We start from the raw sequence: 57,671 nt of genomic DNA, 5'->3' as shown, positions 1-57,671 counted from the left end.
ACCCAGAACTTATATCTTTTGCTAAGAGCATTAACTCTGGGGATCTAATTACCACACCCCACAGTATTGATTTACTCCCGATAGGCAATTGCTATTGGAATGTTGAATGGTTAGTACAAAATCAAGGAGGTGGTGTTGTATATGGTTGGATTTTTTCAGAATGGAAAGGACTCATGCTTGAAGCTATGCACCATGCAGTTTGGATTTCGCCTAACAATCAATTAATAGATATTACACAAAACTATCCAAGCATGAGTGAAACACATTCTATTTTCCTTCCTGATCCAAGTAGTAGTCTGCTCACATTAGATGTACAACCTAATATTCTAAATAAAGTTAAATTACTTTCTAACTCTCAGGAACTAATAGATTTCAACAACCTGCAGGATAAGAAAATTGAAATACTTCGCGAATTAAATCAAATATTTTATGACTTAGGACATCGTTGCGAAGCCCAAAGATCCAAAATAACAGGTAAGCCTTTTGACTTCTCTCCTAACATGTCCAAAGCTACGAATGACCAACTGGATAAAATCAAAAAATTAACGACTGAGATTAATCAGATAGAACTAGTTTGTGGTCAATATATTCCACGTCTAAATAAATTGAGTCACGATTCTGATCACTAACAATTCCACAGGATAAGCTGGCTCCATATTGTAAAATTCGATGTACATCTGAAATCATTTCACCAGTAATCTCTGGTATATCTTTTTTTAATTCACTCATTTTTATACTCACTTTAAAGCCCAAAATTGATATTTTGGGTTTTTCCTGAAATATATTAGGCAATAAAAAAGCCCACCATTTGGCGAGCTTTTAAAACATTTTGGTGCAACGCTTATAACTTCGTCCCACCATATCACAAATCTAAACCAAGTGTGCTGCACTGTCAAGATTGCAATACCTCTATTTTACCATCCAAATAAGCCAAACCTTTATCAATCTCAGCACGTACTTTTGCTTTACTACATCTATGTACATTGGCAATTGTTAAATACGACCAATTATTTTCATAATAAAGTATTAAAAACCAAGCTCTTTCTTGTAGAAATTCCCTATTATCGTTATGCATTTTAGCCAAGAGTTTGCTTACTTCAACTGCCTCATAATCTTCAATTTCGCATGGCATAGAGACCTTACTTGATCTAATTCTAGTTGTGTCATTTTGGTCAATTAAACATGCTAGAGGATTAGCAGAAACTTTAGATTTTGTTGATCTTACCCATAGACCATATTGTTCCAACCATTGATGAGCAGAACGTTTAGACCAGTCCATTGTCTTGTTATTAACTTTTGCATTCATGTTTAAACTTCCCTCACATCAATATTGTGAACTGTTTTCATCAGGTGTTTTTTATTTCGGTAACTCGGTAGCTTGCGTGTAGCTATAGACTTCACATCTTCAACAACGTATTCACCTGCTGTCGTGAAATAAGTGAAATCGGCAAAATATCTAAGTGCTGGTTTAGCTCGTTTCTCCCCTTCTAATTTTGTCTTCGGTGCCAATTCAAATTTTGTGTGATGCTGCAATTCTTTAATTTCACCTCGTTGTTGTAGAGCCTTTAGCTCGATATACCGTTTGTATTCTTTAGTACTGTCAAAAGTCATTCCATCCAATTTAATTTTCGAAGCATTAAACTTGTTTCGACCCTTTTTCTTTTGAACTTTCGGGCATGTAAGGCGGTAATCAGCAAGGCTCATTGATGTCATTTAGGCTCACCACCATTGAGCGCTTGCTCTAACTTCTTGCCAATCTCAAACATTGACCAGCTCTTTTGAAGGTCTGATGCAATAGACATAGCTTTTGCAATGATTAGTCCTTGTTGATCCACCCGCTTTTGCAGCTCCTCCACTTTCGCTTGCTGGTGCTGCCATGCTTTTTGCCAAATTGCCCATTTCTCGTTAAATGAATCGAGGTGAAATGCGTAAAGCTTTCTTTGACCGTTTAAAACATATCGACCAAGCTCCTCATCAAAATCAACCGCGTCTCTAAATAGCCCAATCCAGTACTTTTGCTTCTCAAACTCTTCTCTACACTTATCCATTCTTCACCCCAATCGATTAAGCTTGTAAGCTTCGTTAATGTGAACTTCAGTTACTTTGCAATTCGGCGAAATGTGGTTTTCTAGTTTGTCTAGGTTTTCTAATTCCCTCGAATCCGATGGTTTATCAATGCGACCAATGCGGTTTTCTGTGTGGGGGTTGTCGCCTAAATCTGGTTCATGAACTAACTTCAAATTGCTAAAATGCTCACAAATCTGGCATTTTGATACTGGCGTATCCTTCTCATAGGAAATTAAATATTCTTCATCTCCAACTCGGTGATTCACGAAGTAAACTTTTTTATTGAAGTGTCTAAGAACACGATCCCCGACTTTAAACTCACTCATGGCTGGCTCCTTTTCCTCTGGCAACTTAGTCATAACACCATCTGGAAATTTAAAATCTCCATGCCACTTCCCGTTTTCCCAAATAGACCAAATCCCACATTCATCACTGTTAAACATGACCGCCTCCGTATATTGATTCGTGGTCGCGGATGGCTTGCTCTAATGCAGGTCTTTCAAATAATGTCGCGTACTTGCTGCCATTTTTATTGATGCGGCTTAGAATCTCTTTAGCTTCTTTAATACCGCCATCAAACGCATTAATTTGATCAATCGATTCCAGCAGGCGCTTGAGTTCGGAAATGTCTACAAAATACTTTTCTCGATCAGCCTTGCTAATCTCTACACTTTGACCACATTGGAACTCGAAACCTTCATTCCATTCAGTTGCGTTAGAAGGTGCTGAATCTACGATTTCCTTCGCGTATTGCAGTCCTTTATCTCTAATCAATTTAGATGCTTTCATGCATTCGCCCCTTCAATTAACTGCAGAATATTTCTTGGAATAGGCATACCTTCACGGCGGCACATCTCTGCGTATTCCTGCGGATTATCGAAAGGATCTGGACCTAATTCCTTTGCAAGCTCAGGCTCTTTTTCTTTTGCCTGAAGTTTTTGTACTGGTGCAGGTTTACGACCATTGATTTTTAATCGTTCCATCAATGATTGGAGATGCTTTTGAGCCTCGTCATTGCTCACAGGAATGTGTTTAGGTTCTTTGTGTTCTAGTTGTAGCGGTGGAGTGTAAAACTCTTGCTGACGGCCTTTTAACTGAGCTTTAGCAACCATCACGTTGTAGGTCCCGAAGAAATTATCTTGAGCTGCTCGCATTTGGCCGGCTTCGATCAAATACATAACCTCGTCTAAGGCGTACTTAGTGATTTGGGTAATAACCACGGAACGGTCAGTTGTAAACTTACATGCGCGAGACCAAGCTTCTTCTGGAGACATCCAACTTTCACCGATACACCAGGTGCGAAACTCGGCAAATGACGGCATAAAGCGTCCACCTGCTGTAAGTAAACGAGCAAGTGCGTTGTTAAATTGGTTTTGTTGAACGCCAACCAGCGTTTTAAGTGCGATTTGCTCAACCACTGACAGAGGAATTGCACTTTCGCCTGTTGCTGGAAATTGCTTATTGAACTGAGCAGCGTAAACAGTGCGAAGAGAAGCGATTAATTGACGCACTTCGTTCAAGGTAATCTCATGCATGACCTACCTCCTCAATCATTGGAAACTTTTTTGCTGGGGTTACATCCACGATTTGAGATTCGCTCTGTTCTTCAAAAAGATTAGCGAAGTAACCCGACTCTTGTGGTTTTTGACCGGTTGAAGTGATTTGCTCTTGCTTCTTGCGGTTAGCAGCAACTTGTTTCTCGTTGTTTTGAACCCAAGAGAACCACTTAACCAACCAGATGCTTGGTGTATTCAACGAGCTTGATTCGTTTGCAAAGTACCAGTCACCGAAATTTTGAATCATGGTTCTCAAGTCGATTTCAGGTACAGAAACAAATCTTTGTTGAGCAAGTGAGATGAAATCGTATTGAAACTCGCTGTATTCAGAAATGAATTCACGCATTGAGTAACGCTTGTGATCATCGATCTGATACTGAGCAAATTGGATTGGTGTAAATTGCGAATTTTCTTCACGCGCATTACTACTACTATCAATAATTGGTTCTTGGTTTATGGTTAATGGTTTATGGTTATTGGTTGGTTGCACATCCGTTTGTTCTTCGTTTAACGGATTTTCAACGACCGTTGAATTTTCGTTAGACGCTTGATCATCTTTTGATGAATCACTGTTGGACGAGCCTTTCTTTTTCGCTGCACGTTTTGCAGCAGACGCTTTACCAGCCTCACTCGCTTGTTTCTTTTTCCCGTGATATTCAGCAATTTCTCGTTCACAACGATTATTGCGATAAACACCTTCTTCAAGAATGAAAAACTCATCAAGTACATATTTGAGAGCTTCTTTTTGCTCTTCGGTAGTACATTGCAAACGACGTGCTAGACGATCAATGCTTGATGCATCAATCGCCTTCTCTGTGTCGTAATACATGTCTAATAAGTCGCGGTAAATCGCACGCTCAATTAAACTGAGGTGGCGAGTCGCATTGTTAAAGTCACCAATATGGTGTTGGTAATAATTCATTTTGCACCACCTAAATATTCGAATGCGCATTTAGCCACGATTGAAACTTGTCCATTTCCAATGGCTTTAAGTCGGTCCACCCGATTGGCCACCCCATCAGCCACTCGACCCAATTCGGGTTCAACTTCCCACCATGTGAGTTCATTACATGATGATCGAGCCGATCGTTTATCCTGCTCTTGCCATCTTTCCTGGTCAGAGTCGCTGGTGATGAGCCTTTGCTCATTGAAGCAGTCGGAGTTGGAAGATTCTCCACAACACCGGCTAAGCCGTTCCTTGGATGATTGCTCACCTTCCCACGCTTGTTCCCATCCGATGCTTTGGGAGTTGGGAATTTCGCAACTTGATCGTTTAGGTTTCTCGATCGATCCGGATTGTCCCATCGTTGGGGTTGACCACTTCGAAAATCCCTTGCTTGTGGCGTGGCCCACAATCCAGATTCGGTCACGGATATGGGGCGCTCCAAAGTTAGATGCTGAAAAACGTGCCCATTGCGCGTCATACCCCATTTGGGCAAGGTCACTGATGACTCGTGTAAGTCCTCTGGAAACAAGCATTGGTGAGTTTTCCACGAACACGTATCTAGGTCGTACTTCACCAATAATTCGTGCCATTTCTGACCAAAGCCCAGAACGTTCACCTTCGATTCCAGCACCTTTCCCCGCGGATGAGATGTCTTGGCACGGAAAGCCGCCAGATATAACGTCAACAATTCCTTGCCATGGTTTTCCGTCAAAAGTTGTAATGTCAGACCAAATTGGGAAAGCTTCGAGAATTCCATCATTCTGTCGTTGCGCCAAAACTTGTGCGGCGTAGGCATCACGTTCAACTGCGCACACTGTTCGCCATCCCAAGAGATAAGATGCGAGTACTCCGCCACCAGCGCCTGCGAAAAGAGCCAACTCATTCATTTGGTCTCCTGAACATTTAACTGAATGTAAGTACTACCCAAGAAACGAATACGCCCAGCACGACCAAGGCTTTTGATAATTTCCTCAGCATGGTTATATGTAATACGATGCTGACGAACTAAAACGTCCTTGAAGTCATCGCGCTTAACAGCCGCATTTTTAGTGTCAGCTTTAACTTGCTCTAGGTTCTCTTCACACTTTTTGATTAATGCTTTAAGTGTGTGGAGAGCCGGTTCAAACCAGCTCTGGATTATTTGCTCTTGATTTGATAGATTAGTTTGCATATTCGATTCCTCTAGCCAGTAATTGAATTAACTAAGCCTGATGGACCAGATCAGGCTTTTTCTTTCTTTACCTTAGAAATATAAGTTGCAGCTTCCGACTTAAGCGCCTCTCGAAGTTGGCGAATGTGGTTTTCCATTTCTTCTAAGATTTCTTCTGTATCTGCTAATTCCGCAGGTGTAACAACTCCATCCTCTAAAACTTTGTGGACCTGTTGATTGGTTTGGCCATTGTTAATATTTATATGTAGCAAGGTTTCAACAATGCTGACTTCATGGCCTTTCTCATCCACTTGATTAGCTGGCACTAGAACATAACCAAGCATGTGTGCCCATGCCTTAACTAAAGCTGGGTTGCGTGTAAACTGAATCATTGCCTCAAGCTTCTTAATACTTGGTAAATGGCTTTCCATATTTGGGTTTGCGTAATTAAGTACGCTCTTGTAAGAGTCACCAAGTACGTTTGCAATTTCTTGCGGCGTAACTCCTTGTGACTGGTGAATCATCTTGTAAATTGCTGTTTTAGCCTCTGGGCTTAAGTTGATTTCACTCATATGTGAATCCCTCTTTAAATTTCACGTATACGCACGTTTGCTAATTTGTGAGAATTAGCTCACGGATTGGTTTTGCTTCTTAAGGTTCTTGCGAACATATTCCCAGTTAATATCTGGTCGTAATTGTTCTGCCTTAACTTGACCCTGAGTAATTTCCTCAATTTTCAAACAGCGATCTTCTGGAATTTTCTCAGGATTCCATTTGCTAGCAGCCCAAGGTGTAACCCCTATTTTTCGAGCTAAAGCTGAGATGCTCCCTGCAAAAGTCACAGCGTTATTAAATGCTTCATGTGGAGTAGTCATAAATGACACCAAAAAACCTACTTAAAGTAGAAAGAAATATACTACCAAAAATAGAATTGGTGCAACTAAAAATTGATAGTAAAATTCTACCCACAGTAGAAAAGAAGCCTATTTTGATGGAAGACGCTAAATACAAAGACTTTGCGGACCGACTCAACGCATTGATGAAGGCAAAAGACTCTCCAATTAAAACTATCAATGAGTTAAAAAATGCTATTGGTGTTTCTTATGAGATGGCTCGTAGATATACACTCGGTTCTGCTAAACCAAGAATTGAAAAGCTACAAACATTGGCTGATATTTTTGGAGTGGAAATTAGTTACTTAGACCATGGCACTAAGTTAGACAATAATATTGATTTATCAGATAAAGTTGGTTTCGAAGGACGCAGGGTTCCAGTAATCTCTTGGGTTGCGGCTGGTTCATTTACACCGATTGAGACAGTTTTGAAAGATACGGAAATTGAAGAATATTTACCGCCAAATAGAAGATGCGGGAAAAATGGATATGCTTTAAAAGTAGTAGGATATTCTATGGCTCCAACCTTTCTACCGGGTGATAGAATATATGTGAATCCAGACATTCAAACATTTGATCTTAAAACAGATGATCTTGTAATTGTAGCTTGCGCTGGCGATTCAGAGGCGACTTTTAAAAAGCTTATCATTGAGGGCGAAGGAACAAGTAAATTCTTGGAACCATTGAACCCAGACTGGCCTGATAAAATTATTAAACTTTCCGAAGATTGCCGCCTTGTTGGAAAAGTGGTTGGCTTGTACCGAGATATTTATTGAATTTCAGCTTATTTTCTTTGAAACCAATTATTAATTTTTTACTTTAAACCCACTTTTTGTGGGTTTTTTATTATTTAAAACTAATAATATACAACTTTAAGTAGGAAATAATTCCTACTATGTATTGACTTAATTTCTACTTAAAGTAGTATTTGTCTCGTAGACAACAAAAAAGCACACCGACCGCTAAATCTGATGTGCTTTTGCAAACTGCGAGATCAATTATGAACGTAAAAACCTTTTCAAACAAGCATAAGGTAACTGGAGTTACAGCAATTGCTGTACTTGTAGCCTTGAGTTCTTGTGAATATCGAACTGCTAATTCTAGCGTCCCTTCTAATTACTCATATGAAAGCGAGCAAGTCGTTGCTTCTGAATATGAACTTCTGGCTGTTAAGAAAACTGGAGAAAAATCTGGTGAAGCAGTTATCCGCATTGACGGCTTCAAATTAAACGTGAGCTTCGATTTTGACGGTGTAGCTGATAGCTATGGTGTAGCTGGATCTGATTTTACAGCGGCTGAAATTACTAACCTTGCTATTGAGTCAGTAACTGACTTAAGCGGCAAACCTTGGAATGATTTCACCAATCATGACGACCATAAAAACATAAATATTTTATTAGCTGGCTATATCGACCGTAATAAATGGTTGGAGGCAGCCTAATGAAAGATTATAACTGCCCTACTTGCAAGAAGATGATTCCTGTTGACCGTTCAAAAATCAAAGCTGGTGATGAGGTTTCATTTTGCAGAGTAACCCAATCTTCTAAATCTGCACGTTTTTCTTCAAGAGAAGGAATTGTCAATTGCCGTGAAGGTGATGTGGTTTTAGTTAAATATCGCAAAGAAATTATTCCTTTAAATATTAAGGACGTTTCACCTGTTGATGCTCCTAGCCCGCTTACGTATGCCTTTGTTGGTACATGCGAATGTATGGAGGCTGAACATGTCTAATTTCAAAAAACACCCTGACGGCTACATGTCATTTTTAGGCCGTGATGATAAAGGGCTGTATTCAGTTCGCATTGGCTGGCAAGTGTACGCATCTAATGCTAATGGCTCAGTTCTTTACAAAGTTAAAGACGGAGTTAAGACGCCTTTAAATGTGTTCAGGTTCCAAACTTCTTATCCAAAAGTTTGGAATGAACTCACCCAAGAAATCGATTTTCAGCGCAGAAAGCAGCTCGCTATAAAACTGCGTGAAACAAATATCCCTACTTATGACCGCAAAGCATATAAGCAAAAACGCGGTTTTACAGGCTCAAGATAAGGATAAGAATAATGGCTCTACCTATTATTACGGCTGATCAAACCTTATTGGTTCAAGCAATTATTGTGTACCTATACGCTGATCCGGGTTTAGGTAAATCATCGATGGGCTTTACTGCGGAAAAAGCAATTTCTTTTGACTTTGACCGTGGTGCTCACCGTACTGGTGAATTACGTCGTGGTGCGGTTGTACAGGTTCAACAATGGAGTGATGTTGCAAACCTTACTCCGCAGGACTTAGCACCATATAAAACCGTAGTCATTGATACCGTGGGTGCAATGCTTGAATGCATTAAAACCCACCTGTTACTTACGGCAAATAACCGTCAAAAAGATGGTTCTTTAAAGTTAAAGGCTCAAGGTTTAGCGAACCAAACGTTCAAGCAATACATCAATACTTTGATCAGTTTAGGTAAAGATGTTGTTTTCATTGCACACGCATCAGAAGATCAAAACGGTGATCAAATTATTTACCGCCCAGATCTAGGTGGTAAAAACCGTAACGAGCTTTACCGTATCGCAGATGTCATGGGTTATCTAACAACTGTTACTACTGGTGAAGGTAAAAATGCCCGCGTTATTAATTTCAAACCTTCGCCTACACATCATGCGAAAAACTCAGGTGCTTTAGGCGGTGAAACCGGTGAAGTATGGGTACCTGATCTTAAAGCACACCCTACTTTCTTGGCTGACCTGATTACTCAAGCTAAAGATCACATTAACACCTTAACGCCTGCACAACTTGCAGCAGCTAAAGCCCAAGAAGAGCTAGAAAACTGGAAACAAAGCTGTGAGGAAGCAGAGCATGCAGGTGACCTTAATCAATTAACGGAATCGCTTGATAAAGAACACATGTATTACCAGAACATGCGTCAAGCAATGTTAATGAGGGCTAAAGCATTGAATTGCACGTTTGATAAGCAACGTGGCACTTGGATTAGTCCACCTGAATTTAACGGTATCTCAGATCAACAAAGAGATGAACTTCAAAACTTCATAGCTGAACGCGGCCTAGACGTGAAAACAGTTTGTGAACACTTCGGCATAGATGCCCTTATCCAAATTGAAGCAGCAAAACTACCAGCAGTTAAACAAGACATTGAAACATTAGCTAAAACGGGGATGACAGCATGAAAGAACGTTGTGAATGGATAGTTAGAGTTCAAAGTACACCAGGCTTTTACGCCCAGTATGAAGGCAATGTAAAAGTTTGGGCTGACGAAGATTCAGATGAAGAAACCCTCTTTCGTGCAGCAGTAAAAGAACTTGGCCGAGGCGCTTTTTTTGATCGTAAGCACCTAAGTTTTTGGAAATTAGTTTCAGTTAAAAAAGGATAAGAACATGACAAATTTAATTACTGCTCAAGAAGCATTTGCAGCTCTTCAAAAAGGTAAAACTGTTCTTTGTCGTCCTATTGGAGACATGTTGGACTTTTCTGACTTAGATCAATTCCCCGCTTCTGTTTTTGGTAAACCGGGTTTTGAATTCTGCATCAAAATCGAAACTATTGAGCTGGCTGGCATTACATTCACAAAGCCATTAACTATTGATGAATATGAGGAAGGACAGGATGTTTTTGTAATTACTACATATTCGCCTTCTATTTACATCGTGAATTTTAGAACCACCGCATTAATTGAATCTATTAATAGCGGCTTTGTTCAACGTGATGCAGAAAACGCCAAGCTTCAATTAAAAGCACTATCTAAAGCGTTAGGTTTTGAAGTTAGTGACGATTTTAGTGTTATTCGCCTAGGTGACGAACCAAAGAAACAGCGTGCTAAGAAATCAAAAGGTGCACAGACAGTAGTTGTAGAAAAGACTTCTGAAATTGTTGATGAAGTTAAACAACCTACAATTGTTATTACTGAGCAAACAAATGTAACTACTTCTGAAGACTCATTGGTGCAATCCGAAGATATTTCAGAAAATATAGGATCAGCTTTAGATAGTGCGATTGTTATTACAGAACAACCTTATGTGTCTTCATCTGAAGATTTTTTAACTCAGCCTACACCTGAGCAAGAAAAAAACAATGAGTATCAGCAAACCCTAGATACTCTTCTACAGCGTGTAAAAGAGTCAAAAACACCTGCAGAAGTAAATGCGGTTTATCGTTATACCCGCACATGGGATGACGAACAAATGAAGCCTATCCTTCTCGCCACTCACAAACGTCTTGAAGAGCTAGAAAAAGAAAAGGCATCTGCTAATGAGCCACCCTCTTTAATGGTTCAAATCCAAACTGCACCAGACCTTACAACGCTAGATGCTTTGGAAATAGACGTGGCTGCACGAGATCCACAAATTCAACCAAAGCTTATGGGGTATGTGAAAAAACGCCGCTTTGAATTAGAGAACCCTACATCTACGCCACTTCAAGAGGCTGAGCCTGATTATTTATTAGGAGACGGTTTCTAATATGAAAGATCAGTACAAGAAAGTGAGCCAAAAACACATGCTTGGTTTTATGTACTACTTGCAATTGCTGGGCTACGTAATAGTCCGGCAAGGCATTGATCAAGCAATGTTTCTAACCAAGCATTATGCGGTACCAGTCGCTTGGCGCCGCATAACGATCGACTACAACAACCGTTTAAATAAACCAGCACAACAACTTTATAAAGAGTTTGTTGAGTGGACTAAAGAAGAATATTTGAGGGCTTAGCGATGTTTAATGAAGATGAAGAAAAATTGGCTCATGAAAATTGGTACAAGAATAATGACCCAATTGCGTACAAGTTTTATAGAGATCTTAGTCCTGAATTTGAAACAGATTTTTATACAAGTGAAACGGCATGGTTAGCAAGAGCCAAAGCTCAGGCGGTACGACCGCAAAAATACTTTAGCCATGATTTTAACGGCGATGGCTTTAAATATCACGACTCTTTAGACGAAGCTCAAAAAGAAGCTGAGGCTAGTCTTGATTGGTATAGAGATAAAGTCGCAGATGGCCATCATGTTGCTGAAGATGGTGAATTTTATGAACTTTGCTATGGGGTTGTTATCGCATCAGCTGGGTATACAGTTGATGAAGTTGTTACCGAAGAACACCACAAAAAGGATGAGTTTACAAAATATGAAGTAGGAACGGAAATCTTAAGACTTCACTTTAATAAATGTAATAGCGAATCGGGAGCTGAGGGATGAGTAAATCAACTTTATGGGCGGTTGCTATGCGACCTGAAGGTTACAGCCCTTTTAGACAAACACCAGCAGCTTCTAAAGAGATAGCTGAGAGAGCTGTTGAACGTTATAGAAAAATGCATGAAAAGGAAGGCAACAACTTTTTCTTAGAAATCTTCGATGATGTTATTAAAGTCCAGAAATGGCACGGTTCCCGCAAAGATCATATTAAAAATCTATTTTATGTAGAAAGTTGGTTTAGTGAACCTATGTACCAATGCTTTGATTTGAAGACAGCTGAACGGGTTTTTAAATTTGATGAAATAGTAATTTGCTACAAGAAAGGTTCTGCCCCTCTTGTAACCAAAAGCTTTGATGAAGCAAAACTATTTTATGGATCTAGTGAGACGGGTTTTAAATATCAGATCCAGCCAATAGAACCACCTGAAAACCTTTTCAATTGGTTTCATCCAGATATTGAATTGTTTGACACCATTGAAGAAGGAGCAGAAGCCTATACAAGAGAACAGTGGGCACAACTTCAGATGAATCTTAGAGTTGAAATTGAAACTCAACTATTAGATTACGATGAAATACCAAATATACCGGAAGATGCAGTAGTTTGGCCCAACTGGAAGCCAGAACCGCCAGAACAAGGACTCTTTTTAATTGCAGCATTTGATTCAGAAGATGGCCCAGTACTTTGGTGGGCAAATCCTAAAGCGGAAAGTAAGGAGGGCTAATGTGGATAAATATCTGACATCTAACAATGTGTGTGAGATGTTTCATATTACTAAACGCACACTTAATCGGTGGGAAATTAACACACCTTGGGGGATTCCATTCCCAGCCCCAGCATTAAGTTCTGAGGGCGGAACAATGAAAAGATACCTCGCTACTGATGTAATGAAGTGGGAGGAAGAATGCCAGCAAAAGAAGCAACTAAAAAAAGCTATATAAGTTGTACCGAAGCTAACAATCAGCAAACTTGATGAAATTAGTCCAGATCAATGATTGTTAGCATATTTACGTTACTATATACTGTCCGCCGAATCACGGCTTGCTAGATAAACTCAGCAATTTCATTTATGTACATAATGGTGTACATATAATGAAACCAAGGAAGCAAGAATATACTTTTCCCGTTTAATTATAAGGGTTTAGGCGATATGGCATTAATCGTTCAAAAATATGGCGGTACTTCTATGGGTACCCCCGAGCGCATTTTAAATGTTGCTCGTCGTGTGAAGCGTTGGCATGATCAGGGTCACAAGGTTGTTGTGGTCGTATCTGCAATGAGTGGTGAAACAAACCGCTTACTTGCCCTCGCTAAAGCCATTACCGAAACACCTGACCCACGCGAGTTAGACCAAATGGTTTCAACCGGTGAACAGGTGACGATTTCCATGTTAGCTATGGCACTTAATTCGATTGGTGTGGAAGCTAAATCCTATACCGGACGTCAAGTCGGTATTAAAACTGACAGTGCATTTACTAAGGCGCGTATTGAGTCGATTGACACAGATGTCATGACCAATGACCTAGATGCAGGCCGTGTTATTGTAGTTGCAGGCTTCCAAGGCTTCGATGCCAACGGAAATACTACAACTCTAGGACGTGGTGGTTCAGATACTTCTGGTGTTGCCATTGCAGCTGCCCTAAAAGCAGATGAATGCCAAATTTATACTGACGTTGATGGAGTTTATACTACAGACCCTCGTGTTGCCCCTAAAGCGAAGAAAATCGATCGTATTTCTTTTGAAGAAATGCTAGAAATGGCATCATTAGGTTCTAAAGTTTTACAGATTCGCTCAGTAGAATTTGCCGGAAAATATCAAGTTCCTTTACGCGTATTATCAAGTTTTGATAATGATGACGACGGCGCATTTGACGACGAATTTAAAGAAAATGTAGGTACACTCATTACTACTGAGGCAGAAGACACTATGGAACAGCCAATCATTGCAGGTATCGCTTTTAACCGTGACGAAGCAAAATTAACAATTTTAGGTGTACCTGATGAACCGGGTATTGCTTCTAAAATTTTATCACCAGTAAGTGATGCCAACATTGAAGTGGATATGATAGTCCAAAATGTTGAAGAAGATGGCACAACAGATTTCACGTTTACTGTAAACCGTGTTGATTTAGCAAAAGCTGAAAAAATCTTAAATGAAACTGCCAAAAATATTGGTGCACGTGAAGTTTCAACACGCGATGACATCGTTAAAGTATCTATCGTGGGTGTAGGTATGCGCTCGCATGCGGGTGTAGCAAGCAAAATGTTTACTGCCCTTGCTGACGAAGGTATTAACATCCTTATGATTTCAACATCTGAAATTAAGGTTTCTGTCATTATTGATGAAAAATACCTTGAGCTTGCAGTTCGTTGCTTACATACCGCTTTTGGTTTAGATCGTGAACATGGTGAAAGCAGCGCACGCGCTTAATTTTACCGAACGGTCAAGAATTCATTAAAAAATGTTTACTTGTCCGACAATAATCAAAGAAAACACAGAGCCGCTATAGTTTTTTTTATAGCGGCTCTGTTATATTAAACGGAAAGTTTTTTGGCAGTGATTATCAAAATATGACTTTGTTCTCATATTTCTGTTAGAATCTGACTGAAAACTGAGGTTGAGCTTTTTATTTGGGTACCAATATTGCAGTTTTAAGCGTTTAGCAAGGAGATAAACATGCTGATTCTGACCCGCCGTGTCGGGGAAACATTAATGATTGGGGATCAAGTCAGTGTTACTGTGCTTGGCGTCAAAGGAAACCAAGTTCGAATTGGTGTAAATGCACCAAAAGAGGTTTCTGTTCATCGCGAAGAAATTTATCAACGTATTCAACATGAACGTGCAATGCATGAACACCTTCAACATCTTGATCAAGATTATCAAGTTTCATATGAAGATGATAATTATGCACAGAAAAACTTCAATCGTTAGTATGAAGTTGTTCTCTCCCTAATTAAAGCGACTTTATAGTCGCTTTAAATTTTTTGGGAATATATAAATTTATAGACCTAATGCGCGTTTTACAGGTGCATAACTACGACGGTGTTGATCAATCACGCCATGAGCAGCAATGGCTTCAAAGTGTGCTTTGGTTGGATACCCCTTATGCTTGGCAAAACCAAATAATGGATATTGTTGATCTAATTCTGCCATTTGACGATCACGCGTGACTTTAGCCAAGATACTCGCCGCACTAATTTCGGCATGGCTTGCATCTCCCCCTATAATCGCCTCACAAGGAATAATAATTCCTTTTGGAATTTGATTGCCGTCTACAATTACCTTTTGAGGTTGTGTTTTCAGACCTTCCACTGCACGTTGCATAGCCAAAAAAGTTGCCTGCAAGATATTCAGCTCATCAATTTCTGCATGTGTAGCTTCTGCTATTGACCATGCTAAAGCTTTTTCTTGAATTTCAATAAACAACTTTTCACGTTTCTTTTCAGTTAATTTTTTAGAGTCGTTTAATCCTAAAATTGGATTATTCGGATCTAAAATAACAGCTGCAGCAACAACAGAACCCACTAATGGGCCTCGCCCTGCCTCATCTACGCCTGCAACAAACATGTATACTCCAATGAAAAAGAGGCCGATTTATAAGAATCGGCCTTCTTTAATGCTTAAAACATCAATTATTTTTGTAAAGCTTCTGCCACACAAGCATTTACAGTTTTAGAAACCACTTGGTTTACGATTGTAGCACGTGCATTCACGTCAAGCGCAGCAGCAGCTAATTCTACTGCAGTCACACTATTTGGTGCTTTTTCACTTACACAGCCGCAAACATTCGTTTGGATGCTATCACGCTGGTCAGCAGTCATATATTTTGTTGCTGTCTTCCATGCAGCAACATTATTAATTTCTGTAATACATTTCGCATTAACAGCAACTTTTAATGCAGCTACGCCTAACTGTTGAGTTGTCGTTTGTGCAGAAGCACCGCCAGTACCGGTACCTGTAGTTGTTGCACATGCAGTTAAAGCTAAAACAACTGGTGCTACAGCGAGCATCAATTTTTTCATCATTTTTTCCTTTGATCGAACGTAAGCAGCGCGTATTTTGCCTAAACTTGTACTTAGAAGAAACAAATAAATTGATGCATTTGTGCAAATTAAGTCCCTTATTCTCCAGCTCAACTTAACCGTGTTTTTTAAATTGAACCGTTCTGTTTATAGCACGCTCTGTTACGGGAACAATATTTCTCAAATTTAACAGTTTCCCATAAAATCTAGCGCTAGAATGATAAAAAAAGGGTCTTTTATGCCTGCCTCAACCTCTCAATACTACACCCGTACTGCACAGATTCTGCATTGGGTCATGGCCATCATTTTTATCACTGCTTGGGTGATTGGTTTCTATAGTGGAAATTTTCTAAGTTATGACGTTGATGGCAGCTTTAAAGGGGATGTCATTACACTACATAAGAATATCGCCACAACCATTATCTTCCTCGTGGTCATTCGTCTGTTTTGGCGTTACACCCATCCTGCTCCACAATTGCCTGACACGATGTCACCAACAATGAAAACTTTAGCTCACATCGGACATTTATTACTGTATGTGATTTTAGTCGCTTTACCGGTCACTGGCTGTTTATTTAGCTGGAGTGCTGGTCACCCTGCTCCGGTTTTATATTTATTTGAAATTCCACGCCTGGTGCAAGATAACCCTGAGTTATTAGCCATTGTTAAGCCATTACATATTTATATTTCATGGTTTGCAGGTTTACTTATTGCTGGACATGTACTTGCAGCTTTAAAACATCACTTTGTAGATAAAGACAATGTTTTAAACAGTATGACCAAACAACCTAAATAAATTCAATGTTAAAAAAACCGCCTATCACAGGCGGTTTTTTATTTAGATTTTCTGGATTTCTGAAATCCACTTTTGTTTCTCTTCATCTGAAATGAAAGAGGCTTCAAAAGAGTTAATTGCGAGTTGCTTCAACTCATCATTGGTTAAATCTAATGCCTGTTGAATGGCAAAGAAATTATCATTCATATAACCACCGAAATATGAAGGATCATCTGAGTTAACAGTCACGTGTACGCCTTTTTGTAAAAGACGGCGGATATTGTGGTCTTTCATATCCTTAACAACACATAGCTTTAAGTTACTTAAAGGACAAACCGTTAATGGCATTTTTTCATTAATTAAACGAGCCATTAATTGTTCGTCTTCTTCAGAACGCACGCCGTGGTCAATACGGTTTACTTTGAGCAGGTCTAAAGCCTCCCACACATATTCAGGTGGGCCTTCCTCACCTGCGTGAGCCACGATTAAGAAGCCTTCTTCACGCGCTTTAGCAAAAACACGTTCAAATTTAGCTGGTGGATGGCCTACTTCGCTTGAATCAAGTCCTACAGCGATAATATCTTGTTTAAACGGTAAAGCTTGCTCAAGCGTTTCAAATGCAGCTTCTTCGCTTAAATGACGTAAGAAACACATGATCAGCTGAGAACTGATACCAAATTTGGCTTTTGCGTCAGCACATGCACGTTTAAGCCCATTGATCACGGTTGCAAAAGCAATACCACGGTCAGTATGAGTTTGCGGATCGAAGAACATTTCTGTATGAACGACACGATCTTCTGCACACTTTTCAAAATATGCCCATGCTAGGTCGTAGAAATCTTGCTCATGAACAAGAACATTTGCACCAGCATAGTAAATATCTAAAAATGATTGAAGATTGTGAAAGTTATAAGCTTGCTTTACTTCTTCAACAGATTTGTAAGGAATCTGAATCTGATTACGCTGTGCAATGGCAAACATTAATTCAGGTTCAAAGGTCCCTTCAATATGCACATGCAACTCGGCTTTTGGTAAGGCCTGAATCAGCTCGACTTGATTCATATTAACTCCACATCTAAAGAAAAAAGGGTGTGGTAAGCACACCCTTCTATAATTTCCTTCTTATATCCCTATCACTAAAATAGTTCTAGAAGGAAATTATAAACAATCGTCTTAACCGCCAAAGGCGATAAATTTAAATACCCAAAGGGCAGCAATAATCCACACCATGTATGGAACAGTTTTTGCCTTACCCGTAAATAATTTAACTAATGCATAGCTGATAAAGCCCATTGCAATACCATCTGCAATTGAGTAAGCAAATGGCATAAATACAATCGTTAAAAAGGCTGGTACAGCTTCTGTAATATCATCCCAATCGATGTGAGTAATCCCTTGGATCATCAATACACCAATGAACAATAAAGCGGGTGCTGTTGCAAAACCTGGCACAGATTGAGCAAGAGGTGCCAAGAATAAACAGCAAATAAATAAGAAAGCGACAACTACCGCGGTTAAACCTGTACGTCCACCTGCTGCTACACCTGAAGCCGATTCAATATATGGCGTAGTTGATGAGGTACCTAATGCAGCACCAGCAACGATTGCAGTAGAGTCAGCAAATAGCGCTTTTTTCAAACGTGGCAATTTACCATCTTGTAAAAGGCCCGCACGGTGTGAAACGCCAACCAAAGTACCCGTACTGTCAAACAAGTCAACAATAAAGAATACAAAGATGACACCAACCATACTTGCGGTAAACAACCCTTCAAAGTCCATTTGCATGAATGTTGGCGCAATTGAAGGAATTTCACCAACCACACCCTTAAATTCATTTAGACCTAAAGCTGTGGCAATTGCTGTAACGACTAAAATACTAATAATAATCGCACCGCGGACTTTAAGCTGATGCAAAATTACGATAAGTAAAAAGCCAAATAAAGCTAATAATACAGTAGGTTGTTTAATATCGCCCAAACCGACCAACGTTGCTTGGTTTGCGACAATAATTCCGGCATTTTTTAACGCAATAAGCGCAAGGAATAAACCAATACCACCACCTATCGCAAATTTAAGCGACATCGGGATTGCATTGACAATCGCCTCACGAATTTTAAAGAAACTAATTGCAAGGAATACCACACCTGAAACAAAAACAGCTGCTAAAGCTGTCTGCCATGGCACTCCCATGCCCATACAAACCGAATAGGTAAAATAAGCATTAAGCCCCATACCGGGTGCCAAGGCGATTGGATAATTAGCAATAATACCCATCACTAAGCAACCGATTGCTGCTGCCAAACAGGTCGCAACGAATACGGCGCCATGATCCATGCCGGTTTCAGATAAAATAAGTGGATTGACAATGATGATGTAGCACATTGTTAAAAATGTAGTTACACCAGCAAGAACTTCTGTTCGAAACGTGGTTTTATTGTCGCTTAACTTAAATAAACGCTCTAACCACCCTGCCGAAGAATTGGGCGCCGCCATAAGTAGCCTCTATGCAAAATCTGAGCTGTGGAATATGTACTTCTATGTAGGTATCTGAGCAATCTTGTTTTTCTGTTCAGATCTCTAGACAAAAATCTTAAATAGACGAAGCAACAAATATGCCACTCATTTGATTTCTGCTGTCATACACAGAAAATAGCCACAGCCCCTCTTGAAACACAAAAAAGCTGCATAACCCCTATGCAGCTTTTTTACTATACGTTCAATAAGTTTAACAGATTCAACAGCAACATGATCAAAATTTATGAAAAGATATGATCAATGGCACACTTTTTAAAGCAAATCACAATCACCCCTGTGCTTAGAAAAAAACTTTTTTATCACTGATATATTTTTGCAAATTATATGAAGCTAAATTGCTATGACTAACACGGTTAGGATTACGTTCGATTGTCTGCAAATTTTTTTCAGCTTCTTGAATGATCCTCATGAGCTCTTGATGTCTTTTATTTTGGGTATCTAAATATGCCCAATACCCTAATACAAATACAATACTCACGCATAACACTATTAATACTTTATTGATCATTATTATTATCTCTATGTTTTTAATGTTAATGATCTTAACAAAAAAAAATAAGGTTGTGAATACTTTCACATTTATTTACAATAATTATCAACTACACAAGTTATTGATATAAAAATGTTTTCCAATATACAATTTAAAAAATTGATTAAAAAGAAAACTTTTCACTTAAAAATTCATTTTTAAAAATAGCTATATTATTTTAAATGAAAATTATATAGACTTCTTGGCCCATTTTTATTTTGAAGTATATTTAAATTTATCGTTTACTTTAACTTCATTATATTATTTATTGAATTTTCATATATTTCTTTCATTATTTAATAGTAAAAAGCCCACCTTCATCAATAAAGTGGGCTTTTATAAATTAATTAACCTGCAACTTCTTCAACTTTTGGTTTTACTTTTACAAGATCAGCTTCATAGATGACCTCATATTCTTCTAAATTTAAATGATGTAAACGCTGTTTAAGCTTTTTCAATGACCATGGCCATGCTGCAAAGTTACGACCATTTGCATCAAGGTAATAACTCTTACAACCACCACTATTGAATACTGTGGTTTGTAAATGCTTTTGTACAAGCTCATTATGCTTTTTAATTATTTCTGATTTTACAGAAAGTTTAGCAATACCTTTCGCTTTCATTTGCAATAAACCAACTACAATATATTGCAGTTGGGCTTCAGCAAGACCAATGAATGAGTCATAAACCAAGACATTTGGCCCTAGCATAAGAAATGCGTTCGGTACATTTTCAATATTGGTTCCTAAGTAAGCTTCCGGTGAGGAGTCTTTCCAGAGTTCTGCCAGACATTCCCCTTTTTCGTTATGTACCCGTTTACCAATGGGTGGATGAGACACTTCAAAACCTGTACCCCAAATAATCACATCTACTTCGTGACGTTCACCGTTAGCTGCAACCACGGTGTTGCCTTCCACTTTAACTAAGCCATGTGGAATAAGTGTGGTATTCGGTGCTTGTAATGCTGGATAATAGTTATTGGCAAATAAAATACGTTTACAGCCAATATCAAAGTTAGGTGTGACGTTTTTACGTAAAACCGGATCTTTAATTTGTAACTTTAATAGTTGTTTCGCAGCAAAATTGACAGGCTTTAAAGCTTTTGGGTTGCGTAAACCAAAATTGATGACATTTAAGGTGCTTGCTACAGTCTGGCGCCAAGTGGCCTGTATTTTTGGGTATTTGGCAATAATTGATTTACTCAACTCCCCCAAATCCGTATCCGGTTTTGGCAGTACCCAAGGGGCTGTACGTTGGAATACAAACAGTTCTTTTGCTTTAGGCTGAATTTGGGGCACAAACTGGATGGCAGATGCACCAGTACCAATCACGGCAATACGTTTTCCCGTAAGGTCATAGTCATGGTTCCATTTCGCCGAATGGAACATTTCACCTGTAAAGGTATCTAAACCTTTAAGGCGTGGAATCTGCGCTTCGGTAATTGGGCCTGTAGCAAATAGAACTGTTTTAGCAATATATAAACCAGAGCTTGTCTCTAGTTTCCAGACATTTTTTACATTGTCCCATTCCGCTTTTAATAGTTCGGTATTGAATTCAATTAAGGACTCAATATCAAACTCACGACTAACATCTTCTAAATAACTTAAAATTTCCGGCTGACGTGCAAATAAATGGCTCCATTTTGCACTTGGAGCAAACGAGTAAGAGTACAGAGCCGAAGGTACATCACAACCACAGCCCGGATAGGTATTTTCACGCCAAGTACCACCAACGCGGCTTGCTTTTTCAATAATTTTAAAATTAGTTAGGCCTGCTTCATTTAGCTTAATTGCAGCAGCAAGACCAGAAATACCCGCACCGACAATAAAAGTGTCATAAATATGTGCAACTTCTTGGGTTTTACGGGTGCGTGTATTTGTTCTAGGTTTAGTGACCATAATTTTTCTGCCTATACAAAATTTTATTTAAATAACTGATACGAAAGCCCAAGGAACTTTGCATATAGCGTTGGAGATGTCCTTTTCATAAGCCAGAATAATTTGGCGTCGATCTGTGGCGTGGTGTAGAGCTGCCCACGATCTAATCGATTCAATGTTAAAGTTGCAACTGCATCACTGGTTGTCATGGCATAGTTCATGAGTGCATGGTCTGCAAGCTTGGAATAACGCCCCGGAATACGACCATTTTTAATGATATTGGTTGGCACCAAAGTCGGGCAAAGCACATTAACTTTAATATTGAATTTACGAAGCTCGGCTGAAAGGGTTTCTGATAATGCCAAAACACCCGCTTTCGTTACATTGTAGACACTCATTTCTGGTGCTGCGGTATACGACGCGGCAGAAGCCACATTAATGATTGCACCGTAACCTAGTTTTTTGAACTTTGGCACAAATGCATGACAACCATGAATAACACCCCACAGGTTTACATGCATACACCATTTCCAGTCTTCTAAGCTCATTTCATCAAATTTGCCACCTAGCCCTACGCCAGCATTATTAATAATGAGAGTTACCGGATGATCAAGTAACTGCTCTGCTTGATCAGCCAAAGTCTGTACTTGTTCTGCTTGCCCAACATCGCACTGTACAGCAAATGCTTTTTGTCCCAACTGTTCAATTAACTTTACGGTTTCTTCAGCAGCTTCTAAATTAATATCTGCGCAGACTACGCTGCCACCACGTTTTGCCAGTTCAACTGCAAAGCTTCGTCCAATCCCACTGCCTGCCCCAGTTACGACCGCATATGCGTTTCGGCTCGGCTGGTCTTTCTTACCAAATAAAATCATAGTAAATCCTAAAAAACTTTAGGGAGATGGCAGTAATTGTCATATTACTGCCATGACCAATAGGCTTATGAAACTGCACGAACTGGTGGTGTAAATTCCTTCACAAAGTAAGGTGCAATCGCGCCGCCTTCTTTGAGTAATTTGTCTTTGTAGTACTCCAGATATTCGGACGTATCATGGTCATTTGGGTGGAAGTCTGGACGTAAGTAATCAAAAATCTGACCAATGGTGCTACCAAATACGCCATCTTTTGGACTAAAAATTAAGTTGACGCCACGGCGCGCGTCTTTCCAGAATTTTCTGGTTAACAGTTCTTTTGGCTTACGCAGTAGGGGTACAAATAAAGTTGCTGTCGGAATAAGCCCTAAAATGGTAATGAAAGCCATTAAAAAGCCCGTTGCCCGTAACGGATAATTACCGTTTAAAACCTGATAGACGTCATAAGCAATATCTTTATGCTCAGATTCTTCAAGCATATGCCACATCCATAAGGCACGACTTTTGGCATCGTCGGTATAATAGAAATTCTTTTCATGCTTCATCATGTATTCGGCAAGTACCGCCGTAAAATGTTCAATACCCGCCATGAGTGAAAGCTTTAATGGCTGCGGGAATTTTAAGAACACATATTTAAAGAAGTTCTCACCCAAGAAACGATAAAAATCGACCGGATATTCCAGCTCTTTAATTGCATCATTGAACTCATTATGCAATTTTGAATGGATGGCTTCTTGACCAATCAGCGATGTAACACGCTGTTTTAAAATCGGATCTTGAATAAATTCACGGTGATGACGAGCTGTTTCAATCACCAGATCTTCACCATAGGTCAAAAAAACCGAAAGCGTTGCAAAGAACAAAGTTGCAAACTGGTTGTTGACGTAAAACTCAATATCAATTTCTTTACCATCAAATCCGATATTTAAATGGCGAATTGGGATAGTTCCTTTATTTGAGAAATCTATCTTTTGATACTGAGCTATAACTGATTTAGGAGAAATAATATTTCGGATAGCTTGAGCGACCATTTTCGACACCCTATAAAATTTGTTAAATACAAGGCAGCGTCGAATCAAACAGCTAAAGTTGTCTTTAGATTATTTCTTGCAATCTTTAACTGCTCTCGAACAAAAATTTGCTCGAATACCTCTGCCTTGTCATGTTTTATGAACTTAAGCGTTGTTAAGTTCACCAAATCAGGTTAAATAGTGCGCTTGCTATAACACTCGAACAAGGACAAAAAAAGCCAATCCATTTTGAAACTTTTTGCCAACTCAAATATTTTTCGATTATTTTAAATTATTTATATAAACTACTATTATTCATTATGATTTAAATAAAATACATTTGTCCTAAAATGATAAAAACATGGCTTAAAAAGATAACACACGAAATATTCTGCCTATTTCTATACATGCTTTAGTTCTATATTTGAGCGTTCCAAAAATCACACCAAGCTTTCTGTTTTTAGAGCTTTATTGCACAAATGAAAACGATAAACTGCATTCAGAGAAAAAAATTGGATGAGGAGAATAAATCATGTTTGATATGCGTTTATCTCATGAGCGTGGTGCAGCACATCATGGCTGGTTACAGTCGAAACACACGTTTTCATTTGCAAATTATTGGGATCCGAAACAAGTTGGTTTTTCAGATTTACTTGTAATTAATGACGATACGGTTGCTCCATCAAAAGGCTTTGGTACCCACCCTCACCGTAACATGGAAATTATTTCTTATGTGCTTGAAGGTGCGTTAGAACATAAAGATTCAATGGGTACAGGTTCGGTTATTGTGCCTGGTGATATTCAGTTAATGAGCGCAGGCCGTGGGGTTGCACATAGTGAATTTAATCACTCTGCTCAAGAAAACGTGCACTTCTTGCAAATTTGGGTAGTTCCAAATGAAGTGAACACAACACCGGGCTATCAACAATTGCATATTTCCGAGGAAGACAAACGCGGCAAATTGCACTTGATGATTTCACCAAAAGGTGGCGAAAAAACTTTATCCATCAAACAAGATATTAATATTTATTCAGGTCTTTTTGATGGTGAAGAAACAGCAGAGTTTGCAATTCCTGAAGGTCGTTATGTTTACCTACATGTGGCAAAAGGCCGTATTGATGTAAACGGTAAAACCTTTAATACAGGTGATGCTGCGCGTATTCGTGATGGAGGCAAGTTATCATTTACCAATGGTGACAATGCTGAAATTCTGATTTTTGATATGCGTCCGGAAGAAATTCCAACCATGCCATAAATAGTAAAAACACCTGCGTAGAAGTATACGCAGGTGTTTTTTATCACATTTGAAAAACTAAAAATTATGATTGATCTTCTGAGCGTGCCATTTCGGTATTGATATAACTCATAATCATAGTGGTTAGCCCCTGCACCATTTCATCAAAACTAATAAATGGGTTGGGTAAAATAAGATGCCTTGCTACGTTAAAAATACCGCTATTAATACAAATATAGGTAATTACAGGTAAGTTATTAATTTTTAAATATTTAGGATTATGCATCATATACTTCATGATGACTTCCATTAAAGCCTGTTCAATTTTTGGAATATATTTATCGTATTGCAACTCACCTGCATAACGTAAAACGGTTAAGTAACGGTCATTATTTTTCTTTAATAAATCACTGAACGTATAAAAAATCATTTCAATGACAGGTTCTAACTCCAACTCTAAAATTGTGGGGGTTAGTTCTTTAATCATGTCGAGAATTTCACTCACAAAGTAGTGATTCATCGCATCATAGATTTCTTCTTTGTTTTTAAAATACTCATAGAGTGACCCCACACTCACCCCTGCAATTTCTGCAATATGACGTGTGGTGGTACCACTTGGCCCATGCAATGCTACGGCAATAAAACCTGCTTCAATAATGGTATCGACAGTGACTTTGGCTCGTGCCTGACGGGGCTTTCGCGTAGACATATTTTCTTATAAATAATCCGAACATAAGCTCAGATTAGCATGTAATTTAGCCCTACCCTAATAAAAAAAACAAAATCCGAATAGTTGTCAACTTTCATGAAATATTTCTTTTAAAACTACAATGAAATACAGTTATAAGTTCTTTTATGTTTGAGTATTTCTTTTAATTACATTAAAATATTTAAATAAAAATCAATATATTAATAAATTTTAAAACTAATTTTTTATTTTATAAAAACATGAAACTTTAGGTTTAGAAACTTGAAAAGTTACCCGAATTGAATCCGAACATAAACTCAGATTAACATGAAAAAATCTAAAAAGAGGTTGAGCCGTTTTACTGAACTTTCCTCTTTTTCCCGTTATTCAGTCAAATAATCACACAAATAACGGAGCAACATCACCGTAGTCAGTAAGCAGAGAAAACTGCTTTTTGAAAATGGAATTTACAGTGTCCTGTTGCAAATCAAAGCTTTTTGATTTTCGACATAGCCGCACTATCACTGATTGATCTGAAGGTGTCACTATGATCTCGACCACAGTTAAAAAATCACTAAACAAAATTAAATTTTACCGTGAAATCGAGTTACCGGATTTTGCCAGTAAAAAATCCATCCCAATCCGTCATTTAAATATCGGATTTGAAGGTAAAGAGATTGATGTTGAATTCTATATGAATAATCAATTTGCCACGATGTTTTTTGCTACGCTTTCAGTATTTCTAACTTATGGTGAAGATCTGGTGATTGAAACAGCTCGTCATCACCGTGAATTTATTCAAGATCCAGTTTTAAAACAGCGTGTTACTTCATTGATTGGACAAGAGGCGATTCATTCTAAGTTACACAATGAATATAACGATGCGCTTAAAGATGTTGAATACCCTGTCGATTTATACCGTTTCTTGGGCGAGAACTTCTTTAAATATGTGTTTTTGAAATTCCCGCAACCGCTTAAATTATCGATGATGGCCGGTATTGAGCATTTTACTGCGGTACTTGCCGAATACATGATGAAGCACGAAAAGAATTTCTACTATTCAGATGATGCCAAAAGCCGTGCTTTATGGATGTGGCATATGCTTGAAGAATCCGAGCATAAAGATATTGCCTATGATGTATATCAATTACTCAATGGTAGCTATCCACTACGAGCTTCTGGCTTCTTCTTAGCTTTCTTTACTATTTTAGGTTTAATCCCAGCAACTACATTGTTTATTCCGGTTTTAAGAAAACCACAGGAAATGTTGACTAGAAAATTCTGGAAAGACGCGCGCCGTGGTGTAGGACTTATTTTTGGTCCAAAAGATGGTGTATTTGGTAGCACCATTGGCCAGATTTTCGATTACTTACGTCCTGACTTCCATCCAAATGACCATGACACGACCGAATATCTGGAGTACTACAAAGACAAATTACTCAAAGAAGGCGGCGCAATTGCACCTTACTTTGTGAAGGAATTTACCCCACCTGTACGCTTGTCTTAACTGGCTTGCAACCAGTCATTACTTAATGGCTGGTGTTCCTTAAATCTATTTCGGGATGAATCATGATTTTATTTGGCAAAAAGAAAGTTAAACCAAGCCAAAAAGCTTATGCCGTCGTGACGGGTGCAGGCAGTGGAATTGGACGAAGTTTTGCAATTGAACTGGCAAAACGTGGTGGCAGCGTAGTCTGCGCAGATATTAATTTAGAAGCTGCAGAAGAAACTGTAACGCTGCTTGAACAACAGGGTGCAAAAGCATTTGCAATGCATTGTGACGTAGGTAATCCTGAACATGTCACACATTTAGCTGAAACTGCTGAAATTTTACTTAGTCATCCTGTCACCCTTGTCATTAATAATGCGGGTGTAGGTTTAGGCGGTAAGTTTGACGAACTCAGCCTAGAAGACTGGAACTGGGTCATGAATATTAACCTGTGGGGTGTTATTCATGGTTGTCATGCATTTGTGCCAAAGTTCAAAAAACTAGGTTACGGCGCAATTATTAATGTAGCTTCTGCGGCGTCTTATACCGCAGCACCAGAAATGACCGCTTATAACGTGACTAAAGCTGGTGTTCGTGCGTTGTCTGAAACACTTTCGGCTGAGCTTCGTAAATTCAACATTAAAGTGAATGTGCTCTGCCCGACCTTGGTGCCAACCAATATCATTAAAAATGGTCGTATTCCGGGCCGTTATTCAAAACTTGCAGACCATGCGCTCATGAACTACGCACTCACCACAAGTGATGATGTAGCCAAACTGACACTTAACCGTCTTGATCAGGATGAGCTTTATACCATCCCTCAAATCGATGCGAAATTGTTCTGGCTAATGAAACGTGCATCACCAAGTTTGTATACCAAGTTTCTTGGCACATCGTACAAATTATTTAAATAAGAAATTTTATGGGTAGTACCCATATGACTGCTCAAATGAAAACAAATGCATCAGCAAAAAAAGCTGTCAATTCACCTAGCCATATTTACGATACCTTTATTGTCGGTGCCGGAATTTCCGGTATCGCCGCAGCGATTCGTCTCGACCAAGTTGGCTATACCAACTATAAAATTATTGAAAAAGCAGGACGTGTAGGTGGCACTTGGCGTGAAAACACCTATCCGGGCTGTGGCTGTGATGTACCTTCGGCTTTGTATTCTTATTCGTTTGCACCTAGTGCAAAATGGAGTCACTTATTTGCACGTCAGCCGGAAATCTTAAGTTACTTAGAAGATGTAAGTAACGAGTTTAATATCACGTCTAAAATTGAGTTTAACAACGAACTGCTCAATGCTGCTTGGGATGAATCACGCCATTTGTGGGTACTTGATACAACTACTGGTCAATATCTATCGCGAACTGTTATTTTTGCAACAGGCCCAATTACCGAAGCCCAGATTCCACGTCTTGAAGGTTTGGATACCTTTACAGGTGAAATGTTCCATTCAGCGAAATGGAATCATGACTACGACCTTACTGGAAAACGCATTGCTGTAATTGGTACAGGTGCATCTGCCATCCAGTTTGTGCCACAAATTCAACCTAAAGCAAAAGAGCTATTTGTGTTCCAACGTACGGCTCCTTGGGTACTGCCAAAACCGGATACGGATTTGGGTGAGTTTAGTAAATCAATTATTGCCAAATATCCAGCAATTCAGGCAAGTTGGCGTAAAAGTGTAGCGCTAACCCTCAATGCGATTAATTTTGGTTTACGTAACCCACTTGCACTAAAACCAGTAAATGTACTCGGCAAGCAATTACTTAAACTTCAAATTGCAGACCCTGAGTTACGTAAAAACGTAACGCCTAATTTTGATATTGGCTGTAAACGTATTTTGTTTGCTAACAATTACTACCCTGCACTACAAGCACCAAATACCACGCTTATTCCACATGGCCTGGTTAAAGTCGAAGGCAATACGGTGATTGCAGCTAATGGCGAACGCCATGAAGTTGATGTGATTATTTGGGGTACAGGTTTTGAAGTATCTCACCCACCAATCGGCAAACGTGTGTTTAATGAAAAAGGCCAACGTTTAAATGATTTGTGGAAAAATAGTTCACCGGAAGCTTACTTAGGAACCAACATTGAAAATGTACCAAATGCATTCTTAGTATTGGGACCAAACGTACTGGTTTATGACTCATTTATTGGTTTGGCAGAAGCACAGCTCGACTATATCGTAGATGGTTTGTTAAAAATTAAAAACAAAGGAATTAGCAAGTTAAATGTTAAGGCTGATGTAATTAAAAAGCACAACGACTTGGTGCAAAAGCACTTACAAACCACTGTATTCAATAGTGGTGGCTGTAAGAGTTATTACCTTGACGCTAACGGTCGCAACTTTGCAGCATGGCCGTGGTCATTGAAAAAGCTTAAACAACGTTTGAAAAAACTAGATTTGAAGGATTATGAAGTTACATATCAAATGTCAAAGACACATTAATTTGTAAATTTGACCAAATCAGTTGTAAGGAATGGGCAGTGTATTTTAGATTTTCATGAAATACACTGCCTTCTTCATTCAATCTTCAAGAAATAAAAGAACAGGTTAAAGATGAAAGAAGGTCAATCAAGTCGTACTGCCGAAGCCGCTGCTGCTTTACGTGCGAATCACTTTAAAAATACGACAAACCCTGTATTTTCAGATCCCTATGCTTTTGAAATGACCAGTAAAGGTTGGAAAAAGCTTTTATCTACACCACTCATTGTTAAATTAATGAATTCACCCATTTTAAACCGTACCTTAGGTTTATTGAGTGGACAGGTTGTCGGCCGATCACGTTATGCCGAGGACTTACTTAATCAAGCTGTTCAACACAATATTGAGCAATATGTTTTGGTTGGAGCGGGTTTAGACTCTTTTGTGCTCCGAAAATCACAGCATTATCCAACTTTAAAAATTTTTGAGGTTGACCATCCTGATACTCAGACTGCCAAACAATCTAAACTCAAAAAATTAGGCGAACTCCCTTCTACTGTTGAATTTGTTTCTATTAACTTTGAGAAAGAATCTATCTCTGAGGCGCTTGCCCGAAGTCGCTATATACGAAAAGCTCCGGCTTTCTTTTCTTGGCTGGGCACCACTCATTATTTAAAGCCGGAAACTACGCTGCAAACTTTAAAAAGTATTGCTGAATTTGCTGCAAACGGCAGCGAAGTGGTACTCGACTATTCGACCGATTTTCAGGAATTAAAAGGTATTGAGCGACTCGGGAGTATGGGCGTTGCACAGTTTACCCATTTGCTGAAAGAACCTTTACTAGGTCAATTTAAACCTTCAGATTTACATCAGGCGGTTGAAAAAATGGGTTTTGAAGTAGTCGAAGACTTGTCTGGTGAAGCTATTACTGAACGTTATTTTTATAACCGTGCCGACAATATACGCCATACATCGGCAACACGTTTGCTACATTTGCGTTTAAAGAAATAAAGATACTTTGACTATTGGCTATTTAACCGCATGGCATGAGGTGTTTTCCCATGCCATCTTTTATAAGCATGAATAAAACTGGCAGGTTCGGCATAACCTAACCATTCGGCAATTTGCTCAACAGAAGCTTTTGGTAATGCCAAATATTGCTCTGCTAAGACCTGTCTAACCTCTTCACGAATCTGGATAAAAGTCATTCCTTCCGATGCCAAGTGACGGCGCAGGGTTCTTATATTTAAATGCAGTCGATCAGCCACTATATCCATAGATGGCATTTCCCCACGCATACTCATCAGCTGCTGTTGCACTAAGGTTGTAAATTTATTTTGTGATTGGCGCTTTTCTAATATTTGACGACATTGTTCTTCTGCAGTGTGCAGAACCAACTCATTCGCCATAAGTAGCTTTTGATCTACTTTTTGCGGATCAAGAATCACAAAACTTTTAGCTGCACCAAATTCTGGCATGACCCCAAATAAATTCCGATAAGGCTCGGCATCACCTTTGGGTTGGAAAGAAAAAGCCAAATATTGGCAAAAATTATCCTGTACCAAATCTCGCTGTACCGTAATGAGTGCAGCGGCATCGCGTTCAATAATGAATTGACGCACTGAAGATGGAATATCTTGCTCATCAATTTCGATACGGATTCCTTGTGGTGTATCCGACACATCAAAGCGGGTAAAAGCAAAGGTTAAAGTAAAATAGGTTAAAGCCAGATCCAGTGCTTCACGAATGCTCGCACTACTCATCAGAGCCATGCCTAATGGCCCAAATGTGGTGAAATGATAGCGTGTGCCCACCTCTAAGCCTAATGTCGGTCTGTCTCCTAATTGCTCAACCAAGTTATGAATCAACTGTAATTCCTGATGGCCTGTCACCACCATATTAGGGTCAAGTAATTGTTGTTGGCTAAGCCCAGTCCCTTGCAAAATTGTCTGATAAGAGATGCCTGATTCCAGCGCGAAATCAGCCATTAACCGAACACTATGTACACTGCGTTCAAATGCCCATGCATACTTCACTGTATTGCTCAGAATGTCCTCGAATCACAATATTTTGTCCTCATCCATCCTCTAAATCAAGTTAATAAACGTCTATTCTGCATACAGGAAATTGCGATTTTTTCGCTCACTGTTTTTAAGGATTTTAGAGCAGCCTATGTTTAATTCGTCGTCTAATTCAAATAAAAATGTACGCATCGCCATTATTGGCACTGGCTTTGGTGGTCTAGGACTTGCCATTCGTCTCAAACAAGCAGGTTTTGAACAATTTACTCTATTTGAAAAAGCTGCCGATGTAGGTGGTGTCTGGCGTGACAACACTTATCCGGGCGCTGCATGTGATGTGCCGTCACATCTTTATTCTTTTTCTTTTGAACAGGAACTTGGTTGGAAAAATCGCTACGGGACATCTCAAGAGATTTATCAATATTTACGTCACTGTGCCGATAAATATGATCTTCGCCCGCACACCAAATTTAATACTGAAATAGCCAGCGCCGAATTTGATGCACTGCAAGGTGTATGGCACATCCAAAGTACAACTGGTGAACAGTTTGAAGCGGAATTTCTGGTTGGTGCTGTAGGCCAACTTAACCGCCCAGCCTATCCAAAACTTAAAGGCATTGAAAACTTTAAGGGTAAGGCATTTCACTCAGCGCGTTGGGACCATGACTATGACTTAACTGGTAAACGTGTTGCAGTCATTGGCACAGGCGCAAGCGCGATTCAGTTTGTACCTGAAATTGCAAAACAAGTGGCTCACCTAGACGTTTATCAACGCTCAGCGCCTTATGTTATTCCAAAACCGGATCGGGTTTACCAACCTTTAGAAAAAAAAGCTTTCCGTAAACTGCCGATCTTGCAAAGTCTAGACCGCGCCTTGCAATATGGCCATCATGAAATTCGCCTACTTGCTTTTACAACTTCACTTAATGAAATGCCTTTGGTGGAATACATATTCCAGCGCCACATTCGAAAAGTTGTTAAAGATGGGAAGTTACGCCATCGTTTAATGCCGGACTATCCAATTGGTTGTAAACGTATTTTAATCTCTAACCACTGGTATGAAACGCTGACCCAACCTCATGTTGATGTGATTGATACAGGTATTCAAGAAATTACCGAACATGGCATTTTAGACACGGAAGGAAAGCTGCGTGAAGTTGATGCCATTATTTACGGTACAGGTTTTACAGCGACTGAATTTATGGCGCCAATGCAAATTACTGGACTTGATGGGCGTACATTAAAAGACACATGGAAAGATGGTGCTGAGGCTTATTTAGGTCTAACAGTAAACGGATTCCCTAACTTCTTTATGTTGTATGGACCAAATACCAACCTCGGACATAACTCAATCGTCTATATGATTGAAAGTCAGGTGAATTATATTTTAGATGCACTGCGCACTACTTTGAAAAATAACCTGCTGTTCACCAACATTCGTGCCGAAATTCAACACGAGTTTAATCAAAATATTCAGGAAAAAATGAAAAAAACGGTGTGGGCGCAAGGCTGTACCAGTTGGTATCAAACTGCTGATGGCAAAAATACCAATAACTGGCCAGGTTTTACCCTTGAATATCGCCAACGCACTCGTCGCTTTGACATTGAAAACTACACTCAGGTGTCGGCTATTTCTTAAATACGCTTCGCCATAGGAAATGAGAAAAATAAACGGAGAATTTTATGAAGTCTTTTAAAAATAAAGTCGCAGCTGTGACAGGTGCGGGTTCAGGTATTGGTCAAGCAATTGCAATCGCCCTCGCCAAACAAGGCTGTCATCTGGCACTTTCTGATATTAGTGAAGCCGGGTTAGCCAAAACAGTCGAGCTATTAGCACCCTATTCTGTCAAAGTCACCACTCAAAAAGTTGATGTGGCTAAACGTGAGGAGGTTGCAACTTGGGCAAAGGCAGTGGTAGATGAGCATGGCCAAGTTAACCTGATTTTTAATAATGCTGGTGTCGCAATTGGTAGTACGGCTGAAGGTGTGAGCTACGAAGATCTTGAATGGCTCATTGGTATTAATTTTTGGGGCGTAGTTTATGGTACCAAAGAATTTTTACCTTACTTAAAGCAAAGTGGTGATGGGCATATTATTAATATTTCCAGTATGTTTGGCTTAACAGCTCAACCGACCCAAAGTGCTTATAACGCAAGTAAATTTGCCGTTCGTGGTTTTACTGAATCCTTGCGCCAAGAACTTGATATGCAAAATGCGGGTGTGAGCGCGACTTGTGTGCATCCGGGTGGTATTCGCACCAATATTGCCAAAGCTGCACGTATGAATAATAGCGTCCAGTCTTTAGGAATGGACCCGCTAAAAAGCCAAGATGCTTTCGATAAATTACTTCGCACCCCTGCTGATGATGCAGCTCAGCAAATTTTGGAAGCTGTTCGTAAGGACCGCCGCCGTTTACTTATTGGAGCCGATGCAAAAGCCGTCGATGTGATTCAGCGTATTCTGCCGCAAGGCTACCAAAAGATCTTTGCAGCCGCGACAGCTTGGCAAACTCGCCTACTCAACAAATCAGCAAAATAAAAATAGTGGTCAGCATGCTCTTAATTTTAGGAGATGCTGGCTAATCTCACATGCTTAGTATGAGTCCTTATTATGAAGCAACTTCTTGCATGGACCATCCGTACCACACTACGTCCAGCTTTATCCCCTAAAACACCACTAAAGCTACAACGTTTTTGTAGTGATGCAGCCAGTGCTATTGTGCTTGGGCCTCGTGGTTATCAAACAAAAAAGCAAATAATTGCTCAAGTTCCTACGCTTCATATTCGGCCTAAGACCATTAAGTCAGGTCTCGGTATTTTGTATTTACATGGTGGTGGCTATGTCGTGGGCAGTAGCAAAAGTCACGCTAAACTTGCCGCTCAGATCGGACATGTAGCTCAAGCACAAGTCTGGTTACCTGAATATCGTCTGGCCCCAGAACACCCAAGCCCTGCTGCTATTGAAGATAGCATTGCTGTCTATAAAGCTTTACTTGCTTACGGACAAGACCCTAAAAAACTTGTGATTGCGGGGGACTCAGCTGGCGGCGGACTGAGCTTAAGCACCGTAATTGCCTTACGAGACGCAGGTTTACCTTTGCCAGCGGCGTTAGTTTTACTTTCGCCTTGGGTTGACTTAAGTCTTTCAGGAAACACAATAAAAACTCATGCTGCTCAAGATGCAATGTTGTCAGAGGGCTGGTTAACCTGGTGTGCAAAAAACTATTGCGGCCAAAAATCGGCAACCGAGCCAACGTGCTCCCCACTCTATGCTGACTTAACTGGATTACCGCCGGTTCTGATCCATGTCGGTACCGAAGAAATTTTATTAGACGATGCAAAACGTCTTGCTGAACAGACTGAAAAATACGGCATTCCGACGAACTTAAGGGTTTATGACCAAGTCGGACATGTTTTTCAATTTCATGCAGGTATACTAAAGGAATCTAATGACTCCTTTGAGCGCATTAGGCAATTCATTGATAAACATACAGAGTCAATATAAAAAATATCATTAGACAGGAGCCTTCATCATGACAATAAACAATTATGACTATGATTACCTGATTATTGGTTCAGGCTTTGGTGGTAGTGTTTCTGCTTGCCGTTTAACCGAAAAAGGCTACTCGGTTGCCGTAATGGAAATGGGGCGACGCTGGAAAGCTGAAGATTTTGCTAAAAACAACTGGAATACCCGTCGCTGGATTTGGCGTCCGGGCATGAAACTTTTCGGTTATTTCAACATGCGTTTTTTTCGCCATGTCACCATTATTTGCGGTAATGCCGTAGGTGGCGGTTCAATTACCTATGCCAATACCCTACTGGTTCCACCTGAACATATTTGGGATGAAGGCACGTGGGCAGATGCCGCGGACTGGAAAAATGAAATGCCTCAGCACTATGCTGAAGCAGAACGTATGCTTGGCGTGACTGATAATAAAATTTTCGGCCCTGCCGACCATATGCTAAAGAAAATGGGTGAAGCAGTCGGTGTTGGCCATACATTTAAACCTACTCGTGTTGCCACTTTCTTTCCACCGGAAGGTGAAGAAGGTGGGAAGACCTACCCTGACCCTTATTTTAACGGCGAAGGTCCAGACCGTGGCACTTGTACCGCATGTGGCGGTTGTATGACGGGTTGTAAACACAACGCAAAAAATACATTAGATAAAAACTATTTGTACTTTGCCGAAAAAAATGGCGCCAAGGTTTATGAAGAAACCAAAGTAGTTGATGTTAAACCACTCAATGGTAAAGCCGATGGCAGCGACGGTTATGAAGTCACGACCGAATGTTCAAGCTCATGGTTTAACAAACAACGTCGTACTTGGCGAGTTCGTAATGTGATTTTCTCGGCATCTTCTTTAGGGACACAAGAGATGTTGTTCCGTTTAAAACAGTCTGGTTCTCTGCCAAATATTTCTGATGATTTGGGTAATCGGGTTCGTACCAATGCCGAGTCGATTTTAGGTGTTCGCTTTTTTGGTAAAGATGTCGACATGAGTAAAGGTGTTGCTATTGGTTCAAGTATTTACATTGATCATGACACTCACATTGAAGCGACTCGCTACCAAAGTGGCTCAGATGCCATGGGCCTTATGTGTACTTACATGGCTAAAGGCAAACCGGGTTGGACGCGTATTTTCTTTTGGTTATGGGCACTCATTTGCCATCCATTTATTTTCCTTCGCATGAGTAATCCTGTCAGTTTTGCACGTCAAACCTTAATTTTCTTAGTGATGCAAACTGCCGATGCCTCAATCAACATGCGCTTGAAACGTAACTGGTTCTGGCCTTTTGGTAAGGTGTTATCGAGCGAAGGTAAAAAGCTACCTGTTTATATTCCGCAGGCCAATGCATTTACCGAAAAAGTTGCCAAAATGTTTAATGGCCACCCCATGACGACCATTACCGAAATTTTGTTTAACGTACCTTTTACAGCTCACTGTATGGGTGGTTGTGCAATTGCTTCAAGTCCAGAGCGTGGTGTGGTAGATGGGCAAAATCGGGTATTTAACTATAAAAACTTATACGTTGTAGATGGTTCAATGTTAGGTGCAAATTTGGGTGTTAACCCAAGTCTCACCATTACAGCTCTGGCAGAACGTGCAATGTCTTATATTCCAGCTAAACATACTTTAGAAGAACAAGCTTATACTCAAACTCATGATGAAGTTTTAGAAGCAGCAAAAGTATCTGCTTAACCACATCCAAAAGCAGGTTAAAACCTCAAATAAAAGGTTTCAACCTGCTTTTTTAATATTTAAAATTTAAAGGTGTAATCGACATTCAAACGCGTTTCATTTGCCGAGTGGAAAGTCATATTCGTTGGCATGTCATTACGGTAGTGAGAAAAGCGGGCCCGCATTCCTAAGCCTTTTAACTTGCCTTCTGGAATTTTATAACCCAAATCAAACTCTAGCGAATCTTCTTTAAATCGCTGATCGCCATATTGCAGTAAATCAATATTTTCACCTTTAGCATAACGGGTCATAAAACGTAGTCCGTTTAATGAAACATCCCCTATCCGCGCATTTTTAAATTCATATTCATAACGAATCGAGTAGACTTTTTCGTCTTTATTTGAGTAGTCCGAACTCATAAAATCAAGCACAACCGGACTTTCAGTTCCCGACAAAAATGGCAGACCAGTCGAGCCAAACGACTGCATGTAGCCCAAAGAAACCGTATGATTTTGATAGTTCAAACCAAATAAGCCACTAATATGTCGGTTATCGACCTCTCCTATTTTTTTACTTCCAGTTTCTTCACTATTAAAAAACCGCACATCACTTAAAAAGTTAAGACGGTCATTCAAAGATTGTTTGCCGTTAAAACCCAAAAATTGTTGCTGGTAAATGTCTTTCAGTTCAGCATGGTAAGCACGTAAACGGTAGTCTTTTAACTGATAACTTCCACCTAAAGTATAAAACGAGTCAGTGGTGGCAGCTTTGTTAAATCGATGATTGATATTGTCTGTTCCAACATCGGTATAACGAATGGAGTCACGCTGCCGTACTTCGTCGACATAAAACCCTTCCAGTTGAAGATTTGGAATTTCATTTGAAACAAAGCGGATACCACGGTAAGTCTGAGGGAACAAACGAGCTGGCGATGAAAATATGGTTGGTAACTGCGGAACTAGATCACCCACAAAAAGCTCATTTTTTCTAAATTTAGCCTTCCCAGTAATGCCTATTTTTCCATAATAATCATCACGCGAGTTATCAGGATTAACTGGGAGTAAGCCACTCCGTGCATAGTCATCAGCACGGCTTCCCATCAGGTTAAAACCTGCCATTGCGAGCACATCAACACCAAACCCCACTGTCCCTTCGGTATAACCAAACTGTCCTTTAAAAATTAAACCCTGTGCCCAATCTCTGGCTGCTGTATAGGGATATGGATCTTTTTTATAGTCTCGGTCAAAGTAAAAATTACGCAGTGTCAGCTCAGCTTTACTGTCTGCAATAAACTCGGCATGCACAACTTGACTAAATAATGGGCACAAGCATACCCCCACCCATAATGGTGTCTTTTTCATTTTTTAACTCAACTATTTAATTTTTAATGGATTAAGGTGCTGTTTTAAGTGAGAAGTTTTGCTCTTTCTTACTTCGGTAAAAAGCGCTACCCAAACTCAAAATCAGGAAAATAGCCAAAATAAACACCACACCGTAATAGGCATACAGCGTTGCGGGTGCAATACCTTTATCTAAGAAAATGCCTGCAACCGTTGGCGATAAGATTGCCCCAATCCGACCAAAACCAATCGCATAGCCCACACCTCGACTACGGATTTCAGCATCGTAAATTGTTGGAGAAATAGAATATAAACCTGCCACACAGCCATTAATGAGTGTGCCAAGTAATAAACCGACTATGAGAGCAATGCTCACTTGAGATGAAACGGCGACAAATAGGAAAACACAGACAGAGGTTAATCCCAGAAATAAGCTTAGGGCATAGAAAATTTTCATGCGTGAAGCAAGTAAACCAATAATGGCTGCTCCGAAAATACCACCAATACTAATTAAAATACCGGTACTGACACCTTGTTCAGGCGACATTCCCATTGAAATCAGAATTTTTGGTGTCCAGCTCATGACAAAGTAAAAGCCAAACATCACTAAAAAGAATGCAAACCAAAGACAAAGTGTCTGGAACCCCTGCTGCCCTGAAAATAATTTACCAATATCACCTGTATTTTTTTGATTATTCTGACCGTAATAAGGTAAGGCTTTTAAAGCAGTTAAACCCATACGATTTACTGTTGCGTTAATACGTTCTAGTGCCTGTTTTGGTCTTTTCGCCAACAAATAATCTAAAGATTCAGGTAATAACCATGCACTAATCAGCAACATCACTATAGTTGTGATGCCCCCTGCCAAAAAGATTGAACGCCAACCTAACTGCTCAATCAAGGCCAGTGAGAGTACTCCGCCCAGCGTCGCACCAATGCCATAACCTGTAGACATTAAGCTCACTGCGAGACTGCGCCAGCGTGCATTGGCATATTCACTTGCCAAGACATTACTACTCGCAAGAATCCCGCCCACCCCAATTCCGGTAATAAACCGAAGTGCGGCCAACATGCCGTGACTTTGCACTAAAGCACAGCCCAACATGCTAAGACCTGCAATTACAAGACAAACCAAGATAAGTAAACGGCGACCGATTTTATCGGCTAAAGGTGCGAGAAAAATTGAACCGGCAGCCATACCAAAAAGACCTGAACTCAGCAATAAGCCAATTTGTGCGCCTGAAAGTGACCATTCTGCTGACACGGACGGAGCGGTAAATGCCATTACCATCACATCAAAGCCATCAATAATATTGAGACAAATACAGATCAAAATGATGAACCATTGATAACGGCTCATATTATTGTGATTGATCTCACTTAGAACATCTCTTTCCATTTGTGCATCTCCCAATGTGGATAAGAGATACACACGACATTGCTAATATGAGCGATTGGGTGGTTATGCATATCCGTATCCATAATGACCTAGAGGAATATTTGTTTTTTGAGCATCCTGCTCTTTTTCTATACTGAATATTTGGATCCAAAAAATCAACAATATTTTTAAAATTTAATCATCATTAAATTAAGCAACTGAAAAATATAATTATAATTTATTTAAAATTAAGAATATGGATCCATAAGAATATTATCCATTTTCAATTGCACAAATCAAAGGATTTCCCCCTTATCCTTCTTTTAATTTGATCAATATGGATCCAAATTAAACTTCAATACTCAAAACTTTAAAAAACAAAAAATTCTGGATTAATATTAAGAATATAAACAATGTGGGAAAATAATATAAAAAAAAGATCCTGCTTATCAATTGACCAATATTTTTATTTATTATAAATTGGATCCAATAAGTGATAAGGAGTCGTCACAAATGTTTATTAAAAATGCTTGGTATGTAGCTTGCCGTCCAGAAGAAATCCAAGATAAACCATTAGGTCGCACCATCTGTGGTGAAAAAATCGTTTTTTATCGTGGTAAAGAAAACCAAGTTGCAGCCGTTGAAGATTTTTGTCCACATCGTGGTGCCCCACTCTCACTTGGCTATGTCGAAGATGGCAACCTTGTCTGTGGCTACCATGGCTTAGTCATGGGTTGTGACGGAAAGACTGTTTCAATGCCAGTCCAACGTGTAAATGGTTTCCCTTGTAACAAAGCATATGCAGTTGTTGAAAAGTTCGGCTTTATTTGGGTATGGCCAGGTGAAAAGGCTTTAGCAGATGAAGCAAAACTGCCAACTTTAGAATGGGCAGATCATCCGGAATGGAGCTATGGCGGAGGCTTGTTTCACATTCATTGCGACTATCGCCTAATGATCGACAACCTAATGGATTTAACCCATGAGACCTATGTTCACTCAAGCAGTATTGGGCAAAAAGAAATTGATGAAGCCCTGCCAGTAACTAAAGTTGACGGTGACCATATCATTACCGAACGCTATATGGAAAATGTGATCGCACCTCCATTTTGGCAAATGGCCCTTCGCGGCAATCATTTAGCAGATGATGTACCTGTTGACCGTTGGCAACGTTGCCACTTCTTTGCGCCAAGTAATGTCCACATTGAAGTCGGTGTAGCGCATGCTGGACATGGCGGTTATCACGCACCGAAAGACAAAAAAGTGTCCTCAATCGTGGTCGATTTTATTACACCGGAAACTGAAACATCACATTGGTATTTCTGGGGAATGGCACGTAACTTCCAGCCAGATAATGCTGAACTCACCGATCAAATTCGTGAAGGCCAAGGCAAAATCTTTACTGAAGATTTAGAAATGCTGGAGCAACAGCAACAAAATATTTTAAATAATCCACATCGCAAATTACTCATGCTCAACATCGATGCAGGCGGTGTACAGTCTCGTAAAGTGATTGAGCGACTACTTGCCGAAGAAAATAAAACACCTCCTGAAACATCCGCACAGAAGTTTCCAAATATTCGGATTATTTAAAGGAGCATCAACATGGACGTTATTATTCAAAAAATTCACCAGCTCACCCCCACTATTCGTGCTTTTGAATTGGTTGCAGCAAATGGTACAGCGCTGCCGAGTTTTGAAGCAGGTGCACATATTGATGTGCATCTTAAAAACGGCCTCACCCGTCAATATTCACTTTCAAACTGCTGTACTGAAAAGCATCGTTATGTGATTGGTGTTTTACATGATGCCAATTCACGCGGTGGCTCACGTTGCATCCACACTGAATATCGTGAAGGCGATCATTTAAAAATTGGTGAACCGCGTAATTTATTTGAGATTCATCCTCAGACAAAGCAGGCGGTTTTATTTGCTGGCGGTATTGGTATTACCCCTATTTTGTCGATGGCGTATCGACTTAAGTCAGCCAATATTCCTTTTGAATTACACTACTTCGTCCGTAGTCATGAAATGATTGCCTTCTATGGCAACTTAACCGAACACTTTGGTGACCAAGTTCATTTTCACATTCAAGACCAACCAGACACCGAATGTAATATGGCAGAGGTTTTGGGCCAAGCTTCATCTGATAAACACTTATATGTATGTGGACCCACAGGGTTTATGCAGTTTGTCATGAGCTCAGCCGAACAAGCTGGCTGGCACAATGAACAGTTACATCAAGAGCATTTTGTCGCGCAAAAAGCAGATACATCTAACGATGAAGCTTTTACTATTGAAGTTAAAGGTACGGGCCGTCGATTTGAAGTATTACCAGAGCAGACTGCTACTGAGGCATTAATTGCAAATGGTTTTGATATTCCTGTTTCGTGTGAACAAGGTATTTGCGGTACCTGTATTACCCGCGTGGTAGAAGGTATACCTGATCATCGCGATTTATTTATGACCGATGAGGAACATGCACTAAATGACCAGTTTACGCCCTGCTGTTCTCGTGCAAAAACTAAACATCTTGTAATTGAGCTTTAACTCGAAAGTTCCTTTATTCAAAAATAAAGGAACTTTTCACTTTAAGCGCTGAGAACATTTCTTAGCGTTTCACCTAAAATTACCACACTACTGTGTTCACGCATTAATGTTTCGGCACGCCCTGCCTGACGATTTACCAATGCATCGAAAATCGAACAATGCTGCAAATGTGCATAGTGCAAACGGCGATATTCTGACAAAGCTTGGTTCTGGTCATAGGTAATGGCTTGGGCAGAAGCCATCGGCAATTGGTTGTTTTTAGCCAATGCTTGGATAAGCGCAACGTTTTGCGCTCCTTCAATAATGGTGTCATGAAAGATGACATTAAAATGGTGATAACGTTCTAGCTCAGCATCACCAAACTCGTCTTTTTCATTAAAGAGTTTTTCAGTTTCCTGAATGCAATGTTGCAACGTCTTTTTCTGCTCTTCGCTTAAGCCTTGCTCTGCCAAAGTTTTCGCAGCCAACCCTTCAAGCACACCGCGCACTTCAAGTGCGTCATGCACCAGTTTTCCGGAAATTTCACGAACCGTATAACCACGAGTTGGGTTTTTAATGAGGAGACCTTCTTGTTCGAGCAACCGAAAGGCTATACGAACAGGCTGACGTGAAACGCCAAGTAACTCGGCAGTAGGAATCTCGGCAATTCTGGCACCGCCTTCAAGTTCCCCTGAAATAATCATTTTTCTTAGTTTTAGTAAAACTTGTTGTCCTGAAGACATTCGTTGCCACACATCATCAAAAACGTCACTTCGATGCTAGCAAGTTCATTTGCAAAATGAAATCAATTTTCTGTGTGAATCAGTACTTAGCAATTTAACTCAACCTAAACAAACACACTTATTTAAAATTTTTAAGATTATTCACCATAATATCGAGATTATTACGAATTAAATAAGCCAAGTTAATATCAATGCCTTCAAGCATTTTTTCTTCGACTTTTAAAACCACTTCATTGCATTTGTTTAATTTTTCAATCCCGCTTTCGGTCAGGGTAATTAAAATACGGCGGCCATGTGTCGGGTCCGGTTTTTTCTCAATCCAGCCATTCACCAGTAAATCTTGCAAGATTTTATTGGCAGATTGGGGCTTTATAAAAGAACGCTCAGCAAGCTTGGCATTGGATAAATTACTTTTTGAAGCTAAAACAGAAAGTGCGGTAAATTGCGGTAAGGTAATTTCAAGCTCTTTTAAATGTTCTGTTAAATGTTTACTAATAATTCGGTCAACACGAGCAATCATGTAACTTAACTTAGGCTCATCTTCTACTTTTTTTTGAACTAAATTCGAACGTACCATAACCTTTCAATCATCATAAGAAAATCTGTAGTGAAAGTATGAGGTTCTAACCCCATACTTTCGTTAAAACTTAGCGAGCACCTGAGCTTTGTACTAAATGTACAGGCTGTTTAGGTTTTTTGACAAGAAGTAATGCAGAGATCGCTGCAATTAAGATCACTGGAATACTTGAACCAATCACGATGGTCGAGCTTTGTCCAAGCGAGAGTAAAAAACCAGCCATTAAAGGTCCTGCAAAAGAACCAATACGCCCGATTGCAACCGCGGCACCTACTCCGGTTCCACGCATTTCGGTTGGATAATACATTGCCGCCAAACCATACAACGCCGATTGTCCACCCACAATGAATAAGCCACAACCCACTGCCGAAAGTGCAAGTAAAGCAACGGTTGGAGAAATTGCTAAACAGCACAGCGAAAATAAAATGCCGAGATAAATTAGCTTAATCACAAAGCTCATGCGTAATTTATCAAGCAATACGCCCATGAGAATCGAACCTAAAATTCCGCCAACGTTATAGCCCATCTGTACATAGTTCGCCTGTAGTTTTGATAGGCCTTGCGCACCCATCAGCAATGGCAACCAGTTCAACAAGAAATACAGTACCACTAGCGTGCAGAAAAAGCTTATCCAAAGCTGAATGGTTGACATACGACGCTCTTTGGCAAATAAAACCTCAAAGAATGGTGTGGTTTTTTGCGCCTGAACTTTACGTTGCAGGTAATCATTTGACTCAGGTAAAAAGCGCATAATCAGTGGGATTAGTAAAATAGGCGCAATCCCCCCGATATAGAAAATATGACGCCACTCTGCATCGCCTGCCAATGACATGGCAACGACGGAAGTGAGTAAGCCACCAAAAGGAATGCCGCTATACATCACACTAACTGCAGTGCCTTTGTGCTGGTCAGGCACAGCTTCAGAGGCAAGCGTAATCATCATGGGTAGCGCCCCACCCATTCCCAAACCCGTACAAAAACGAATAAGCAGTAACAGACTAAAATTGGCCGCATAGGCGGTTAGCAAAGACATAATTCCAAAAAGTAAGATACTAAAAATCAGAATTTTCTTACGCCCGACAATATCGGCAAACCGACCACCTAATATTGCGCCTGGGAGTGTTCCCAAAATTGCAGCACTAAATGCCCACGCCATCTGGGCATTATCTAACATAAACTCAGCCCGCATTCGTGGAGCGGCTACCCCCATTGATTGAAGATCAAATCCTTCAAAAATCGCTATGGCAAAGCACAGTAGCAACGTGATTTTTGCCCTTGAAGGCTGTCCTGATATTTTTTCCATTGTGTTGTCCTTTATTGACTAGTCGTTCCATTTAGCCCTTTGTGTATTATTTTTAAACACACCAAAAATATCAGTTAAACTTATTAAAAAATCAACATATTTTTATTTAAAATTAATTTTTAAAATAATTAATATTTAAAATACAACAAATTATAAAATATTTATAAAATTTTCCAAAAAAGACTTGAATGTAAGTTTAACTGATATTAGATTAAATCCCAGAACAGCAAGAAATCATTCAAGGAGTATGAAGATGAGTTATGAAAACCGCTGGGAAACAGTAGATGTTAAAGTTGAAGATGGAATTGCATGGGTCACTTTAAACCGCCCTGAAAAGAAAAATGCCATGAGCCCAACTCTCAATCGTGAAATGATTGATGTGCTTGAAACGCTAGAGCTTGATCAAAATGCCAAAGTTTTGGTTCTGACCGGTGCAGGTGACTCTTGGACAGCGGGTATGGATTTGAAGGAATATTTCCGTGAAGTCGACACTCAACCAGAGATTTTCCAAGAGCGTATTCGACGTGACTCATGTCGCTGGCAGTGGCAACTTCTTCGTATGTATTCAAAACCAACCATTGCTATGGTTAACGGCTGGTGTTTCGGAGGCGGTTTCTCACCTTTAGTGGCATGTGACCTAGCAATTGCAGCAGATGAAGCAACTTTCGGTTTATCTGAAATTAACTGGGGTATCCCACCGGGCAACCTTGTAAGTAAAGCAATGGCAGATACCGTAGGTCACCGTGCATCTTTGTATTACATCATGACGGGTAAAACTTTTAGCGGTAAAGAAGCTGAAACGATGGGTCTTGTGAATAAAAGTGTACCGCTTGCCCAATTAAAAGCAGAAGTGACTGAACTTGCAAATTGCTTACTTGAGAAAAACCCTGTGGTTCTTCGTACTGCTAAAAATGGCTTTAAGCGTTGCCGTGAACTGACATGGGACCAAAACGAAGATTACTTATATGCCAAACTCGATCAATGTATCCACCGAGATACCGAGAATGGTCGCCAAGAAGGTTTGAAACAATTCTTAGATGAAAAATCAATTAAACCGGGTTTACAGAGTTATAAACGTACTGGTTAACTTTTGATTCTTTAATGGCAATGTAAGGACGCAACCCATGCAAAATGTACAGTTACTTATTCACGGTCAATCTGTTGATGCATCAAATCAGGCAACTTTTGAGCGTATTAGTCCAATTGATGGAACGGTAGCAACTAAAGCTGCTGCTGCAACATTGGAAGATGTTGATCGTGCAATCGATTCGGCACAGCAAGCTTTTAAAGTATGGTCGAAACTCTCGCCTACCGAGCGTCGTTTACGCTTATTAAAAGCAGCCGATTTAATGGACCAAAAAACCGAGCAATTCATTCAAACTGGAATGCAAGAAACAGGTTCAACTGCAACATGGTATGGGTTTAACGTTCACCTTGCTGCCAACATGTTACGTGAAGCAGCAGCAATGACCACACAAATTGACGGGAGTCTGATTCCGTCAGATGTGCCGGGCAATCTTGCGATGGGTGTACGAGTTCCTTGCGGTGTGATTGTAGGAATTGCACCTTGGAATGCGCCTGTCATTTTGGCAACACGTGCGCTTGCCATGCCTTTGGCTTGTGGCAACACCGTTGTATTAAAAGCATCGGAAGCTTGTCCAGCAACACATCGTCTCATTGGTGAAGTGTTACATGAAGCAGGTCTGGGTGAAGGTGTGGTGAATGTGATTACGCATGCCGCCGAAGATGCACCACAAATCGTAGAGCGTTTAGTCTCTCATCCAGCCGTGAAGCGCATTAATTTTACCGGTTCAACCAAAGTCGGCAAAATTATTGCCGAGACTGCTGCTAAATATTTAAAACCTGTTTTACTTGAATTGGGTGGTAAAGCCCCTGTTGTGGTTTTAAATGAAGCTGACATTAATGAAGCCGTAAATGCAGTCGCTTTTGGAGCATTCTTTAATCAGGGTCAAATTTGTATGTCGACCGAACGTGTTTTGGTTCAAGACAATATTGCCGACCAGTTTATTGAAAAGTTGATTGAGAAAACCCGTTCTATTCAGGCAGGTAATCCAACCTCAAAAGACAATGTACTCGGTGTTTTAGAAAGTCGACGTGCTGCAAACCGTATTCAGCATTTGTTAGAAGATGCCCAAAACAAAGGGGCTGACTTACCTTTAGGCATTCATATTGAAGACACCACTATGCAACCGACGCTGGTGCTCAATATTAAACCTGACATGCTGCTTTACCGCGAAGAATCATTTGGACCTGTATGCACAGTTCAACGTTTTTCAAGCATTGAAGAAGGCATAGCACTGGCAAATGACAGCGAGTTTGGTCTGTCTTCGGCAGTGTTTAGCCAGAATATTTCACAGGCATTAGAAGTCGCTAAACAGATTGATTCGGGTATTTGTCATATTAACGGCGCAACCGTACATGACGAAGCTCAAATGCCATTTGGCGGAACAAAATCGAGTGGTTACGGACGTTTTGGTAGTAAAGCATCTATTGCCGAGTTTACCGATTTACGCTGGATTACCATTCAAACCCAATCACGTCATTACCCGATTTAGTCAGGGTAATGCGGACAACAACATATTAAATAAAAATTGCATGATGCAAAAAATAAAGCGCAGTGATGCGCTTTCCATGGAGTGAAAGAAATGCAAATGAATGCCACTCAATCACAAGACCGCGAACGGTTCGTAAAATTAGGGCAACACGATATTCATTATCACTATAAAGATCAAACGCTCTATATCAGCCCAAAAGAGCAATTAAAACCGTATCCACAAAAACTGACAGATCGGTTAATTCATTTTGCACAAACCAAACCCGAACATATTTTTGCAGCAAAACGCAATGCTCAAGGCGAATGGGTCAAACTGAGTTATGCAGAAGTTCTACAACGCGCATGGCACATTGCTCAGGCATTACATGACCGTAATTTAAGCCAAGAACGACCACTCGTTATTTTAAGTGGTAATGATCTTGAGCATTTAACACTCTCTATGGGTGCTATGCTGGCAGGTGTACCTTTCTCGGCTATTTCCCCTGCCTACTCTCTTATTTCTCAAGACTTCGGCAAACTCAAACATGTGTTTGAAGTGCTCACACCTGGTATGGTTTATGCCAGCGATGGACAAGCTTTTGCCAAAGCCATTCAGGCATGCATTACATCCGATATTGAAGTGGTAACCAATAAAGGTATTGTAGGCGATCAGATCTGCACGTCTTTTCAATCGCTGTTAGATACACCAGTTTCAAATGTTCAAGAATTTTATCAAACCCTTGATGAAAACCAGATTGCTAAATTTCTGTTTACATCAGGTTCAACTAAATTACCTAAGGCTGTACCGACCACACATTTAATGTTGTGTGTTAATCAGCAAATGTTATTGCAGACTTTCCCTGAGTTTGAAGAAACACCGCCTGTCCTACTCGACTGGCTGTCTTGGCACCACACGTTTGGTGGTAGTCACAATGTCGGCATCGCACTCTATAACGGCGGTACGATTTACATTGATGATGGCAAACCCGTTGCAGGAAAATTTGACGAAACCATTCGTAATCTCAAAGAAATTTCTCCAACAGTTTATTTAAATGTGCCAAAAGGTTGGGAAGAACTCACCGAAGCTTTAGAAAAAGATGAAGAATTAAGAGACCGCTTTTTTGCCAAAGTTAAAATTTTATTCTTTGCCGGTGCTGCACTTTCAGAAGCGGGCTGGAACAGACTCGATAAAATTGCTCAGCAACATTGCGGAGAAAAAATTCGCATAATGAGTGGATTGGGCATGACCGAAACAGCACCCTCTTGCGCTTTTACAACTGGCCCACGCGTGATGGCAGGTTTTATTGGTTACCCTGCTCCGGGATGCGAAATCAAGCTAGTGCCATGTGGTGACAAACTTGAGTTTTGCGTTCGTGGCAAACACGTTATGAAAAGCTATTGGCGCTTAAAGGCGGACCAGCAAAGTACTATTTTTGATGATGAAGGCTTTTTCCATACAGGCGATGCCGTTCGTTTAGTCGATATCAATGATCCGACTAAAGGCCTAATGTATGACGGACGAATTGCCGAAGACTTTAAACTCAATACGGGTACTTTTGTGAATGTCGGCACACTACGCAACAAAGTACTGATTCAAGGTAATTTACTGATTCAGGATGTTTGTATTACTGGTTCAAATCTAAATGCTATTGGCTTTCTGATTTTTCCAAAATTAGAAGCATGTGCTCAATATGCAGGTCTTAAGCTAGGCGAACATTCTGCAGCAGAGATACTGCAACACCCTAAAGTCCAACAATGGTTCCGCCAATTTTTAACGACCTTTAATAAAGATGCGACTGGTAGCTCAAATACAGTCTCAATGCTTTATTTAATGACTGAACCACCTCAACTCGATGCAGGCGAAGTGACCGATAAAGGCAACCTCAATCAAAGCAGTATTACGAAACGTCGTGCCGCTTTAATTGATGAGCTTTATCAAAAGCAGACTGATAACCCACTGATTATTCGGGTGCCCACCTTAAAGCAATAAGCAATTGAAATAAAAAAGGAAGCTCAAACTTCGGTTTGGGCCTTAGCCTCACTTTTGCCTAAAAAAGGTTCGACATGCCACAAGATACAGAATTTGAACTATTTCGGGACAGCTATCGCAGGTTCTTAAAAGAACAGGTTGCTCCATATTACGAACAATGGGAATACGATGGCCTTATCCCACGTGAACTATGGCTTCGTCTTGGGGAAAATGGCTTTTTGTGCGTCGATGTGCCCGAAGAATATGGCGGCTACAGCGCTCCTGTGCACTACTCACTCATGCTGGTTCAAGAAACTGCTCAAGCTGGCTTTGCATCTTTAGCTGTTGCCATTGGTGGGCAAAATGAGCTGGTTTCCCCTTATCTGCAAAATATTGGAACCGAAGAGCAAAAACGTTATTGGTTACCCAAAATGGTCACAGGTGAAGTCGTGACTGCAATTGCCATGACAGAGGCCAATGCTGGCTCAGACTTACAAGCCATACGCACTCAAGCGGTTTTAGAAAATGACCACTACCGTGTGAATGGTTCAAAAACGTTTATATCAAATGGCTTGCATGCCGACCTGATCGTTCTGGTAGCAAAAACCGATCCGCAAGCCAAAGCAAAAGGTATTTCTATTTTTTTAGTGGATGCTGCTTTAGACGGCGTTAAAAAAGGTCGCTCTTTACAAAAAATCGGACTCCATGCCCAAGATACAGCCGAACTATTTTTTGATGATGTCTGTGTACCTGCAACTCAGCGTTTGGGTGAAGAAGGACAAGGCTTTGCCTATTTAATGCAAGAGTTACCTCGCGAACGTTTAAGCATTTCAATGATGGCTTTGGGGGCAATTTTAGGCGCCATCGAACTGACCAAAGACTATGTGCTGGAACGTAAAGCTTTCGGGCAACCTTTAAGCCAAATGCAAAACACACGATTTGTACTCGCAAATGCGCAAATCAAAGCCAAAGCCGCTCAAGCTTTTGTAGACCAATGTGCAGCGCTGTATCAACAACACCAGTTAGGCGTCACTCAAGTTGCCGCACTGAAATGCTTTATTACCGATGTCCAATGTGAAGTGATTGATCAATTACTTCAGCTTTTTGGTGGCTACGGTTACATGCAGGAATACCCGATTTCACGCTTTTTTGTGGATGCGCGGGTACAAAAAATTTATGGGGGAACCAATGAAATTATGAAAGAAATCGTCGCCCGAGAACTGCTCGGAAAATAATTCGATTTAAAAAACCAAACAAGGCAGACACAACAACTATGCCTTGTTGAAAACAAAAAATGATATTTCAGGAAGAAATGCTATGTCGAAATTATGGATGTACTCTACCCTTATGCTCTCAAGTTCAGTGTGGGCTGGCAGTTTTATTGATAACAGTTCAGTAGAACTCACCACGCGAAATTTCTATTTTGACCGCGACTACCAAGAGCAATCCGCTTACCCTGCTGCCAAGGACTGGACACAAGGGTTTATTCTTAAAGCCAATTCAGGTTATACCGAAGGGACTGTCGGTTTCGGGCTGGATGTGCTTGCAACGGCGGGTTTTAAACTCGATGCCGAGCACGGAGGTACAGGAAACTTACCTAGAGACACCCGCACCAATGAACCTGCCGACTCTTATGGGGAAATTGGGGTCACAGCAAAAGCTAAAATGAGTCAGACCGAGCTACGCATCGGTACGTTAATGCCAATGAACCCTGTTTTAGTGGCTTCACCTGCCCGTTTGCTTCCTCAAACCTATCGAGGCATTTCACTGACCAGTAAAGATATTAAAGATTTTGATTTACAAGCAGCCTACCTCGATAAAGTGAATCATCGGGATTCGACCAACTATGAGAAAATTAAAATTTCAGGCGTAAATGGACGATTTAAAGGCGCCGAAACTGATGGACTTTATTATTTAGGTGGAAACTATCAGTTTAATCCTGCACTCAAGCTCACCGCTTTTTACATGGATGTTGATGATCTTTATAACCAAACCATGGTCGGCGCTTTACACCAACACAAAATTAATGACACCACTAATTTTAGCTCTCAATTACGTTACTACCGCAGCCGAGATGACGGACAGGCAAAAGCAGGCTTAGTCGATAATGACCTCTATCATGCGCATTTTGAACTCAAACATCAAAACCATAAATTTATTTTTGGAACCTTCCAACATCACGGCGACACCGCGTTCCCGTATTTAACGGGAGGTGAAACGGGTCTACTCATTGATACATGGCCAGGTGAGTTTTTAAACCCAAAAGAAAAAGCCTATAGCTTCCGTTATGAATATGACTTTAAAGATTATGTACCGGGTTTACGTTTTATGACTCGTTACACCACAGGTCACAATATTTATGCACCCAACTTAGGTGGAACCAATCTAAAAGAACGCGAAACAGACTTTGATTTAGGCTACACCGTTCAAAGTGGCTGGTTAAAAAATCTAGGGCTACGCGCGCGCTATGCCATTTATGACAACAACATGCTCTCTACAGCCAATATCAAACCTGTAAACGAAACCCGTATCAACATCGACTACACATGGAAATTTAAATAATTCAAAACCAGAGGTTCTATCACGCATAGTACCTCTTTTTATTTCGGGAAATTCATCATGAAGAAAGTTGTAACGCTACTCTGCGGAATTTATTTCATTGGCCTGACTCATGCCGAAACGCAATATAACCCACCACCTATTCAGCTTGAGCCTTTAGCAAAATTTAGTGTTGATCTAAATGCGCCTGTTTGGGAATTAGGCACAACCAGTGATGCAGGTAAACGCCGAATTATTCCCATTACGGGCGGGACATTTGAAGGAAAATCACTTAAAGGCCGCATTTTAAATAATGGCGCAGATTGGCAAATTGTCGACAGTAAAGGATTAGCCATTATTGATACGCGATATTTGTTAGAAACCGATGATGGTGCGCTTATTTACCTTCAAACCAAAGGTTACCGCCATGGCTCGGCAGAGACGCTAAAACAGCTTGCCCAAGGCAAAGATGTGGACCCGAAAAACTACTATTTCAAAATTACCATGCAGTTTGAAACCAGCTCACCAAAATATTTATGGCTCAATCAGACCGTTGCGGTAGGCAGTGCAATGCGCTTGGGTAAAGCAGTTATTTATGATGCCTATACCCTGAAATAATAATTTTTATAACACCTACAAAAAGGATGGAGCCTTCATTATGGATCAAAAAACTTTAGAACACTTACCGCCCATCCATCACCATTTGGGTGGACATAATATCCATTGGAATGACCAAAACACTGAACTCACCATCCACTACACGGCGCTAGAATGCTTTACCAATCCACGCGGCACCGTTGAAGGCGGCATGATCTGCGCCATGCTTGATGATGTGATGGGACTTTTTGCATATTTCGCTAATGACCGTAAACCAGCCACCACCATCACCTTAACAATGGATTTTTTAAGGCCCTGTGCTGTGGGCGAAGTCATTACAAAATGCCGATTCATTAAACAAGGCAAAACCGTACTGAATCTCGAAAGTGAAGCTTGGCAAAACAACAAAATGATTGCACGAAGCACAGCTAATTTTCTGGTTTTAGATTAATTACAAACATTCATTCAATAAGGATATGAATAAATGAATTACACCAACAATAAACGAATTTTGACCCGCTCCGCTTTGGTGCTTGCCATACTTGGTTCTTTGGCAGGCTGTGGAAGTGATAATGATGACACAACGGTTCCGTCAACAACCAAACCACCGCAGTTATCTCCTGCTGTTGGCGTAAAAATGACAGGAAGCTGTTCAGACTTACTCGGATTTCAGTACAACAATACCGTTATTAGCTCAGCTACCCTTCAAGAAGCAGGTACATTGACTGTCGCCAACAAACCGATTGGCGCACATTGTTTGGTCAAAGGTTATATGGATCAACGGGTAAGCCCTGTCGATGGACAAACTTATCAAATTGGTTTTGAAATGCGTTTACCTGTTGATTGGAACGGCCGTTTCCTCTATCAAGGTAATGGCGGAACCGATGGCAACATAGTGCCTGCAACGGGTCAGGTCGGCAGCGGCGGTCCACTCACCAATGCCCTACATGATGGTTTTGCGGTCATTTCTTCCGACGCAGGACATAATGCTTCACAAAATCCAATGTTTGGTTTAGACCCTCAAGCCAGAATTGACTACGGTTATGGTGCAATTACCAAACTCACGCCTATGGCAAAAAACCTAATTAAAGCCGCATATGGTAAATTGCCAGACCGCTCCTATGCAGGCGGTACATCTAACGGTGGGCGTCATGCCATGATTGCTGCAACTCGTTTGGGCGACCAATATGATGGAATTTTAGCAAGTACACCAGGTTTTCACTTACCTCGTGCAGCTGCGGCTCAACTCTATACAGCACAGCAGCTCCGTCGTGTCGCAACAGATGAAAATGACTTAAGTACCGCACTTACTCTTTCAGAGCGTAAAGTATTAGCAAAAGCGATTTTAGATCGATGCGATGCTTTAGACGGTGTTGCAGATGGACTGGTTCAAGATGTCGAATCTTGTCGTACAGCTTTTGATATTCATAAGCATGTACCCGTTTGCTCAAGCACAAGAGATGGTACTTGTTTAAGTACCGAACAAATTGATGTATTAGCCAACATTTACCGTGGTCCTGTAAATTCGGCTGGACAAGCACTCTATGCAACCCAACCTTTCGACCCGGGTTTAGTCGGTAGTAACTGGGCAAGCTGGAAATTTGAATCTTCGGTGGGAACAGCGCGTGACCCCGTTGCAGTCGGCATTCTTTTTCAGGTTCCACCAGACCCAACTGTGACTCAAAACTCTAGACAATTTGCCTTTAATTTTAACTTCGATACCGACTATCCAAAACTCTCGGCAACCAATGATGTCTATACCGAAAGTTCCATGTCATTCATGATGCCACCCGATGAACTCAATCTAGATAAACTCCGTAATCACGGTGGAAAAATGATTGTAGTACAAGGCACAGCAGATGGCGTTTTCTCTGTAGATGACACCCAAAATTGGTACGATCAACTGCTACAACACTATAAATATGATGCGAAAGGTACAGCGCCTGAATTTGCGCGTTTCTTTAGAGTTCCGGGTATGAACCATACCCGTGATGGCATTGCGACCGACCAATTTGACGCATTGACTGCTTTAGTTAATTGGGTCGAATATGGGCAAGCACCTGACAAAATCATTGCAACTGCACGCGGTGCAGGTAACCCGAGTGGTCAAGTGAATACTGAACTTCCACCAGACTGGGCACCAGACCGTACCCGTCCACTTTGTCCTTACCCACTGATTGCTCGTTACAATGGTCAAGGCGATAGCGAAAAAGCCGAAAACTTTAGCTGTAAATAACACCCTATAAAATTAAAAGAGAGCTAAACAGGCTCTCTTTTTTATCTTAATCTTAGCTCAAGCTTTACTGCTTAAACTTTTTAATACTTTTAGACAAATGAGCTCGCATCATTTGTCTAGCCAACAAACCATCCTGATCGACAATTGCGTTATAAATATTGACATGATCATGGTGAACCGCTTTTAAATATTCTTCGCGATTTTCAGGACTTTGCTCAATAGATTTAACACGCGCACGTGGAATAATTTTTTCGCCAAGATACTTTAAAAAATCAACGAAATATTGGTTTTCAGAAGCTTCAGCAATGGCAATATGGAAATCATAGTCAGCTTTTACCGTACCATCATTTGCATCTGAAGAAATATGTCGTTCAAAGTCTTCAAGCGCAGCTTTCATTTTATCGATGTGGATTTGCTTACGGCGCTCAGATGCTAAAAAGACAGCTTCAGATTCAAGACTAATCCTAAGCTCAAGCAAGGAAATAATGTCATTAATGGTTTCTAAACTGGCATTAGACAACAGAAAATTTTGCTCAACTGTCTGCTCTTTGACAAAAGTACCAATTCCGTGACGAGTCTCGACAAATCCTAATGAACGCAACTCAGTAATTGCTTCGCGAATGACAGAACGGCTTACTTCAAAAGTTTCAATTAATTCAAGTTCGGTCGGGATCTTTTCTCCAACTTTAAATTCTCCAGACTGAATTTTTTCGATCAGTTGTTCTACAATAATCTGGCTTAGTTTTTTTGTTGATCTAGGTTTAATTGCGCTAGACATAATCTGAAGAACTCATGAAATGTTGAAAAAAATTATAAAATTCATTTTACTATAAACTTAGCCGATAGTCATATTCGGTTTTTAGATCCCTAAGTTATTAAAAATAAAATATTTTCTCTCACTTATTAAACCACTACTCATATTTAAAAAGTAAGCAATTTGTGCTTATTTAAATATTTAACAATTCATTGAATAAGTTAAAAAATATGCAGCTCAATACTCTTGATTAAGCTGCACCATTTTTAAATTTGGGCCTGAGTTAACTGCCCATTGACCAGACGAGTAATCTGTAGCGGATTACTGTCTTTTAATGCATCGGGTAATAATACTTGTGGCGTATTTTGGAAGCATACCGGACGCAAGAAACGCTCAATTGCTCCCGTACCTACCGAAGTGCCACGGGCATCACTGGTTGCAGGGAAAGGGCCACCATGTACCATAGCATCCGATACCTCTACGCCTGTTGGGAAACCGTTAAACAATACACGGCCAGCTTTACGAGTTAACAAATCAAGAAGCTCGCCTGCCTTAGACAATTCGTTTTCATCACCAATAATGGTTGCTGTAAGCTGTCCACCTAAAGCTTCAATACCCTTCAACAGAGTGGCTTCATCTTCGACCGCAATCACAATCGACATCGGTCCGAAAACTTCATGTTGTAGTTTTGGGTTGCCTGACAATAAAACAGATTGGTCCGCTTTAAACAGATGTGCTTTTGCTTGAGAAACCAACTCAGGTTCCTGACCCGATGCAATGACCTCAAAACCAGCTTCATTTATTAATGCATCAATACCAGTTCGATAGCTTTTTAAAGTACCTTCATTCAACATAACCTGAGGCACAGCTTTCTGCGTATTTTCAACTAAAGCTGTAATAAAGCGGTCAAACTCGGGGCCTTTTACACCTAAAATTAGACCGGGTTTTGTACAGAACTGGCCACACCCCATATTAAAAGAAGCAACCGTATCTTGTGCGATTTGTTCACCACGTGAATGAAGTGCTTCAGGTAAAACCACCACAGGGTTCACACTCGACATTTCAGCAAAAAATGGAATCGGCTGAAGGCGGCTCTGCGCAAGGTTATAAAGCGCCATTCCTCCTTCAAGTGAACCTGTAAAACCAGCTGCTTGAATGAGGGGATGTTCCACCAAGTTTGCACCAATACGGCCGCCAAAAATCATATTGAATGTGCCTTTAGGCATACCGCAAACTTCAATTGCTTTTTCAATGGCTTCTGCAACAAGCTCAGCAGTCGCCATATGGCCAGAGTGTGCTTTAAAGACAACCGGACACCCTGCTGCTAAAGCAGCTACGGTATCACCGCCTGCAGTTGAAAATGCAAGTGGGAAATTACTCGCGCCAAATACGGCAACTGGTCCTACCCCAACTTTATACTGACGCAAATCAACACGCGGTAAAGGCTTACGTTCTGGCAATGCCACATCAATACGAGCACCATAAAAATCGCCACGGCGTAAAAGTTCAGCAAATAGTCGAAGCTGACCAGTAACACGGCCTGTCTCTCCTTGAAGACGAGCAAGTGGTAAGCCTGTTTCAAGTGAAGCGACTTCTTGCAGGTTCGCACGTAATGCTTCAATTTGGCGAGCAATTTCCTCAAGAAAAGAGGCACGTTGTTCTTGAGTCGTTTGGCTATAAACTAAAAAAGCGTTATGTGCAGCTTGAGCAGCCTGATCTACTTCTTCAAGTGTTGCCTGACTAAATACATAACCTGTTGGTTGATAGTCTTTTGCAGCTATACTTTCTAGAGCTGGCGCATTTACAGCAACGCGTTGACCATTAATAAACTGCCGACCGTTATTTTTACTCATTTTAAAGCTCCAATACCTAAACAGTTAGAATTATTGCGGACCAAGTGTCGCAATGAGCGCAGCCAAATCTTCATAGTCTGCTTGAGTTAAATCACTTAATGGTGGACGCACAGGGCCTGCATCATGCCCAACAATTTTGGCACCTGCTTTAATCATACTTACCGCATAACCTGATTTACGGTCGCGAATTTTAATCAGTGGCAAGAAGAAATCTTTAATCAAACGATTGGTTGTTTCAAAGTCATCACTGCGAAGCGCGTTATAAAACTCCATAGCAGTCTTTGGAATAAAGTTAAATACAGCTGATGAATAAACTGGGCAACCTAAGGCTTTATATGGCGCTGCAAAAACTTCTGCTGTCGGCAAGCCACCTAAATATGACAAACGGTCTCCAATAGTTTGAGTCACTGCCGTCATCATATCGATTTGACCAGAGCTGTCTTTAAAACCGATTAAGTTCGGGCACATCTCAGTTAACTTTTGGATCGAATCGAGATTTAATCTTGATACGCTACGGTTATAAAAAATTACGCCAAAGTCTACTGAGTTACATACTTGCTTAACGTGTTCAATTAAACCTTCTTGGCTTGCTTCAGTTAAGTAATGTGGCATTAACAAAATACCGTGTGCCCCTAAACGTTCCGCTTCTTTTGCCTGTTCAATCGCCTGACGTGTCGGACCACCTGCCCCAGCAATAATCGGTACACTGCCTTTGCATGTATCTACCGCAGTTTTAATTACTTCAGAATATTCATTGCCAGTTAATGAGAAAAACTCACCTGTACCACCTGCAGCAAATAAAGCACTGGCGCCGTATGGAGCTAACCA

The 57,671-nt window shown here is 40.3% G+C and carries 63 protein-coding genes (2 of these 63 running past the window's edge); 34 read left to right on the top strand and 29 right to left on the bottom strand.

Translation table 11 applies throughout. The annotated features are described in order from the left end of the window. Positions 1–629, top strand: the 3' portion of a protein-coding gene (locus GO593_RS12715) for a hypothetical protein (protein WP_001066067.1). The gene continues 46 nt to the left of window position 1, outside the view; only the last 629 of its 675 coding nucleotides appear in the window; its start codon lies off the left edge, out of view; its stop codon occupies positions 627–629. Positions 630–892: 263 nt separating this feature from the next. Here GO593_RS12715 and GO593_RS12710 read toward each other — a convergent pair whose 3' ends face one another. Genes GO593_RS12710 through GO593_RS12660 form a run of 11 tightly spaced genes read right to left on the bottom strand, consistent with a single transcriptional unit; the run spans position 893 to position 6,594 of the window. Then, the gene (locus GO593_RS12710; RefSeq protein ID WP_000992314.1) at positions 893–1,306 is read right to left on the bottom strand and encodes an antiterminator Q family protein; all 414 of its coding nucleotides are present in this window, start codon (positions 1,304–1,306) and stop codon (positions 893–895) included. Positions 1,307–1,308: 2 nt separating this feature from the next. After that, entirely contained in the window at positions 1,309–1,713 is a 405-nt protein-coding gene (locus GO593_RS12705) for a DUF1064 domain-containing protein (protein WP_000203142.1), read from the bottom strand. After that, entirely contained in the window at positions 1,710–2,048 is a 339-nt protein-coding gene (locus GO593_RS12700) for a hypothetical protein (RefSeq protein ID WP_000356502.1), read from the bottom strand. Before GO593_RS12700 ends, GO593_RS12705 begins: the two co-directional genes overlap by 4 nt. Before the next feature lie 3 nt (positions 2,049–2,051). Then, entirely contained in the window at positions 2,052–2,510 is a 459-nt protein-coding gene (locus GO593_RS12695; RefSeq protein WP_000483334.1) for a hypothetical protein, read from the bottom strand. Continuing rightward, positions 2,503–2,856 carry a hypothetical protein gene (locus tag GO593_RS12690; protein ID WP_000647822.1) on the bottom strand — a complete coding sequence of 118 codons (354 nt, stop codon included), beginning with the start codon at positions 2,854–2,856 and terminating at the stop codon, positions 2,503–2,505. The genes GO593_RS12695 and GO593_RS12690 overlap by 8 nt, the downstream gene beginning before the upstream one ends. Beyond that, entirely contained in the window at positions 2,853–3,602 is a 750-nt protein-coding gene (locus tag GO593_RS12685) for a hypothetical protein (RefSeq protein ID WP_000544505.1), read from the bottom strand. Before GO593_RS12685 ends, GO593_RS12690 begins: the two co-directional genes overlap by 4 nt. Further along, entirely contained in the window at positions 3,595–4,545 is a 951-nt protein-coding gene (locus GO593_RS12680; protein WP_001110397.1) for a YdaU family protein, read from the bottom strand. The genes GO593_RS12685 and GO593_RS12680 overlap by 8 nt, the downstream gene beginning before the upstream one ends. Beyond that, a complete protein-coding gene (locus GO593_RS12675) occupies positions 4,542–5,456 on the bottom strand; it encodes a DNA cytosine methyltransferase (protein WP_001003656.1) in 915 nt (304 codons plus the stop codon). The genes GO593_RS12680 and GO593_RS12675 overlap by 4 nt, the downstream gene beginning before the upstream one ends. Then, the gene (locus GO593_RS12670) at positions 5,453–5,740 is read right to left on the bottom strand and encodes a hypothetical protein (protein ID WP_001194329.1); all 288 of its coding nucleotides are present in this window, start codon (positions 5,738–5,740) and stop codon (positions 5,453–5,455) included. Before GO593_RS12670 ends, GO593_RS12675 begins: the two co-directional genes overlap by 4 nt. Before the next feature lie 50 nt (positions 5,741–5,790). Next, a complete protein-coding gene (locus GO593_RS12665) occupies positions 5,791–6,291 on the bottom strand; it encodes a phage regulatory CII family protein (RefSeq protein ID WP_001289843.1) in 501 nt (166 codons plus the stop codon). 54 nt (positions 6,292–6,345) lie between these two features. Then, positions 6,346–6,594, bottom strand: coding sequence for a transcriptional regulator (locus tag GO593_RS12660; RefSeq protein WP_000210973.1), 249 nt, complete (start codon positions 6,592–6,594; stop codon positions 6,346–6,348). Positions 6,595–6,596: 2 nt separating this feature from the next. Between GO593_RS12660 and GO593_RS12655 the strand changes: the two genes are divergently transcribed. The 13 genes from GO593_RS12655 to csrA all read left to right on the top strand — a co-directional run bounded on the left by GO593_RS12655 (position 6,597) and on the right by csrA (position 14,735). Then, positions 6,597–7,388 carry a LexA family protein gene (locus GO593_RS12655; RefSeq protein WP_000187985.1) on the top strand — a complete coding sequence of 264 codons (792 nt, stop codon included), beginning with the start codon at positions 6,597–6,599 and terminating at the stop codon, positions 7,386–7,388. 224 nt (positions 7,389–7,612) lie between these two features. Beyond that, positions 7,613–8,053 carry a hypothetical protein gene (locus GO593_RS12650; protein WP_001101440.1) on the top strand — a complete coding sequence of 147 codons (441 nt, stop codon included), beginning with the start codon at positions 7,613–7,615 and terminating at the stop codon, positions 8,051–8,053. Then, positions 8,053–8,343, top strand: a complete 291-nt coding sequence (locus GO593_RS12645) for a hypothetical protein (protein WP_000656411.1) — start codon at positions 8,053–8,055, stop codon at positions 8,341–8,343. Before GO593_RS12650 ends, GO593_RS12645 begins: the two co-directional genes overlap by 1 nt. Next, entirely contained in the window at positions 8,336–8,659 is a 324-nt protein-coding gene (locus GO593_RS12640; protein WP_000064475.1) for a hypothetical protein, read from the top strand. Before GO593_RS12645 ends, GO593_RS12640 begins: the two co-directional genes overlap by 8 nt. Positions 8,660–8,670: 11 nt before the next feature. Further along, positions 8,671–9,792: an ATP-binding protein gene (locus tag GO593_RS12635; protein WP_001207471.1), complete on the top strand. Its 1,122-nt coding sequence runs from the start codon at positions 8,671–8,673 to the stop codon at positions 9,790–9,792. After that, positions 9,789–9,995 (top strand): hypothetical protein, encoded by a 207-nt coding sequence (locus GO593_RS12630; protein WP_000664312.1) that lies wholly within the window; start codon positions 9,789–9,791, stop codon positions 9,993–9,995. Before GO593_RS12635 ends, GO593_RS12630 begins: the two co-directional genes overlap by 4 nt. 4 nt (positions 9,996–9,999) lie before the next feature. Further along, positions 10,000–11,079, top strand: coding sequence for a hypothetical protein (locus GO593_RS12625; protein ID WP_000183024.1), 1,080 nt, complete (start codon positions 10,000–10,002; stop codon positions 11,077–11,079). Position 11,080: 1 nt separating this feature from the next. After that, positions 11,081–11,326, top strand: coding sequence for a hypothetical protein (locus GO593_RS12620; protein WP_000654845.1), 246 nt, complete (start codon positions 11,081–11,083; stop codon positions 11,324–11,326). A 2-nt stretch (positions 11,327–11,328) separates the two neighbouring features. Then, the gene (locus GO593_RS12615) at positions 11,329–11,808 is read left to right on the top strand and encodes a hypothetical protein (protein ID WP_000481377.1); all 480 of its coding nucleotides are present in this window, start codon (positions 11,329–11,331) and stop codon (positions 11,806–11,808) included. Further along, on the top strand, positions 11,805–12,527 hold the full coding sequence (locus tag GO593_RS12610) for a hypothetical protein (RefSeq protein ID WP_002134341.1): 723 nt from the start codon (positions 11,805–11,807) through the stop codon (positions 12,525–12,527). The genes GO593_RS12615 and GO593_RS12610 overlap by 4 nt, the downstream gene beginning before the upstream one ends. Position 12,528: 1 nt before the next feature. After that, positions 12,529–12,744: a hypothetical protein gene (locus GO593_RS12605; protein WP_000362184.1), complete on the top strand. Its 216-nt coding sequence runs from the start codon at positions 12,529–12,531 to the stop codon at positions 12,742–12,744. A 209-nt stretch (positions 12,745–12,953) separates the two neighbouring features. Then, positions 12,954–14,234, top strand: a complete 1,281-nt coding sequence (locus GO593_RS12600) for an aspartate kinase (protein WP_001185178.1) — start codon at positions 12,954–12,956, stop codon at positions 14,232–14,234. A gap of 246 nt (positions 14,235–14,480) precedes the next feature. Then, on the top strand, positions 14,481–14,735 hold the full coding sequence (gene csrA, locus GO593_RS12595) for a carbon storage regulator CsrA (RefSeq protein WP_000906487.1): 255 nt from the start codon (positions 14,481–14,483) through the stop codon (positions 14,733–14,735). A 69-nt stretch (positions 14,736–14,804) separates the two neighbouring features. On the opposite strand, the gene rnhB is transcribed toward csrA, so the two are convergent. Further along, the gene (gene rnhB / locus GO593_RS12590) at positions 14,805–15,371 is read right to left on the bottom strand and encodes a ribonuclease HII (protein WP_000495835.1); all 567 of its coding nucleotides are present in this window, start codon (positions 15,369–15,371) and stop codon (positions 14,805–14,807) included. Positions 15,372–15,436: 65 nt separating this feature from the next. Next, complete coding sequence (locus GO593_RS12585) at positions 15,437–15,826, bottom strand: hypothetical protein (RefSeq protein ID WP_000735755.1); 390 nt, start codon at positions 15,824–15,826, stop codon at positions 15,437–15,439. Positions 15,827–16,064: 238 nt separating this feature from the next. Between GO593_RS12585 and GO593_RS12580 the strand changes: the two genes are divergently transcribed. Beyond that, positions 16,065–16,622: a cytochrome b gene (locus GO593_RS12580; RefSeq protein WP_001111765.1), complete on the top strand. Its 558-nt coding sequence runs from the start codon at positions 16,065–16,067 to the stop codon at positions 16,620–16,622. Positions 16,623–16,664: 42 nt separating this feature from the next. Here the strand turns inward: GO593_RS12580 and GO593_RS12575 are convergent, their stop codons facing one another. The 6 genes from GO593_RS12575 to GO593_RS12550 all read right to left on the bottom strand — a co-directional run bounded on the left by GO593_RS12575 (position 16,665) and on the right by GO593_RS12550 (position 23,445). Further along, positions 16,665–17,663 carry an adenosine deaminase gene (locus GO593_RS12575; protein WP_001077405.1) on the bottom strand — a complete coding sequence of 333 codons (999 nt, stop codon included), beginning with the start codon at positions 17,661–17,663 and terminating at the stop codon, positions 16,665–16,667. A gap of 111 nt (positions 17,664–17,774) precedes the next feature. Then, on the bottom strand, positions 17,775–19,094 hold the full coding sequence (locus GO593_RS12570) for an NCS2 family permease (RefSeq protein ID WP_000729980.1): 1,320 nt from the start codon (positions 19,092–19,094) through the stop codon (positions 17,775–17,777). A gap of 322 nt (positions 19,095–19,416) precedes the next feature. After that, positions 19,417–19,644 carry a hypothetical protein gene (locus tag GO593_RS12565; RefSeq protein ID WP_000608974.1) on the bottom strand — a complete coding sequence of 76 codons (228 nt, stop codon included), beginning with the start codon at positions 19,642–19,644 and terminating at the stop codon, positions 19,417–19,419. Between the two features lie 368 nt (positions 19,645–20,012). Beyond that, positions 20,013–21,563 (bottom strand): flavin-containing monooxygenase, encoded by a 1,551-nt coding sequence (locus GO593_RS12560; RefSeq protein WP_000256758.1) that lies wholly within the window; start codon positions 21,561–21,563, stop codon positions 20,013–20,015. A 23-nt stretch (positions 21,564–21,586) separates the two neighbouring features. Then, a complete protein-coding gene (locus tag GO593_RS12555; protein WP_000599996.1) occupies positions 21,587–22,417 on the bottom strand; it encodes an SDR family NAD(P)-dependent oxidoreductase in 831 nt (276 codons plus the stop codon). Positions 22,418–22,482: 65 nt separating this feature from the next. Then, a complete protein-coding gene (locus GO593_RS12550) occupies positions 22,483–23,445 on the bottom strand; it encodes a metal-dependent hydrolase (protein ID WP_000226454.1) in 963 nt (320 codons plus the stop codon). A 511-nt stretch (positions 23,446–23,956) separates the two neighbouring features. Here GO593_RS12550 and GO593_RS12545 point away from each other — a divergent pair. After that, positions 23,957–24,679 (top strand): pirin family protein, encoded by a 723-nt coding sequence (locus GO593_RS12545; protein WP_000459994.1) that lies wholly within the window; start codon positions 23,957–23,959, stop codon positions 24,677–24,679. A 64-nt stretch (positions 24,680–24,743) separates the two neighbouring features. Here GO593_RS12545 and GO593_RS12540 read toward each other — a convergent pair whose 3' ends face one another. Beyond that, complete coding sequence (locus GO593_RS12540; protein ID WP_000107496.1) at positions 24,744–25,367, bottom strand: TetR/AcrR family transcriptional regulator; 624 nt, start codon at positions 25,365–25,367, stop codon at positions 24,744–24,746. Positions 25,368–25,893: 526 nt separating this feature from the next. On the opposite strand from GO593_RS12540, the gene GO593_RS12535 reads away from it, so the two are divergent. The 4 genes from GO593_RS12535 to GO593_RS12520 all read left to right on the top strand — a co-directional run bounded on the left by GO593_RS12535 (position 25,894) and on the right by GO593_RS12520 (position 30,283). Then, positions 25,894–26,853, top strand: coding sequence for a metal-dependent hydrolase (locus GO593_RS12535; protein ID WP_000626177.1), 960 nt, complete (start codon positions 25,894–25,896; stop codon positions 26,851–26,853). 62 nt (positions 26,854–26,915) lie between these two features. Then, complete coding sequence (locus GO593_RS12530) at positions 26,916–27,749, top strand: SDR family NAD(P)-dependent oxidoreductase (RefSeq protein ID WP_000600019.1); 834 nt, start codon at positions 26,916–26,918, stop codon at positions 27,747–27,749. A 23-nt stretch (positions 27,750–27,772) separates the two neighbouring features. Continuing rightward, positions 27,773–29,296 carry a flavin-containing monooxygenase gene (locus GO593_RS12525; protein WP_000126763.1) on the top strand — a complete coding sequence of 508 codons (1,524 nt, stop codon included), beginning with the start codon at positions 27,773–27,775 and terminating at the stop codon, positions 29,294–29,296. A gap of 111 nt (positions 29,297–29,407) precedes the next feature. After that, positions 29,408–30,283, top strand: coding sequence for a class I SAM-dependent methyltransferase (locus tag GO593_RS12520; RefSeq protein WP_000658011.1), 876 nt, complete (start codon positions 29,408–29,410; stop codon positions 30,281–30,283). A gap of 11 nt (positions 30,284–30,294) precedes the next feature. Here the strand turns inward: GO593_RS12520 and GO593_RS12515 are convergent, their stop codons facing one another. Beyond that, positions 30,295–31,308 (bottom strand): AraC family transcriptional regulator, encoded by a 1,014-nt coding sequence (locus tag GO593_RS12515; RefSeq protein WP_001984934.1) that lies wholly within the window; start codon positions 31,306–31,308, stop codon positions 30,295–30,297. Between the two features lie 136 nt (positions 31,309–31,444). Between GO593_RS12515 and GO593_RS12510 the strand changes: the two genes are divergently transcribed. The 4 genes from GO593_RS12510 (at position 31,445) to GO593_RS12495 (ending at position 36,496) form a co-directional block, all read left to right on the top strand. Further along, on the top strand, positions 31,445–32,932 hold the full coding sequence (locus GO593_RS12510) for a flavin-containing monooxygenase (protein ID WP_000483434.1): 1,488 nt from the start codon (positions 31,445–31,447) through the stop codon (positions 32,930–32,932). Between the two features lie 44 nt (positions 32,933–32,976). After that, positions 32,977–33,831 (top strand): SDR family NAD(P)-dependent oxidoreductase, encoded by an 855-nt coding sequence (locus GO593_RS12505; protein ID WP_000834593.1) that lies wholly within the window; start codon positions 32,977–32,979, stop codon positions 33,829–33,831. Positions 33,832–33,903: 72 nt separating this feature from the next. After that, positions 33,904–34,797, top strand: a complete 894-nt coding sequence (locus GO593_RS12500) for an alpha/beta hydrolase (protein ID WP_000811577.1) — start codon at positions 33,904–33,906, stop codon at positions 34,795–34,797. A gap of 28 nt (positions 34,798–34,825) precedes the next feature. After that, entirely contained in the window at positions 34,826–36,496 is a 1,671-nt protein-coding gene (locus GO593_RS12495; protein ID WP_000154590.1) for a GMC family oxidoreductase, read from the top strand. A 59-nt stretch (positions 36,497–36,555) separates the two neighbouring features. On the opposite strand, the gene GO593_RS12490 is transcribed toward GO593_RS12495, so the two are convergent. Together GO593_RS12490 and GO593_RS12485 are read right to left on the bottom strand one after the other, a co-directional pair. Then, positions 36,556–37,836, bottom strand: a complete 1,281-nt coding sequence (locus GO593_RS12490) for an OprD family outer membrane porin (RefSeq protein ID WP_000753530.1) — start codon at positions 37,834–37,836, stop codon at positions 36,556–36,558. A 31-nt stretch (positions 37,837–37,867) separates the two neighbouring features. After that, on the bottom strand, positions 37,868–39,214 hold the full coding sequence (locus tag GO593_RS12485; protein WP_002047564.1) for an MFS transporter: 1,347 nt from the start codon (positions 39,212–39,214) through the stop codon (positions 37,868–37,870). A gap of 492 nt (positions 39,215–39,706) precedes the next feature. Between GO593_RS12485 and GO593_RS12480 the strand changes: the two genes are divergently transcribed. Together GO593_RS12480 and GO593_RS12475 are read left to right on the top strand one after the other, a co-directional pair. Then, entirely contained in the window at positions 39,707–40,783 is a 1,077-nt protein-coding gene (locus GO593_RS12480; RefSeq protein ID WP_000470079.1) for an aromatic ring-hydroxylating dioxygenase subunit alpha, read from the top strand. A 12-nt stretch (positions 40,784–40,795) separates the two neighbouring features. Further along, on the top strand, positions 40,796–41,740 hold the full coding sequence (locus GO593_RS12475) for a PDR/VanB family oxidoreductase (RefSeq protein ID WP_000382531.1): 945 nt from the start codon (positions 40,796–40,798) through the stop codon (positions 41,738–41,740). Positions 41,741–41,781: 41 nt separating this feature from the next. Here GO593_RS12475 and GO593_RS12470 read toward each other — a convergent pair whose 3' ends face one another. The 3 genes from GO593_RS12470 to mhpT form a co-directional block, all read right to left on the bottom strand. Next, positions 41,782–42,474: a GntR family transcriptional regulator gene (locus tag GO593_RS12470; protein WP_080631563.1), complete on the bottom strand. Its 693-nt coding sequence runs from the start codon at positions 42,472–42,474 to the stop codon at positions 41,782–41,784. A gap of 106 nt (positions 42,475–42,580) precedes the next feature. Next, positions 42,581–43,039, bottom strand: coding sequence for a MarR family winged helix-turn-helix transcriptional regulator (locus GO593_RS12465; protein ID WP_000252463.1), 459 nt, complete (start codon positions 43,037–43,039; stop codon positions 42,581–42,583). 70 nt (positions 43,040–43,109) lie between these two features. Next, positions 43,110–44,342 carry a 3-(3-hydroxy-phenyl)propionate transporter MhpT gene (gene mhpT / locus GO593_RS12460; RefSeq protein ID WP_000411712.1) on the bottom strand — a complete coding sequence of 411 codons (1,233 nt, stop codon included), beginning with the start codon at positions 44,340–44,342 and terminating at the stop codon, positions 43,110–43,112. 247 nt (positions 44,343–44,589) lie between these two features. Here mhpT and GO593_RS12455 point away from each other — a divergent pair, with 247 nt between their 5' ends. From GO593_RS12455 to GO593_RS12420, 8 genes are all read left to right on the top strand, one after another. Further along, a complete protein-coding gene (locus GO593_RS12455; RefSeq protein ID WP_002040868.1) occupies positions 44,590–45,429 on the top strand; it encodes a p-hydroxycinnamoyl CoA hydratase/lyase in 840 nt (279 codons plus the stop codon). A gap of 37 nt (positions 45,430–45,466) precedes the next feature. Then, positions 45,467–46,918 carry an aldehyde dehydrogenase gene (locus GO593_RS12450; protein ID WP_001181814.1) on the top strand — a complete coding sequence of 484 codons (1,452 nt, stop codon included), beginning with the start codon at positions 45,467–45,469 and terminating at the stop codon, positions 46,916–46,918. Positions 46,919–46,999: 81 nt separating this feature from the next. Beyond that, positions 47,000–48,886, top strand: a complete 1,887-nt coding sequence (locus tag GO593_RS12445; RefSeq protein ID WP_171056821.1) for a feruloyl-CoA synthase — start codon at positions 47,000–47,002, stop codon at positions 48,884–48,886. A gap of 74 nt (positions 48,887–48,960) precedes the next feature. Then, entirely contained in the window at positions 48,961–50,100 is a 1,140-nt protein-coding gene (locus tag GO593_RS12440; RefSeq protein ID WP_001135440.1) for an acyl-CoA dehydrogenase family protein, read from the top strand. Between the two features lie 82 nt (positions 50,101–50,182). Further along, on the top strand, positions 50,183–51,427 hold the full coding sequence (locus tag GO593_RS12435) for an OprD family porin (protein ID WP_000041313.1): 1,245 nt from the start codon (positions 50,183–50,185) through the stop codon (positions 51,425–51,427). 57 nt (positions 51,428–51,484) lie between these two features. After that, positions 51,485–52,021, top strand: a complete 537-nt coding sequence (locus tag GO593_RS12430) for a DUF3237 domain-containing protein (protein ID WP_000758292.1) — start codon at positions 51,485–51,487, stop codon at positions 52,019–52,021. A 40-nt stretch (positions 52,022–52,061) separates the two neighbouring features. Further along, positions 52,062–52,451 (top strand): PaaI family thioesterase, encoded by a 390-nt coding sequence (locus GO593_RS12425; protein WP_000372407.1) that lies wholly within the window; start codon positions 52,062–52,064, stop codon positions 52,449–52,451. A gap of 33 nt (positions 52,452–52,484) precedes the next feature. Beyond that, positions 52,485–54,236 carry a tannase/feruloyl esterase family alpha/beta hydrolase gene (locus GO593_RS12420; RefSeq protein WP_001110022.1) on the top strand — a complete coding sequence of 584 codons (1,752 nt, stop codon included), beginning with the start codon at positions 52,485–52,487 and terminating at the stop codon, positions 54,234–54,236. A 64-nt stretch (positions 54,237–54,300) separates the two neighbouring features. On the opposite strand, the gene GO593_RS12415 is transcribed toward GO593_RS12420, so the two are convergent. The 3 genes from GO593_RS12415 to kdgD all read right to left on the bottom strand — a co-directional run. Further along, positions 54,301–55,014 carry a FadR/GntR family transcriptional regulator gene (locus tag GO593_RS12415; protein ID WP_000092890.1) on the bottom strand — a complete coding sequence of 238 codons (714 nt, stop codon included), beginning with the start codon at positions 55,012–55,014 and terminating at the stop codon, positions 54,301–54,303. A gap of 242 nt (positions 55,015–55,256) precedes the next feature. Beyond that, a complete protein-coding gene (locus tag GO593_RS12410) occupies positions 55,257–56,843 on the bottom strand; it encodes an aldehyde dehydrogenase (NADP(+)) (RefSeq protein WP_000042110.1) in 1,587 nt (528 codons plus the stop codon). A 30-nt stretch (positions 56,844–56,873) separates the two neighbouring features. After that, a protein-coding gene (gene kdgD, locus GO593_RS12405) for a 5-dehydro-4-deoxyglucarate dehydratase (RefSeq protein WP_000339250.1) crosses the window boundary here: on the bottom strand, positions 56,874–57,671 show its 3' portion. 114 nt of this gene lie beyond the right edge of the window; only the last 798 of its 912 coding nucleotides appear in the window; its start codon lies beyond the right edge, outside the window; the stop codon is at positions 56,874–56,876.

It is taken from the genome of Acinetobacter baumannii (assembly GCF_009759685.1).
Taxonomy (GTDB): Bacteria; Pseudomonadota; Gammaproteobacteria; order Pseudomonadales; family Moraxellaceae; genus Acinetobacter; species Acinetobacter baumannii.
The sequence above is the reverse complement of the archived record's forward strand: the minus strand, read 5'-3'. Positions and strand labels throughout refer to the sequence as shown.

Bases quoted from the DNA above. Each gene is read 5' to 3' on its own strand.
- GO593_RS12645 (WP_000656411.1), top strand. From the start codon at position 8,053: ATGAAAGATTATAACTGCCCTACTTGCAAGAAGATGATTCCTGTTGAC.
- GO593_RS12700 (WP_000356502.1), bottom strand. From the start codon at position 2,048: ATGGATAAGTGTAGAGAAGAGTTTGAGAAGCAAAAGTACTGGATTGGG.
- GO593_RS12550 (WP_000226454.1), bottom strand. From the start codon at position 23,445: ATGGTCGCTCAAGCTATCCGAAATATTATTTCTCCTAAATCAGTTATA.
- GO593_RS12475 (WP_000382531.1), top strand. From the start codon at position 40,796: ATGGACGTTATTATTCAAAAAATTCACCAGCTCACCCCCACTATTCGT.
- GO593_RS12450 (WP_001181814.1), top strand. From the start codon at position 45,467: ATGCAAAATGTACAGTTACTTATTCACGGTCAATCTGTTGATGCATCA.
- GO593_RS12480 (WP_000470079.1), top strand. From the start codon at position 39,707: ATGTTTATTAAAAATGCTTGGTATGTAGCTTGCCGTCCAGAAGAAATC.
- GO593_RS12440 (WP_001135440.1), top strand. From the start codon at position 48,961: ATGCCACAAGATACAGAATTTGAACTATTTCGGGACAGCTATCGCAGG.
- GO593_RS12695 (WP_000483334.1), bottom strand. From the start codon at position 2,510: ATGTTTAACAGTGATGAATGTGGGATTTGGTCTATTTGGGAAAACGGG.
- GO593_RS12675 (WP_001003656.1), bottom strand. From the start codon at position 5,456: ATGAATGAGTTGGCTCTTTTCGCAGGCGCTGGTGGCGGAGTACTCGCA.
- GO593_RS12610 (WP_002134341.1), top strand. From the start codon at position 11,805: ATGAGTAAATCAACTTTATGGGCGGTTGCTATGCGACCTGAAGGTTAC.
- GO593_RS12665 (WP_001289843.1), bottom strand. From the start codon at position 6,291: ATGAGTGAAATCAACTTAAGCCCAGAGGCTAAAACAGCAATTTACAAG.
- GO593_RS12635 (WP_001207471.1), top strand. From the start codon at position 8,671: ATGGCTCTACCTATTATTACGGCTGATCAAACCTTATTGGTTCAAGCA.
- GO593_RS12535 (WP_000626177.1), top strand. From the start codon at position 25,894: ATGATCTCGACCACAGTTAAAAAATCACTAAACAAAATTAAATTTTAC.
- mhpT (WP_000411712.1), bottom strand. From the start codon at position 44,342: ATGGAAAAAATATCAGGACAGCCTTCAAGGGCAAAAATCACGTTGCTA.
- GO593_RS12540 (WP_000107496.1), bottom strand. From the start codon at position 25,367: ATGTCTACGCGAAAGCCCCGTCAGGCACGAGCCAAAGTCACTGTCGAT.
- GO593_RS12465 (WP_000252463.1), bottom strand. From the start codon at position 43,039: ATGGTACGTTCGAATTTAGTTCAAAAAAAAGTAGAAGATGAGCCTAAG.
- GO593_RS12600 (WP_001185178.1), top strand. From the start codon at position 12,954: ATGGCATTAATCGTTCAAAAATATGGCGGTACTTCTATGGGTACCCCC.
- GO593_RS12415 (WP_000092890.1), bottom strand. From the start codon at position 55,014: ATGTCTAGCGCAATTAAACCTAGATCAACAAAAAAACTAAGCCAGATT.
- GO593_RS12710 (WP_000992314.1), bottom strand. From the start codon at position 1,306: ATGAATGCAAAAGTTAATAACAAGACAATGGACTGGTCTAAACGTTCT.
- GO593_RS12525 (WP_000126763.1), top strand. From the start codon at position 27,773: ATGACTGCTCAAATGAAAACAAATGCATCAGCAAAAAAAGCTGTCAAT.
- GO593_RS12570 (WP_000729980.1), bottom strand. From the start codon at position 19,094: ATGGCGGCGCCCAATTCTTCGGCAGGGTGGTTAGAGCGTTTATTTAAG.
- GO593_RS12555 (WP_000599996.1), bottom strand. From the start codon at position 22,417: ATGATTTTATTTGGTAAGAAAGACCAGCCGAGCCGAAACGCATATGCG.
- GO593_RS12545 (WP_000459994.1), top strand. From the start codon at position 23,957: ATGTTTGATATGCGTTTATCTCATGAGCGTGGTGCAGCACATCATGGC.
- GO593_RS12455 (WP_002040868.1), top strand. From the start codon at position 44,590: ATGAAGATGAGTTATGAAAACCGCTGGGAAACAGTAGATGTTAAAGTT.
- rnhB (WP_000495835.1), bottom strand. From the start codon at position 15,371: ATGTTTGTTGCAGGCGTAGATGAGGCAGGGCGAGGCCCATTAGTGGGT.
- GO593_RS12615 (WP_000481377.1), top strand. From the start codon at position 11,329: ATGTTTAATGAAGATGAAGAAAAATTGGCTCATGAAAATTGGTACAAG.
- GO593_RS12430 (WP_000758292.1), top strand. From the start codon at position 51,485: ATGAAGAAAGTTGTAACGCTACTCTGCGGAATTTATTTCATTGGCCTG.
- GO593_RS12585 (WP_000735755.1), bottom strand. From the start codon at position 15,826: ATGAAAAAATTGATGCTCGCTGTAGCACCAGTTGTTTTAGCTTTAACT.
- GO593_RS12620 (WP_000654845.1), top strand. From the start codon at position 11,081: ATGAAAGATCAGTACAAGAAAGTGAGCCAAAAACACATGCTTGGTTTT.
- GO593_RS12485 (WP_002047564.1), bottom strand. From the start codon at position 39,214: ATGGAAAGAGATGTTCTAAGTGAGATCAATCACAATAATATGAGCCGT.
- GO593_RS12655 (WP_000187985.1), top strand. From the start codon at position 6,597: ATGACACCAAAAAACCTACTTAAAGTAGAAAGAAATATACTACCAAAA.
- GO593_RS12520 (WP_000658011.1), top strand. From the start codon at position 29,408: ATGAAAGAAGGTCAATCAAGTCGTACTGCCGAAGCCGCTGCTGCTTTA.
- GO593_RS12625 (WP_000183024.1), top strand. From the start codon at position 10,000: ATGACAAATTTAATTACTGCTCAAGAAGCATTTGCAGCTCTTCAAAAA.
- GO593_RS12650 (WP_001101440.1), top strand. From the start codon at position 7,613: ATGAACGTAAAAACCTTTTCAAACAAGCATAAGGTAACTGGAGTTACA.
- csrA (WP_000906487.1), top strand. From the start codon at position 14,481: ATGCTGATTCTGACCCGCCGTGTCGGGGAAACATTAATGATTGGGGAT.
- GO593_RS12565 (WP_000608974.1), bottom strand. From the start codon at position 19,644: ATGATCAATAAAGTATTAATAGTGTTATGCGTGAGTATTGTATTTGTA.
- GO593_RS12690 (WP_000647822.1), bottom strand. From the start codon at position 2,856: ATGAAAGCATCTAAATTGATTAGAGATAAAGGACTGCAATACGCGAAG.
- GO593_RS12660 (WP_000210973.1), bottom strand. From the start codon at position 6,594: ATGACTACTCCACATGAAGCATTTAATAACGCTGTGACTTTTGCAGGG.
- GO593_RS12420 (WP_001110022.1), top strand. From the start codon at position 52,485: ATGAATTACACCAACAATAAACGAATTTTGACCCGCTCCGCTTTGGTG.
- GO593_RS12680 (WP_001110397.1), bottom strand. From the start codon at position 4,545: ATGAATTATTACCAACACCATATTGGTGACTTTAACAATGCGACTCGC.
- GO593_RS12435 (WP_000041313.1), top strand. From the start codon at position 50,183: ATGTCGAAATTATGGATGTACTCTACCCTTATGCTCTCAAGTTCAGTG.
- GO593_RS12575 (WP_001077405.1), bottom strand. From the start codon at position 17,663: ATGAATCAAGTCGAGCTGATTCAGGCCTTACCAAAAGCCGAGTTGCAT.
- GO593_RS12640 (WP_000064475.1), top strand. From the start codon at position 8,336: ATGTCTAATTTCAAAAAACACCCTGACGGCTACATGTCATTTTTAGGC.
- GO593_RS12490 (WP_000753530.1), bottom strand. From the start codon at position 37,836: ATGAAAAAGACACCATTATGGGTGGGGGTATGCTTGTGCCCATTATTT.
- GO593_RS12425 (WP_000372407.1), top strand. From the start codon at position 52,062: ATGGATCAAAAAACTTTAGAACACTTACCGCCCATCCATCACCATTTG.
- GO593_RS12705 (WP_000203142.1), bottom strand. From the start codon at position 1,713: ATGACATCAATGAGCCTTGCTGATTACCGCCTTACATGCCCGAAAGTT.
- GO593_RS12630 (WP_000664312.1), top strand. From the start codon at position 9,789: ATGAAAGAACGTTGTGAATGGATAGTTAGAGTTCAAAGTACACCAGGC.
- GO593_RS12495 (WP_000154590.1), top strand. From the start codon at position 34,826: ATGACAATAAACAATTATGACTATGATTACCTGATTATTGGTTCAGGC.
- GO593_RS12580 (WP_001111765.1), top strand. From the start codon at position 16,065: ATGCCTGCCTCAACCTCTCAATACTACACCCGTACTGCACAGATTCTG.
- GO593_RS12685 (WP_000544505.1), bottom strand. From the start codon at position 3,602: ATGCATGAGATTACCTTGAACGAAGTGCGTCAATTAATCGCTTCTCTT.
- GO593_RS12510 (WP_000483434.1), top strand. From the start codon at position 31,445: ATGTTTAATTCGTCGTCTAATTCAAATAAAAATGTACGCATCGCCATT.
- GO593_RS12410 (WP_000042110.1), bottom strand. From the start codon at position 56,843: ATGAGTAAAAATAACGGTCGGCAGTTTATTAATGGTCAACGCGTTGCT.
- GO593_RS12560 (WP_000256758.1), bottom strand. From the start codon at position 21,563: ATGGTCACTAAACCTAGAACAAATACACGCACCCGTAAAACCCAAGAA.
- GO593_RS12530 (WP_000600019.1), top strand. From the start codon at position 26,916: ATGATTTTATTTGGCAAAAAGAAAGTTAAACCAAGCCAAAAAGCTTAT.
- GO593_RS12505 (WP_000834593.1), top strand. From the start codon at position 32,977: ATGAAGTCTTTTAAAAATAAAGTCGCAGCTGTGACAGGTGCGGGTTCA.
- GO593_RS12500 (WP_000811577.1), top strand. From the start codon at position 33,904: ATGAAGCAACTTCTTGCATGGACCATCCGTACCACACTACGTCCAGCT.
- GO593_RS12670 (WP_001194329.1), bottom strand. From the start codon at position 5,740: ATGCAAACTAATCTATCAAATCAAGAGCAAATAATCCAGAGCTGGTTT.